The sequence below is a fragment of the Nitrospirota bacterium genome (assembly GCA_016180645.1).
Lineage (GTDB): Bacteria > JACPQY01 > JACPQY01 > JACPQY01 > JACPQY01 > JACPAV01.
The window spans coordinates 1-57,671 of sequence record JACPAV010000021.1 but is presented as its reverse complement, the minus strand read 5'-3'; the positions used below and the strand labels follow the sequence as shown (position 1 = coordinate 57,671).

General features: G+C 61.6%; 43 protein-coding genes and 1 tRNA gene (1 of these 44 running past the window's edge). 21 read left to right on the top strand and 23 right to left on the bottom strand.

The annotated features are described in order from the left end of the window. The 12 genes from HYT87_13405 to HYT87_13350 all read right to left on the bottom strand — a co-directional run. Positions 1-235, bottom strand: partial view of an acyl-CoA dehydrogenase family protein gene (locus HYT87_13405; protein ID MBI2060760.1) — the start only. It extends 905 nt beyond the left edge of the window; 235 of the gene's 1,140 nt are visible here — the first part of the coding sequence; its start codon is at positions 233-235; its stop codon lies beyond the left edge, outside the window. 10 nt (positions 236-245) lie between these two features. Then, positions 246-1,034 carry an enoyl-CoA hydratase/isomerase family protein gene (locus tag HYT87_13400; protein MBI2060759.1) on the bottom strand — a complete coding sequence of 263 codons (789 nt, stop codon included), beginning with the start codon at positions 1,032-1,034 and terminating at the stop codon, positions 246-248. Next, positions 1,031-1,699, bottom strand: coding sequence for an HAD family hydrolase (locus HYT87_13395; GenBank protein ID MBI2060758.1), 669 nt, complete (start codon positions 1,697-1,699; stop codon positions 1,031-1,033). The genes HYT87_13400 and HYT87_13395 overlap by 4 nt, the downstream gene beginning before the upstream one ends. Beyond that, entirely contained in the window at positions 1,696-2,880 is a 1,185-nt protein-coding gene (locus tag HYT87_13390; protein ID MBI2060757.1) for an acyl-CoA dehydrogenase family protein, read from the bottom strand. The genes HYT87_13395 and HYT87_13390 overlap by 4 nt, the downstream gene beginning before the upstream one ends. Then, positions 2,880-3,785 carry a 3-keto-5-aminohexanoate cleavage protein gene (locus HYT87_13385; protein MBI2060756.1) on the bottom strand — a complete coding sequence of 302 codons (906 nt, stop codon included), beginning with the start codon at positions 3,783-3,785 and terminating at the stop codon, positions 2,880-2,882. Before HYT87_13385 ends, HYT87_13390 begins: the two co-directional genes overlap by 1 nt. A gap of 1 nt (position 3,786) precedes the next feature. Next, positions 3,787-4,584 (bottom strand): enoyl-CoA hydratase/isomerase family protein, encoded by a 798-nt coding sequence (locus HYT87_13380; GenBank protein ID MBI2060755.1) that lies wholly within the window; start codon positions 4,582-4,584, stop codon positions 3,787-3,789. Next, positions 4,581-5,465: an OB-fold domain-containing protein gene (locus HYT87_13375; protein MBI2060754.1), complete on the bottom strand. Its 885-nt coding sequence runs from the start codon at positions 5,463-5,465 to the stop codon at positions 4,581-4,583. The genes HYT87_13380 and HYT87_13375 overlap by 4 nt, the downstream gene beginning before the upstream one ends. 4 nt (positions 5,466-5,469) lie before the next feature. Beyond that, on the bottom strand, positions 5,470-6,633 hold the full coding sequence (locus HYT87_13370) for a thiolase family protein (GenBank protein MBI2060753.1): 1,164 nt from the start codon (positions 6,631-6,633) through the stop codon (positions 5,470-5,472). A gap of 49 nt (positions 6,634-6,682) precedes the next feature. Then, positions 6,683-7,777 (bottom strand): hypothetical protein, encoded by a 1,095-nt coding sequence (locus tag HYT87_13365; GenBank protein MBI2060752.1) that lies wholly within the window; start codon positions 7,775-7,777, stop codon positions 6,683-6,685. A 50-nt stretch (positions 7,778-7,827) separates the two neighbouring features. Then, positions 7,828-8,466: a TetR/AcrR family transcriptional regulator gene (locus HYT87_13360; GenBank protein ID MBI2060751.1), complete on the bottom strand. Its 639-nt coding sequence runs from the start codon at positions 8,464-8,466 to the stop codon at positions 7,828-7,830. Next, the gene (locus tag HYT87_13355) at positions 8,457-9,497 is read right to left on the bottom strand and encodes a zinc-binding dehydrogenase (protein MBI2060750.1); all 1,041 of its coding nucleotides are present in this window, start codon (positions 9,495-9,497) and stop codon (positions 8,457-8,459) included. The genes HYT87_13360 and HYT87_13355 overlap by 10 nt, the downstream gene beginning before the upstream one ends. A gap of 102 nt (positions 9,498-9,599) precedes the next feature. Continuing rightward, on the bottom strand, positions 9,600-10,025 hold the full coding sequence (locus tag HYT87_13350; GenBank protein ID MBI2060749.1) for a PaaI family thioesterase: 426 nt from the start codon (positions 10,023-10,025) through the stop codon (positions 9,600-9,602). A gap of 80 nt (positions 10,026-10,105) precedes the next feature. Here HYT87_13350 and HYT87_13345 point away from each other — a divergent pair, with 80 nt between their 5' ends. From HYT87_13345 to HYT87_13335, 3 genes are read left to right on the top strand one after another with little or no spacing between them, the layout of a single operon-like run. Next, the gene (locus HYT87_13345; GenBank protein MBI2060748.1) at positions 10,106-10,486 is read left to right on the top strand and encodes an HTH domain-containing protein; all 381 of its coding nucleotides are present in this window, start codon (positions 10,106-10,108) and stop codon (positions 10,484-10,486) included. Beyond that, complete coding sequence (locus tag HYT87_13340; GenBank protein MBI2060747.1) at positions 10,483-10,875, top strand: type II toxin-antitoxin system VapC family toxin; 393 nt, start codon at positions 10,483-10,485, stop codon at positions 10,873-10,875. Before HYT87_13345 ends, HYT87_13340 begins: the two co-directional genes overlap by 4 nt. After that, positions 10,872-12,881 carry an alpha-galactosidase gene (locus HYT87_13335; GenBank protein ID MBI2060746.1) on the top strand — a complete coding sequence of 670 codons (2,010 nt, stop codon included), beginning with the start codon at positions 10,872-10,874 and terminating at the stop codon, positions 12,879-12,881. The genes HYT87_13340 and HYT87_13335 overlap by 4 nt, the downstream gene beginning before the upstream one ends. Here the strand turns inward: HYT87_13335 and HYT87_13330 are convergent. Further along, the gene (locus HYT87_13330; protein ID MBI2060745.1) at positions 12,860-14,608 is read right to left on the bottom strand and encodes an OmpA family protein; all 1,749 of its coding nucleotides are present in this window, start codon (positions 14,606-14,608) and stop codon (positions 12,860-12,862) included. The genes HYT87_13335 and HYT87_13330 overlap by 22 nt on opposite strands. Positions 14,609-14,665: 57 nt before the next feature. Here HYT87_13330 and HYT87_13325 point away from each other — a divergent pair, with 57 nt between their 5' ends. After that, on the top strand, positions 14,666-17,149 hold the full coding sequence (locus HYT87_13325; protein ID MBI2060744.1) for a glycoside hydrolase family 31 protein: 2,484 nt from the start codon (positions 14,666-14,668) through the stop codon (positions 17,147-17,149). A 186-nt stretch (positions 17,150-17,335) separates the two neighbouring features. On the opposite strand, the gene HYT87_13320 is transcribed toward HYT87_13325, so the two are convergent. Continuing rightward, complete coding sequence (locus HYT87_13320) at positions 17,336-18,964, bottom strand: hypothetical protein (GenBank protein MBI2060743.1); 1,629 nt, start codon at positions 18,962-18,964, stop codon at positions 17,336-17,338. Between the two features lie 359 nt (positions 18,965-19,323). On the opposite strand from HYT87_13320, the gene bioB reads away from it, so the two are divergent. Further along, positions 19,324-20,352 (top strand): biotin synthase BioB, encoded by a 1,029-nt coding sequence (gene bioB / locus HYT87_13315; GenBank protein MBI2060742.1) that lies wholly within the window; start codon positions 19,324-19,326, stop codon positions 20,350-20,352. Positions 20,353-20,466: 114 nt separating this feature from the next. On the opposite strand, the gene HYT87_13310 is transcribed toward bioB, so the two are convergent. Then, positions 20,467-21,618, bottom strand: a complete 1,152-nt coding sequence (locus HYT87_13310) for a hypothetical protein (protein MBI2060741.1) — start codon at positions 21,616-21,618, stop codon at positions 20,467-20,469. Positions 21,619-21,720: 102 nt separating this feature from the next. Between HYT87_13310 and HYT87_13305 the strand changes: the two genes are divergently transcribed. Then, the gene (locus HYT87_13305; protein MBI2060740.1) at positions 21,721-23,175 is read left to right on the top strand and encodes an outer membrane protein transport protein; all 1,455 of its coding nucleotides are present in this window, start codon (positions 21,721-21,723) and stop codon (positions 23,173-23,175) included. Further along, the gene (locus HYT87_13300) at positions 23,175-25,880 is read left to right on the top strand and encodes a hypothetical protein (GenBank protein MBI2060739.1); all 2,706 of its coding nucleotides are present in this window, start codon (positions 23,175-23,177) and stop codon (positions 25,878-25,880) included. The genes HYT87_13305 and HYT87_13300 overlap by 1 nt, the downstream gene beginning before the upstream one ends. Positions 25,881-26,342: 462 nt before the next feature. On the opposite strand, the gene HYT87_13295 is transcribed toward HYT87_13300, so the two are convergent. From HYT87_13295 to HYT87_13275, 5 genes are all read right to left on the bottom strand, one after another. Next, complete coding sequence (locus HYT87_13295; GenBank protein MBI2060738.1) at positions 26,343-27,506, bottom strand: hypothetical protein; 1,164 nt, start codon at positions 27,504-27,506, stop codon at positions 26,343-26,345. A 23-nt stretch (positions 27,507-27,529) separates the two neighbouring features. Continuing rightward, positions 27,530-28,021 carry a hypothetical protein gene (locus tag HYT87_13290; protein ID MBI2060737.1) on the bottom strand — a complete coding sequence of 164 codons (492 nt, stop codon included), beginning with the start codon at positions 28,019-28,021 and terminating at the stop codon, positions 27,530-27,532. A gap of 188 nt (positions 28,022-28,209) precedes the next feature. Beyond that, positions 28,210-29,667 carry a glutamate synthase subunit beta gene (locus tag HYT87_13285; GenBank protein MBI2060736.1) on the bottom strand — a complete coding sequence of 486 codons (1,458 nt, stop codon included), beginning with the start codon at positions 29,665-29,667 and terminating at the stop codon, positions 28,210-28,212. A gap of 59 nt (positions 29,668-29,726) precedes the next feature. After that, complete coding sequence (gltB, locus tag HYT87_13280; protein MBI2060735.1) at positions 29,727-34,262, bottom strand: glutamate synthase large subunit; 4,536 nt, start codon at positions 34,260-34,262, stop codon at positions 29,727-29,729. Next, entirely contained in the window at positions 34,259-34,795 is a 537-nt protein-coding gene (locus tag HYT87_13275) for an Lrp/AsnC family transcriptional regulator (protein MBI2060734.1), read from the bottom strand. The genes gltB and HYT87_13275 overlap by 4 nt, the downstream gene beginning before the upstream one ends. Before the next feature lie 196 nt (positions 34,796-34,991). Between HYT87_13275 and HYT87_13270 the strand changes: the two genes are divergently transcribed. The 3 genes from HYT87_13270 (at position 34,992) to HYT87_13260 (ending at position 39,474) form a co-directional block, all read left to right on the top strand. Continuing rightward, positions 34,992-35,912: an HD domain-containing protein gene (locus HYT87_13270; GenBank protein MBI2060733.1), complete on the top strand. Its 921-nt coding sequence runs from the start codon at positions 34,992-34,994 to the stop codon at positions 35,910-35,912. Further along, positions 35,913-38,198, top strand: a complete 2,286-nt coding sequence (locus HYT87_13265; GenBank protein MBI2060732.1) for a polysaccharide biosynthesis tyrosine autokinase — start codon at positions 35,913-35,915, stop codon at positions 38,196-38,198. A 625-nt stretch (positions 38,199-38,823) separates the two neighbouring features. After that, entirely contained in the window at positions 38,824-39,474 is a 651-nt protein-coding gene (locus HYT87_13260) for an AAA family ATPase (protein ID MBI2060731.1), read from the top strand. 264 nt (positions 39,475-39,738) lie between these two features. Here the strand turns inward: HYT87_13260 and HYT87_13255 are convergent, their stop codons facing one another. After that, a complete protein-coding gene (locus tag HYT87_13255) occupies positions 39,739-39,942 on the bottom strand; it encodes a hypothetical protein (protein MBI2060730.1) in 204 nt (67 codons plus the stop codon). A 154-nt stretch (positions 39,943-40,096) separates the two neighbouring features. On the opposite strand from HYT87_13255, the gene HYT87_13250 reads away from it, so the two are divergent. The 5 genes from HYT87_13250 (at position 40,097) to HYT87_13230 (ending at position 41,657) form a co-directional block, all read left to right on the top strand. Further along, positions 40,097-40,372 carry a hypothetical protein gene (locus HYT87_13250; protein MBI2060729.1) on the top strand — a complete coding sequence of 92 codons (276 nt, stop codon included), beginning with the start codon at positions 40,097-40,099 and terminating at the stop codon, positions 40,370-40,372. 15 nt (positions 40,373-40,387) lie between these two features. After that, positions 40,388-40,831 carry a hypothetical protein gene (locus tag HYT87_13245; GenBank protein ID MBI2060728.1) on the top strand — a complete coding sequence of 148 codons (444 nt, stop codon included), beginning with the start codon at positions 40,388-40,390 and terminating at the stop codon, positions 40,829-40,831. A 67-nt stretch (positions 40,832-40,898) separates the two neighbouring features. Next, a complete protein-coding gene (locus tag HYT87_13240) occupies positions 40,899-41,096 on the top strand; it encodes a hypothetical protein (protein MBI2060727.1) in 198 nt (65 codons plus the stop codon). A gap of 1 nt (position 41,097) precedes the next feature. Next, a complete protein-coding gene (locus HYT87_13235; GenBank protein ID MBI2060726.1) occupies positions 41,098-41,565 on the top strand; it encodes a hypothetical protein in 468 nt (155 codons plus the stop codon). Between the two features lie 19 nt (positions 41,566-41,584). Next, positions 41,585-41,657 (top strand) — tRNA-Arg (locus tag HYT87_13230). 571 nt (positions 41,658-42,228) lie between these two features. Here the strand turns inward: HYT87_13230 and HYT87_13225 are convergent. After that, positions 42,229-42,489 carry a hypothetical protein gene (locus tag HYT87_13225; GenBank protein ID MBI2060725.1) on the bottom strand — a complete coding sequence of 87 codons (261 nt, stop codon included), beginning with the start codon at positions 42,487-42,489 and terminating at the stop codon, positions 42,229-42,231. 47 nt (positions 42,490-42,536) lie between these two features. Between HYT87_13225 and HYT87_13220 the strand changes: the two genes are divergently transcribed. Together HYT87_13220 and HYT87_13215 are read left to right on the top strand one after the other, a co-directional pair. Continuing rightward, on the top strand, positions 42,537-47,372 hold the full coding sequence (locus tag HYT87_13220) for a pre-peptidase C-terminal domain-containing protein (protein ID MBI2060724.1): 4,836 nt from the start codon (positions 42,537-42,539) through the stop codon (positions 47,370-47,372). Continuing rightward, positions 47,372-47,536, top strand: coding sequence for a hypothetical protein (locus HYT87_13215; protein ID MBI2060723.1), 165 nt, complete (start codon positions 47,372-47,374; stop codon positions 47,534-47,536). The genes HYT87_13220 and HYT87_13215 overlap by 1 nt, the downstream gene beginning before the upstream one ends. Before the next feature lie 215 nt (positions 47,537-47,751). On the opposite strand, the gene HYT87_13210 is transcribed toward HYT87_13215, so the two are convergent. Beyond that, complete coding sequence (locus tag HYT87_13210; protein MBI2060722.1) at positions 47,752-49,029, bottom strand: DUF3179 domain-containing protein; 1,278 nt, start codon at positions 49,027-49,029, stop codon at positions 47,752-47,754. Positions 49,030-49,107: 78 nt separating this feature from the next. Between HYT87_13210 and HYT87_13205 the strand changes: the two genes are divergently transcribed. From HYT87_13205 to HYT87_13190, 4 genes are all read left to right on the top strand, one after another. Beyond that, entirely contained in the window at positions 49,108-50,046 is a 939-nt protein-coding gene (locus HYT87_13205; GenBank protein MBI2060721.1) for an HD domain-containing protein, read from the top strand. Then, a complete protein-coding gene (locus tag HYT87_13200; protein ID MBI2060720.1) occupies positions 50,000-52,348 on the top strand; it encodes a polysaccharide biosynthesis tyrosine autokinase in 2,349 nt (782 codons plus the stop codon). Before HYT87_13205 ends, HYT87_13200 begins: the two co-directional genes overlap by 47 nt. A 69-nt stretch (positions 52,349-52,417) precedes the next feature. Then, positions 52,418-56,974 (top strand): hypothetical protein, encoded by a 4,557-nt coding sequence (locus tag HYT87_13195; GenBank protein ID MBI2060719.1) that lies wholly within the window; start codon positions 52,418-52,420, stop codon positions 56,972-56,974. A gap of 142 nt (positions 56,975-57,116) precedes the next feature. Beyond that, positions 57,117-57,671, top strand: a 555-nt coding sequence (locus tag HYT87_13190) for a cyclic nucleotide-binding domain-containing protein (protein ID MBI2060718.1), incomplete at its 3' end; no start/stop codon positions are given.

Sequence of the window (57,671 nt, the reverse complement as noted above, 5' to 3'; positions counted from 1 at the left end):
CGCGACCCAGTTCCTCGGCGGAAAGGGCGAACGTAACGAGGTCCAGTCCCGCACCCCCAACGTCAGGGGGGAACGGAATGCCGAGATAGCCGAGTGCCCCCATTTTTCGGAAGAGTCCCTTCGGAAACTCGCCCTTCTCATCGCACTCCTTCGCGATGGCCTCGATCTCGCCACGGGCGAACTCCCGGAAGCGGTCGCGGAAAATCCTTTGTTCCTCGGTCAGGTCAAGATCCACGCACCCGCTCCTATGTCCCGACGTACTTCGGAGCGCGCTTCTCTTTGAAAAATGCCCGCACCCCTTCACGGTGGTCGTCCGTCTGGAGGCATTGGACTTGCGCGAGGATTTCGTAGTCGAACTCGGCGGCCATATTGCGGTCGAGGGAACGCCGGATCGCCTTCTTGGTAAAGTTCAATGCGATGGGAGGGCCGGACGCCAGTTTCTTGACGAGTTCATCCGTCACGGCATCGAGTTCCCTCGGTTCGACGGCTCGGTGGATCAAGCCGATACGCTCGGCCTCCGGCGCGTCCACATAGCGCCCCGTCATCATCAGGTCCGTCGCCCGCCCCAATCCGATGATCCGAGGAAGAAAATAGCCGCAGCTCATGTCGCAACCCGCCAGGCCGATTTTCACGAACGGCGCGGCGAAACGGGCCGTGCCGACCGCGATCCGGAAATCGCACGAAAGGGCGATTCCCATGGCCCCGCCGACGCAATCACCGTTGATTCTCGCCACGACGGGAATCGGAAGTTCCGAAATGAGCCGGATCGGGTCGAGGTAGTGATCGACGAGGGCCTCCCACTCTCGGGAGGAGCGGGGCACCATTTCAGACCCATCGGCGCCCGCCGAGAAAAGATTTCCCGCCCCCGTCACGACGAGCACACGGACACCGCACCGCCCGGCCTCTCTCAAGCGTTCGCACAAGAGATCCAGCGTGGCCACATCGATCGAGTTCATCCGATCCGGCCGGTTTAGCGTCAGCGTGGCCACCGCCCCATCGGTCGTCAGTAGGACCGCGTCCGTTGTCTTGCTCATACTCCCTCCTTCTCATATCGAACGATAGGCCACGCTCGTTTGACCGCCTCACGCTTGAGCCTCCGGTCGGGATTTACGGCCACCGGGTGGCCTACGGACGATAAGAATGGAATGTCGGTGTAGCCGTCCGCATAGGCGAAACTGTCGGAGAGTGACAGGCCATGACGCTCGGCGAAAGCCTGGACCCGCTTTCGCTTACCCTCCCCGTAGCACAGGTCGCCGACCACCTGCCCCGTCAGAATCCCGTCGAGGGTTTCCAGCTCCGTGACCAGGGTGTCATCAATCCCTACGCACGCGGCAAGAGCGCGTACCATGGGAGCCGGTGCGGACGAGGCAATCACCAGCCGTCGGCCCGCGTTGCGATGTTCCTGCATGCATTCAAGCGCTCGCGGGTAGATCCTTTTCCGCATTCTCCGGTCGAGAATGTCCGTTGCATCATCTTGTATCGACTGGGCCGACTGGCCTGCCAGGATATAGAAGCCGACCCGCGTAAGATCCCCATAGTTCATGCGACCGGCCAAATAGTTGCCCCAGAACCATGCGGCGCCGCGCGCGAAATCAAGGGGCCGTATCCGTCCTCGTCTCACCCAATCCAGTGCACCGGCCAACGCGAGGTTTCCCCGCACGATGGTGCCATCCACGTCGAAAAACGCGCCCGAGGTCAAAACCGTCCCTCGCGCGTCACCTCGCGCCAGATAATCTCTCGCATGATCTCGCTCGTGCCCGCGCCAATTGTCATCCCCATGCATTCGGTCATGAGGCGACCCACCGGGTACTCCGCCATGACGGCGTTGCCCCCGTGGATTTGCAGCGCCTCCATGGCAACATCCCTAACGGTCTCCGTGGCGAACAGCTTGGCCATAGAGATTTCCTTCTGGGCGCGGCCCGTCCGAACCAGTTGGTCGCAAGCCCAATAGGTGAGTTGACGGGACGCTTCGATCTTTGTCAGCACATCGGCCAGCCGGTGCTTCCAGACTTGGAAGTCCAGGACCGGCCGCCCGAACACCTTTCTCTCTCCGCCATATCGGAGGGCTTCCTCCCACAGAACCTGCATCAGACCGTTGGCAAAGGATGCCAGGACGAGGCGCTCCCCCTGGAAATGGTCCATGATGTAGTAGAAACCTTTCCCTTCTTCGCCGATGAGGTTGTCGACCGGGACTTCACAGTCCTCGAAGAAAAGGAGGGCGGTGTCGGACGATTTCGCGCCGATTTTTTCCAACCGCTTACCGACCGAGAATCCTTTCGTGTTCGTGGGGACGATCACGAGACTCAGCCCGCCTTTTCCGGCGCCGCTCGTTCGAACCGCAAGCGTGATGTAGTCCGCGATAGAACCGTTTGTGATAAAGGTCTTGGAGCCGCTGATGATGTAGCGGTCTCCCTTTCTCCGTGCCGTCGTCCGGATGCCGGCCACGTCGGATCCAAAGTCGGGCTCCGTAATGCCCAGACCCCATATTGTTTTCCCTTGAACGGCGTCCGGCAGATAGCGCTCTTTCTGCGCCTGGGTTCCTTCCCCCGCGATGGCCGAAAGGGCGAATTCCGCATGGGCCAGCATGGAGACGCACATGCCGAACGCAAGTGAGCGCACCAACTCTTCGCAAAGAACCGTGGTGTACCGGAAATCGAGTCCCGTGCCCCCGTATGGCGGAGGGACGCGAATTCCCAAGAGCCCCAGCTTGGCGGCGCGCGCAAACACGTCCCGAAACGTTTGCCTGTACGGTCCATCCGGCTGGGTCTCCAGCTTTTCGTACTCTTGCCAGTGGGGACGCATTTCCTCCTCCACAAAGCGGCGCACGACGGCGCGGAATTGCCCGTGCTGTTCGTTGAAGTAGGGCGAGGTGCCGGCCATCAGAAGCCGCCTTTCAGGCCGAGGAGGGATCGTGCCTCTGCCGGCGTTGCCGGCTCGCGGCCGATCTCACGGCAGATTCGGACGGCCTTCTCCACGATCTGCGCGTTGGACGTCGCCGGTTCACCCCTCCCGATGTAAACGTTGTCTTCCATCCCCACCCGGACGTGTCCTCCGAGGGCCGCGCAGAACGCAACGCTCCTGAAATGCACCCGCGCTCCGATGGCGGAAACCAGCCAGTGGGACCCGGGCGGGAGGTTGTCCGCTAGAAACATCAGGTTGCGCGGCGTCCACGGCGTGCACTCGCCGCTGATGCCCATCACGAAGTTGACGAGAAGCGGCTCTTCAAGCCATCCCGCCTCCCGAAGCGTCCAGATGTTGTTGAGGAAACCGCTGTCGTACACTTCGAGTTCAGGCTTTGTCCCGTGTTCCCGGAACAGAAGTGCGGCCCTCTCCATTTCCGAATAAGAGCGGAACAGCGTGACCAGCTGATCCCGAGTCCACCGTCCGGCCTTCGAATCATAACGCCCGAGGAGCGAACCGCCCCCCACGGAAAAGGAAGCGATCTCCGGCTTCAGTTCCGGCACCACCTTGATGCGATCCTCCAGCGGCAGCCCCGCCACGGCTCCGCCGGTTGTGCAATTAATCACGAGGTCGGATTTCCCGCGGATTCCATCGACGATGCGACGGAAGATACCCGGGTCTGACGTCGCTTTTCCATTCGTGCCCCGCGCGTGGATGTGGACAACCGATGCGCCTGCGCGCCAGGCATCCAGGGCCTGGGCAATAATTTCATCCGGCTGCTCGGGCAGGTTTGGATTGGCCTCCTTGCCCTGCTGTGCCCCCGTGAGCGCGCAGACAACCACCACTTTGTCGGGAAGGTCCTGAGTTCTAAATCGTTCGTCCACTTTACCTTCCCTTGAACGCAGGCTGCCTCTTCTCCGCAAACGCCTTCGGCCCCTCCTGGGCATCCTCACTCTGCCTTGCGTACTCGGCCAGGAGCTGCTCCAGCCGCAAGCCCTCGGCAAGCGGCCTGTCCATGCCCCTGCAAGCGGCTTCCTTCACCAAGCGCACCGCGAGCGGCCCGTTCCGGCAGATGCGCTCCGCCATCGCCAGGGCGGTCGGCATGAGTTCATCCTGCGGGACGATGCGATTCACGAGGCCGATCCGCCCGGCTTCGGCCGCGTCGATCTTTTCCGCGGTGATGAGCATTTCGAGTGCCCGGCCGAACGGAATGAGCCGCGGCAGTCGTTGCGTGCCGCCGGCGCCGGGAATGATCCCCCACTGCACTTCAGTCAGGCCGAAGGTGGCGTTTTCAGACGCGATGCGGATATCGCAGGCGAGGGCCAGCTCGATCCCCCCGGCCAGGCAGTGACCGTTGACCGCCGCGATGATCGGTTTCCAGATGTCCAGATTATGCGTGATGCCGCCGATGCCGGGTTCCACCTCCCACCGCGCACGGCGTTCTGCCGGTGTCGTAGACTTGTAGAACCCGCCCAACTCCTTCAGATCGGCGCCGGCGCAAAAAGCCTTCTCCCCCGCCCCCGTAACAACAGCCACCCACAGTTCAGGATCGTCGCGAAACTCGGCCCAACGGCGGTTCAGCTCAACCCGCATCTCGACATTCATGGCATTCATGGCTTCCGGCCGGTTCAGAGTCAACACTGCGGCATGATCCCTTCTCTCGAAGAGCACCGTCGCGCTCATGGCCCCGTCCGTTCGAAGCATTCGATGTCCCGGATATCTCCTCGGCACCGGTCCGCGGGAAGGAAGCGCGCCTTCACGCGGTCGCCCCGTGCGGCCTCCACCTTGTGGAGCAAGTCGTTGTCCGCTCCATCCATTCGGATGAGGCCGAGCCTCTGCGAGGGAGGGCCGGCTGTCGCCACAATGGTTCCGTGGGGGCCGACCGGCCGCAGATCCGACTCTCCCAACGTGTAAAAACAGGCCGGGCAAAAGGAGCGGGACGGCACGCGTATCCGATCGCAAGATGGGCACCGGCTTCCGAGGATCTCCCCACGCTTGAAACCTTCAAAGAACCACGAGGCGCCCCTTCCGGCCGCGTAGGAGAAAGGGATGTCGAGCCTGACCGGCGCACGGGGAGGAGGCGCGACGCTCCTTGGAGGAAGCGGACGCGGAAACACTTCTACGGCAACTCCACGTGCTATCCCGAAGCCGATGAGATCCGCCATTGTCCGCCGGGGTTCCCGCCAGACCGCGTCCACGCGCGCACCGATGACGGCGGCGCGGGAATCGGCGTCCAGGTAGTGGTTCACGGATGTTGATGCTCCGTCCAGCTTGACAAGAAGGCTGACATACGGCGTGGCCCTCATTTTCCCGGTCACCGTGTCCAGAATCGGATGGTGCGAAATCGTCAGGGCCTCGACGATCCCGGAGCCGCCCACTTCCACCCAATCCCGAAGCGGGAGGTAGCAATCCCCGCAAACGGCGCGCGGCGGGAGGTAAACCTGGTTGCAGGATGGACATCGGGTCGCCGCGATCTTGCCTTCGGCTAGGTAAGCGTGAAAGGCGGCGAAGATTTCCCCGGGCGCGATCTCCCAAGCCAGGTCCATCGTGTGCTGAATCCTCATAGGCTTAGTGGGGCCTATCCGATCCTAGGACCATGACATCGGACCACGAATAGACTCCATAGCCCGTCACGAGCGCGAGGTGAACGTCGGGAACTTGGCGCTTGCCGCCTTTGCCGTGGATTTGCAGAGCCGCCTCCGCCGCCCGGATCACGCCGGAGGCGCCCACAGGATTCGTGGAGAGCACGCCGCCGGAAGGATTCACGGGCAACTCTCCGCCCATTTCGGTCACGCCGTCTTCGATCAGGCGGGACGCCTCACCCTCACGGCAGAAACCCAGGGCCTCGTACCACGCGAGTTCGGCATAAGTGACCGGTTCGTAGATTTCGGCAACGTCGAATTCCTTGAGGGGTTCGCGGATATCCAGCTCTTGGTAGACTTCGCGCGCCGCGGCGCGAAGGGTGCGCATGGTGGAAAGGCGGTCGCCGTGATCGCCGAGATACGGCTTGTCGTGCCGGGTCGCCACGGCGTGAACCCAGGCGGGTCTCGGACAGATTGTTTCCGCCCGGCCTTCGGCCGCGAAGACGACCGCACAGGCGCCGTCCGACTGTGGACACATGTCGAGCAGCCGAACCGGCTCCGCGAGAACTCTCGATTCCATGACCTGCTCGAACGTGAGGTCGGGCATCTTGAGATGCGCGTGGGGGTTGAGCGCTGCGTTATGTCGGGCCTTCACGGCCACCCGCGCAGCCGCCTCCCGCGTGACGCCGCGCGTTCGCATGTATTGGGAGATCGAAAGGGCAAAGTTGTTGAGCGCTCCTCCGGCCACGTACCGGTCCCACAAGGGGTCCGTCATGGACATACCGGCCTGCGTGTGGCCTTCGGAATGTTTCTCCCAGCCAACGACCAGGACCGTGTCAAAAAGACCCGAGGCGACCTGGTGGAAGCCGGCGATGACGGCGGACGTTCCCGATGTGCCGCCGGTCGCAATCTTGACGCACGGTTTGAGCGCGGCCGTCGCCGCCTCCGCGCACCACAGATCCGGCAGCATCCTTCCCTCGAACATCTCCATGTTGGCGAGAATGACCGCCTCGATGTCGGCAGGCCGAAGCTCCCCGTCTGTCAGCGCCCGCGTGACGGCCTCGTAGATCAGCTCGGGCTGGCTCACGTCATCCCTTGCCTTCGCGTGGTCCGTCTGGCCGGTGGCCACAATCGCGGCGCGGGTCACCATAGCAATTCCACTCGCCGTCCTTGGAGCGTAGCGTAGAGGGCCACCCGGCTCATGGCGAGGCCTCCAGCAATACCACGCACTGGCCCTGGCCCGCGGGACCCCAGCAGCCATGGGCGAGGGCCTTTTTCGCCCGGCCGAGTCGAACAGACTCTACGGCACAGATCACACGCTCCAAACCGGAGACGACGTAGGGATTGCCCGCGAACCAGCCGCCGGTTGGGTTCACGACCGCACGCCCCCCCCCACCCGCACCCTCCCCCTCCAGGGGGGAGCGAAAAGCTTCCTTATCCTTCCCCTTGACGGGGGAGGATTGAGGTGGGGGTGGATCCAGCGCCAGTCCGAACGCCGCAGCCCAAAGGATCTCCTGATGCGCGAAGGGCGCGGAAATCTCGGCCCGCTCAACGTCCGCCGGTTTCCACCCCGCCATCCGGAACGCCCGCTCAGCAGCCTTCTTTGCCGCGGGACATCCGACCAGATCCCGGTCTCCCAGGTAGTGTGGTTCAACACACAGGCCAAGGCCGGCAACGCGAACGTGACTCGTGGCTCGGCTGCTCCGGACTCCTGTCCTCTCGCGGCACTTCCCCCATCCTGGAGGTCGTGAGTCGTGGCTCGTAAGGACGACGGCGCAGGAGCCGTCCACGATCGGAGCCCGATGTGCCGCTCGGAGGGGTTCAACCAGCCACGGAGATTTCCGAACATGGTCCACGGCCACTCCTCCGCGCACAGCCGCAACGCGGTCCATCTCCTCTTCGCTTCCCCCCGCCGCTATCCACACCGAAGCCTGGAGAGCCGCGGCCTGGGAGTCGTTCAAGCCGAGCGGCTGCTGGAAGTTGGGGTCGAAGGTCCACTTCGTGATCTCATCCGCATCCGACTCCGAGTTCTTGCAGTGCGCCACGACCAGCACGTTTCTCTTGCGGCCGGAGAGGATCATGGTCGCGGCGTGGAAAAGGGCCGCGGCTCCGTCGTCCGAGATCCGCGCCTCTTCCTTCATTACGGCCCCGACCGATTCCGTGATCGACACGCTCGAAGCCACCTTGCCGTCGAACAGGTCGATCGAGGCGGTAACGATGGTGTCGATGTCGTCCCGATCCATCCCGGCGTCGGCCAGCGCGGTGCCGACCGCCGCATAGACCATCTCGGCCATGGAGCGCTCGTCGCGCCCGTAAGCCGTCCGGCCGACCCCCGCAACAAACATCAACCTGCCCCGCCCGAACGCGCCGCCAGACCATTCTCCAGGAACTCAAACGCGCCCAACAGGAACGACCGACTTCTCGCCGGGTCGAAGGATTCGGAGAGGTTTGCGCGGGAGTCTTGTATATAGACGAGACCCAGGAAGGCCGCCCACATGAGGTCGATGGCCCTCTTCGACGGCCTCGACTCCTTCCCACGGGGTGAGAGGATCCGGGCGCCGAGAGAAAAATTCCTGCCGGAGCGATCCAGGACGGCGCTCCTTACGGCCGGAGACAGGTACCGTGTAAAGTCCGCGTCGTGCAGGTAGAGCAGGGCCTTGTAGTACATCGGGTGCTCCTCCCGGAATCGAATGAAAAGCTCCCACACGGCGCGCCGTTTCTCCGCCGGACCCCGGCGCGACTCCGCAATTCGGACGAGTCCTTCGTGAAACACATCCATCGCGTCGAGAATCATGGAAAGATAGATCTCCTCCTTGCTCCGGAAATACAGATAGAGAGTGCCGACCGAGAGTTCGGCCCGATCGGCGACGTCTTCCATCGTGGTCGCCGCAAACCCCTTCTGCGAAAAGATGCGGGTCGCGGCCTCCAGGATCACCTTTCGCCGCGCCTCCTTCTCGCGGTCTTTCCGCTCCCTCACTCCCATGGCCACGGCCTCAGAACGAACTTGGCGGCGCGGCGATCTCCCGATGCCGCCTCGCGCAGCACGTCGTTGATCTCGCCGAGAGGACGGACCTCAATGTCGCCCCTCAAATCGAGCCCCCCGTCCGAGGCCCACCGGATGACCTCTTCGAGGTCCATCCGGTCCAGACCCATCGATCCCATCACCGTTATTTCATTCCCTACAAACGTGCGGAGCGGGACCAACTCGACCGGCTCCGGGCCGATTCCCACGACGACAACCCTCCCGCCCGGCCTCACGGAGCGGACGGCTTCACGGACGCTCGATGATCGGCCCACGAATTCGAACGCGGCGTCCACGCCCCCATCCGTCATTTTCTTGATCTCCTTCGCGGCATCCTCATCGCGAACATTGATCGCAGCCGTGGCGCCTGCCTTGCGCGCGCGTTCGAGAGCATGCGGCGAAACGTCCACTCCGATCACACTCGAGACGCCCAGCGCCTTCAGAATCTTGACCGCAAACGTGCCCAACGCGCCGCATCCGAAGACCGCGGCGCGTTCGCCCGGTTTGACCTCCGCGCGGCGGCGGACGGCGTGGAACGCCGTGGCTACGGCGTCCGTCAACGCCGCGCCGATTTCGAACGGAACGCCCGCCGGCAATCGGAAGAGGCACGACTCGGGCGCACGAACGTACTGGGCAAAGCCTCCGTCGGCGTGCACGCCGAAGATTTTCGATCCCCGGCACAACGCCTCCCGGCCGCGGCGGCAGTATTCGCAGGTGAAACAGGGGACGTGGGGATAGACGCACACTCGCTCGCCTTTGGGGAACCGACCCGCCCCACTCTCCACGGTTCCTGCCATTTCGTGACCGAGCGTGATGGGCACGAAGGCCGTGGGGAATGTGCCTTCCACGGCGATATGCAGGTCCGTTCCGCAGAGGCCCGCGGCCTCCACCTTGACGAGAACCCCATCTCCCCCGACGAGCGGGGTCTCGTCAAGGGTCAGCGGCTTTCCGGCCCCGTGGAACCGCGCCGCCATGAAATGAATATCATTCATGTGATGAACTATATTCAGTTTATGGCTGTGTTGTCAAGTCCCCCGGGAATCCCGGGAAACCGCCCGTGGAAACGACGCCGGCTTCGCTGGGCGCGTCGGCGACTACGAAGGTTTTCGCATCACGTACATCGTCCCCGAAGCCTTCGAGACGAGACGATCCTGAGCGTCGACTACTTCCGCTTCGAGCACGATGATGCGCCGACCCCGATGCACCACCCAGGCCCGCGACTTCAGCGTGCCGCTCCTCACCATCCGAAGGTGATGGATCCGGACTTCGATCGAGGCACACTCCTCACCGGGGCCCAGAAGGCTCGTCACCGTGCGGCCCATGGCCGTGTCCGCCAACGTGAAAAGGACGCCGCCGTGAAGGACACGGTTCGGATTGAGCAGCTTCGGGGTGGTTTTGAGCGTGATCCACCAAGTCCCCCGCTTATCCCTCGTCCACCGCATCCCGTGGAGGTCGGCATAGGGATGGCCATCCTCACCGGGATCAAAGTCTTTCGGAATGGTGTACGGCTTCTCCCTCACGGCGCCGGATTATCCCAGAGTCCGCGCGGCTTGCAAGCGAGTGGACGTCCGGCCCATTTGTCGCTACAGTGCCAATTGTCATGGCTACGACAAGAAAGGGGCTACGTGAAGTCCGCCGGTCCTTCTTGGAGAGCCGGCTGTTGGATACTCTCCGTAGCGAGTCCGTCACGCTCACCGCCCTCGCCGCGGTCCTCGGAGTATCTGGTCGAACTGTCTTGCGCCTCATACGCGATCTCCGGCAGCAGGGCCAGTCCATCCTGCTGGTCAACGACGGCCGCCGACAAGCCTACCGCCTGGGAACGATTGAGATCCCCGACGTTCGGAAGGGCACGGCCTTCGACCTGCTCAACTCTGGCTTCGTCGGCATGTGGGCCGATCGGAAAGACATACGGAGCAGCGCAGAGTTTGCCCGTCAGCTCCGGAAAAGGGCGAGCCGTCGCGCCTGCCAACCGTCCAGGTGATCGCCGGTCCCGATCTGCTCCTCGATACGTCCGTTCTGGTCGATGTCGGCAGAAAGCTGGGCCAATCCCTCGAATGGTTCCAATCGATCCGACACCAGGTTATCGGTATCCCGGTGCTCGTCTGGATGGAGCTTGTCGATGGCTGCCGGACAGGTGCCGAAGTCGCGCGCCTGAAAAAGGAACTTAACCCCCTGCCGGTTGTTCACCTCACGGCCGAGGACTCCGCCCTCGGGCTGGCGCTGTTCGAGAGATTCAGACTCAGTCACGGCACCGAGATCATCGACGCGTTGATTGGGGCCACGGCTGCGCGTCTGGCCCTTCCTCTCTACACCCTCAATCTCAAGCACTTCCGCCCCCTCCCAGGCGTAGACGCGAGGAAACCGTATTGAGCATCCGACGAGTCGCTGGACTCATGCTCCCGGTGGTCTTGTGTCTCGCCCTTGTGCCCGGCTGCGAGGAAAGGACTCTCTGCAACGGCGGCCCATGCAATCCTCCGTCCTACGGCGGCTCTATCGTCGCGGAGGACGGAACCATTCCCTACCAAGTGCATTTGAAAGTGGACGATCGATGGTTGGCATTCGAACGTTTCCAAGACGACAGTGGCCTTGTGTCCTCCACCGTGGAGGATCTGACCCTTTCGTTCAAGGCAGGCCAGAACTTCATCGACATCCGTGTATCGAATGGGGGGTCAACCCCCGTGCGCCTACAGGGGTTCAGCCTAGGTCCGATTCAGCGCAGTTCAAATGGCACGTGGTTGGCCAACGGCTATCAGTCCTGGTCGATCTCTCCGCTCTTGGATGAGGGGATGGTGAGAAACGCAGCGCCCGCCGACCGGGATCGAGTCCAAGCCTTCAACACGGATGTCGTGTCTCTTGAGGCTTCAACCTCTTGGTGGTACGCCGGTCCCGGAAACTGGGAATACCCCCCATCCGTCATCTCCGTCGTCGCCACGGCGCGGGTTTGGAAGACAAGGTTCCTGCTCCAGAAAGGCGGTCTCTACGCCGTCCAAGGAGCGACAGGGGATTCGGTTCCGCTTCGACCGGGATCAGAGGTTTCCTTCGAAGACCTCATTTTGAACGGCGCCGTCTCCCCGGCTCCTCCTCGCCGTCTCTCGATCAGGCCTCCTTCGGTGACTTTCCAGCCATCACCCATCAAACCACCCTTCGTTCCCGTTGGCTGGAACTCGTGGAATACGCTGTTCGACAAGGTGACGGAAGCGGACGTGCTGGCCAATGCGCAGTTCATCAAGGAAAACCTGCCGGAGTTGGGGATCAACAACATTCAGGTGGATGACGGATGGGAGAAGAACTGGGGCGAGTGGGAAGCCAATGAGAAATTCCCGGACGGAATGGACGGGACCGCGCAAAAGATACGGGAAATGGGATTCATTCCCGGCATCTGGTTCGCACCGTTCCTGGTCGATGTAACTTCGTCGGTGGCCAAGCAGCATCCCGACTGGTTCTTGCGCGGCTCCGACGGCGAACTCGTCAAATACGGCGTGGCCAATTTCGGCGGGGGAGCGACGAAACTCATCCTCGATACGACTCACCCCGAGGCAAACGCCTGGATGCTCGGCCAGATCCGGAAGATCGTCGGCTGGGGATACCGCTATCTCAAGCTGGACTTTCTATTCGGCGGCGCCATCGAGGGAAAGCGATACGACTCCAACAAGACCGCGCTCGAAGCGTATCGCGGCGCGATGCTGGGGATTGGGGAAGCCGCCGGTCCCGAGGCCTACATCCTGGCGTGCGGCGCTCCGCTTCTCCCCTCCGTCGGTGTCGCCCACGGAATCCGGATCGGGCCGGACGTGGCCTTCTTCAATCTCCCGCTGGAATGGCGATACGTCAAGGCGGAGGTGCTGAACCTCGCCACGCGCCATTTTCCATGGCCGGCCATCGCGCCGGACCCGGATGCCGCCCTCGTCCGCGATCTTCCGGAAAACGAAGCGCGATTCTTTCTCTCGGCGGCGCTCATGGCGCCCGGGATCTTCGCCATCGGCGATCACCTCCCCGCCCTTCCACCCGATCGGCTGGCTCTCTATCGACGCATCGCGCCATTGATTCCATTGCTGTATGGCGGCAAGCCCGAAGAGGAATACTTCACCATCCCCGACCTATTCCAATACCCAGCGCGAATCATCCCAAAGACCAATCTCGAACCGTACCTCGTTCCGGGGAGCTTTCCCATCCCGCCTCTTTGGATCCGCGAAACGGGCAAGTCGAGTGTGGTCGCCGTGCTTAATGGGGAGGACTCCCCTCGGTCGATCGATCTGGACGTACGCCAGTACGACAGAATTGAAGAGATCTTCAGCGGCGAGAGAATGGTCGCCTCGAAAACCCACCGGGTGGAGCTCGGACCCCGCGAGGGCCGACTCTATTTGCTCACCTCCCCCTGACCGTTCTGGAGCGGAAGCGGGATCAGCTCGAACTCCACCCGACGGTTCTTCTGGCGCCCCTCCTCCGTGGCATTCGTTCCTGAAGGATACCTCGGTCCAAGGCCGATGGGGACCAGACGCTTTCGATTGATCCCTTTCGCGGCCAGGTAGTCGGCCACCACGATGGCCCGACCCCGACTGAGGATCTGGTTCACGGCGAACTCCCCAATCCCGTCCGTGTGACCTTCGATTCGGAGAAGCACCTCCGGACGCGACCGCAGGAGTTCCGCCAGCCGGTCGAGGACCGGATACGATTCGGACGGCAGATCCACCTTGCCAAACTCGAAGACGATCCGCTTCTCGTGCACTCCCTCGCTTTTCGCCTTGGCCACCGTTCGTTTCGCCGCCGCCGCCGATCCTTTCACCAGCGGGAGCGATAGATTGAACACCTCGCCCTCCCGAATCTGAAACTTCTGCGTGAGAGTTTCATACCCCCCCAAGCTGGCCACAACGGCATAATCCCCCGAGGGGAAGTGCTCCACCTCGAAGTGCCCCCCCGGAATGGTCACCCTCGGAACGAGCTGTGGATCGGAGAAGGCGATCGTCACATTCTCAAGGGGTTCGTCGCTGCCGGCTTCCATCACGCGCCCCACCAATCTCCCCCCCCCCGCCGCGGTGGAGTCCTCACGCCCTCTTCGTGGAGACTCTGGAACACCGGTCAGGTAGGACAGTCCGAACACAAATCGCCACGGCGGCAGGATTCCCGTGTCGAGGAATCCCGGGAAATCCCCTGTGAGCAGTCCCACGTCCATCGCGCCGTCCACCACCCACCGCGGCGAGACGCGGGCCTTCAGGCCCGGTGTCAGCCACACCGGGTTCTGCAGAAAAGAAATATCCCTTCGCTCCATCGCCGTTGAACGCGAGCCGGACGTCTCGCTGCTCAGGGCCTTGCCGTCGCGGTCCTGATAGGTGAAACCCTCGATGAAGGCGGAGGCGTTGCCGACCGGAACTTCCATCACCACGCCGAGAACCCAACTGTCCTCGATGTAGACTCCTTGCGCAAACCGCAGCGGGCGGCTCAATTCATCAAGGCGGGTGAGCAGCGCCTTTTGCGAGTGGTCGTTGTAAAGGCCGGCGTTCAGGTGAAATCGGATGTCCTGGAGATCCACCGTGCCAAGGATCAGGAAGGTGGGGCTGAGGGATGCCGGGGCGAGTCCCGCCGTCTCCTCTTGATTGAAAAGTTTCGCGATGGCGGCCAGGCCCACATCCACATACCGGCTGTCCACAGCCAGAACTTTGAGCCCCGCGGTCAGGTTCCCGAAATAGCCGTCGTTCCGTTGTCCCTCCTCGGGGAGAGTCATCGGCTGATACTTGCCGTCGCTCGCAAAGGAGAATTCCAGACGATTGAAAGGGAGCAGATAGCCCGGGCTGTATGTATAGGAAATCGACCCATCCACGCTCTTGTGCCGATCCCCTTCCATCATGAAATCCTCGGCCACGAAGAACCCCGTTTGGAACTTGAGCATCCCTACCCCCTCCTCGGTCCTTTGTGTGGAATACGCCCTCAGGAACCCGCCGCCTCCCGTTTGAGTGGTACCCCGCGAATAGGCCTCAGCGGAGGCTGAAAGCGTGCAGAGCGTCCAACCCCCGAGCACGGCGACCAGCCTGAATCGGCCTTTTCGATTCGAGTGGAACATTACGAAATCGGAAATTTCCGATCTGTATTGTATCGGATTTCGCCCGCCCATGAACAATCCCGTCTTCCCTTGCGGGTGGGGTTGGCTTGGGCGACAATCGCACCACGCATGCTCTTCCGTCTTGACGGTCGGAACTCTCCCACGTCCCTCGGCTCATGGCTGAGCCTCTGCGCCTTGGCTGCGGCATGTTCCGGCGAGAAAAAGCCGGACGCGCCACAAACCCTGATCTCCACCCCCGTCGAAGCACGTGTAACGCTGTCCCCCTTCGGAATCCGGTGGGGAACGGACGGCGAATCGCTGCTTCGCAATGGAAACTTCTCGCTCATCAAGGCGCACCGGGCGCTGGATGCCATCGATGCGCAGGCTGGCCCCTGCACCACCGTCCTATGTGAGGGAACGGTGACTTTTTCAGGCGGGACGGCTCTCCCGTTCAAGATGGAGAAGCTGGACGATCGAAAATGGAGGCTCAGCCTCGGACCGGCCCCGGAGGCCATGTTCCTCGTCTTCTCCCATGAACTTCGCCCGGATGAAAGAATCCTCGGCCTGGGCGAAAACTTCGATTCCCTTTTGAACAACGGGCGCCGGCGCGCCATGCAGATCGAACTCGCAAACAGCGAAAGCGGGAACAATGAAGCCCATTTGCCTATCCCCTTCTATTTGTCGAATTACGGCTACTCCGTCTGGGTGGCCAACCGCGAGCGCGGATATGTGGACGTCGGGCAGACCACCGCCGACCGGATCCGGTCCGAGTTCTACACCCAATCCCTCACGGTCCATGTGTATCAAGGCGCTTCGCCCCTTGAACTCCTTCAGCGGTATGCAGTGGAAACCGGCACTCCTCCGATGCCTCCGCGATGGGCGTTCGGTGTCCACTTCTGGCGGAACGAGTACGACCGCGACCCGCCGGGACAGGCGCAGAAGGATGCGATGGAAGACGCGGAAACGCTCCGCTCGCTCGATTTTCCCTCGAGCGTGTTCTGGATCGACGCCCCCTACGAGACGGGCCACAACAGCTTCGACTTCGACAAGACCCACCGATTTCCCGATCCGGAGGGACTGATCAAGTTCCTTAACCGGAAGGGCTTTCGCGTCATCGCGTGGATCACCCAGCATGTCAACCACCCGGACCTGGCCGCGGAACCGGACATGAAAGACTATTTCGACGAGGCCAAATCAAAGAACTACCTCGTGCGAACATCCGACGGCTCTCCGTTTATCTCCCCATGGAGCCGCGGTCCGGGGGCCATGGTGGATTTCACCAACCCGGAGGCGCGCCGCTGGTACCAGGACCTTGCGAAAAAGCTCCTGAGCCTCGGCATACAAGGCTGGAAACTCGATTTCGGCGAAGAGATCCTTCCCGCTCTCGCCGGGGAGGACGTTGGCGGACTCTACACGTTCTTCAACGGGCTGGACGCCAACCGCATGCACGCCCTCTACAAGTTTCTCTACCACCAGGCGTTCTACGATGTCACGAAGAAGATCCATGGCGACGACTGGTTCTCCATCTCGAGGGCGGGGACGTATGGATCTCAGAGCCTCTACTCCTGCATCTGGCCGGGCGACCTCGCCAATGATTTTTCGGACCACACCGTGGGGGTGGATTCCCCAGGCATCATCGGCGGACTCCCCGCCGCCGTCTGGGGCGGGATCAACCTCGGCCTGTCAGGTTTCCCTTTCTACGGCTCCGACGTGGGCGGATTCCGAGGTGGCACCCCGGCCAAGAACACCCTCATCCGATGGGCCGAGTTCGGAGCCTTCTCGCCCATCATGCAGTTGGGGGGGGGCGGTGAACATCGCCCCTGGGCCAAGCCCCATGATGAGGAAACGCTCCGGATCCTGCGGGATTACGCCCGGCTCCACATTTCGCTCTTTCCCTACCTTTACGCGCATGCCGCCGTGGCCCATGAGACGGGCACCCCGATCATGCGGGCGCTCCCCCTCGACTTCCCTGCCGATCCACGTTCCTACGAGGCCCCCCACGAATACCTTTTCGGCGGATCGCTGCTGGTCGCCCCGGTCGTGGAAGAGGCGACTTCAAGAGATATCTATCTCCCGAAGGACTCTTGGATCGATTTCTGGACCGAGGAATACTTCACGGGACCGGCGAACCTCGCCTCGTATCCGATACCGTTGGACAGGATCGGTCTCTTCGTGCGGCTTCCCGCCATCCTTCCCCTCGCGCCGGCTGACGTCGACACGCTGGCCGACACCAAGGACACCACCGTAACCACGCTCGAACGAGCGACGCAACCGTGGCGAATCCATCTCTACCCGAAGCGAAACAGCTCGACGGAATTCCAGTTCGTGGGGGGAGGAATCGTTCTACTGACGGCGAAGGATGACATTACGGCCACGCTCGATTTCACATCGAAGCGGAGACTCGACGTTCAATTTCACCTCGGCGATTTTTCCGGATATGGGATCGAAGGCTATCGCGTTTCCGATCTCTCCCTTGACCCACTGGAGGATCCTTTTCCGTCACAAGCCCTCCCAGGCTCCCCCGGCCCAACCTTCACCGGCGAAGGCAAGACCGGCCAAATCAAGTTCCTTCTCCGCAAACCACCCGCAAGTCCATCGAGTCCGCACGACTGACTTGTGATCCTCCTCTCAGAACCGACAGCTCCCCACCCGGCGCCCTTCCTCCGAGTCGCAGATCGGGAGACCGCAACGCATTGCGCATGATGCTTCGATATGGCGAGAACCGGGAATGGCCGTGAACAAGCGCTCTTGGCCCGGAGGACCTCACCTTTCGAGTCGCTCGCGACTGCGTCCCCTCATCTAATTCTCGGGGATCGTGCCAAAGTACTTCCGCGCGATCCCCGTGGACCGTTCCAGGGTGAAAGTTGCGATGTGGCCATCGGAGAAGTTCCCGTACGTCTTCGGATACGTCGTTCCCGGCGGAACAAGCCTCAGATCGTGGACAAGGTAATATAGTTCTGCTGGAATGCCTTGAATCGAATCCCGGTTCTCATGACTTTCCCAGATCAATCGGGTCAAACGATAGTTCGTCGCCGCGCTGCTGAAAGGAACCGTAAACCGATTCGTCTTGTGATTCCATACCTCGCTCATCTCAACGGTGCGATAGTAGAAGAACATCTTGAATGCGTTGTTCACGTGGATGAAGTTGTAGAAGGATGCGCTCATGATAAAGATGGAGAGGAGGCCCACGATCGGGAGCCTCATTTTGGCCCTGTTCAGCCACAGAGCGGCAAACAGATAGAAGAAGATTGCCCAGAACGTGCTGAGCCAGTGCAACCCCCAGACGTGGTTGCCCACGACATGGAGCAGGACGTTTGCGCACAGCGTCACAACCACCAGTAGGACGGCCGAGGCGGTCTCAACCGAGTAGACATCCGATGCCATCAACGATCCGCTGCCCCACTCGCCTCTCCGCCGTTGGACCATCATGGTGATGACAGCCCACAGGGCTAGAAGAAGGGTCCCACTCCATAAGGGAAGGTAGAGCCATGATTTCGGCAGGTACGGGCTGACCAGACCCAGTGTGTCCGAGAAGAAGATCACAACGTTAGTTGGAAAATCGCCCCCCACGTTCCTCCATAGGGTCGACACAAACCGGCTGATGGGAGCGGCAAGGTCGGCGAGTGAATGATGATTTCCTTCCGATAGCTGGGTCAGGCCGGTGACGACAGGGTCGCCGGTGATCCGGGTGATTTCGGCATAGCGGTCTAGGCCCTCACCGGAGTATCCAGCCCGTTGGGCAAGAATGGGAAAGAGTTTCAAATAGCACGCGAAAGCAACCAGAGGGATTGAGCCATATAGCAATGTTCGTCCTATTCGGGGAAAAAAGATGCGAGGGAACAGCAGGGGCACGGCAATGAAAGAGAGGAAAGCCGTTTCGTCGAAGAACAGGGAGGTGAGCAGGATGAGACACAGCGAACCAAAAAGGACGGCTTGCCTGCTCGATCCAACGTTCGAACTCCGCGCGCTCCGGGAAAGCTGATTGCAGGAGGAGGCCAAGACCAGGCACAGGAGGATGGCTGAGTTGGCGACGGGCTTGGCCGGCCGAAAGTTCACAGCCAGCAAGGAAAGGGTCGCAGGATGGGTGAGGTAGAGGGAGGCGACCATGACCGACAAGGCTTTCCCGATTCCAAGACCCCGCAGCAGTTTGTACAAGAGGAAGGGGTTCACGAAAAGCAGCAGGCCCCACGTGATCGAGAAGCTCGGGTGGGGGAGAACAAACTGCCACAGCCAAACGCGAAGCTTGGTGTCGACAATCTCGATCAGCGACGAAAGAGGGCGGGTGGTCCGCGGGGTAAATTCGAAGGTCTGCCAGTCGAAGACCTTGAGGATGTCGCGCCATCCGAGTTGAAGGCCGTCGGCCAAGATGTACTCACGATAATTGAACTCCTCCGGCTGCGTCCAGACGAAGCTGTAATTGGTCAGCAACGACAAAACCAACGAAATGGCGTAAAGCAAAACCAGAGCCGCAAGGATTCCACCGGTTCTTTGACGCAAGAAGTGACGTAGGGATGAAATAAAGTACGGTTGATCCCACCCGTGGAAGCGCCGGCCCGCGGCCCGCCCGGGTGGCTGCCGGGGGACGTTCATGACATTACAGTTCTCCGGATTTCCCCCGGTGGAGCCGAGGGGCCAACCCTTGCAGACGACTTCCTATTTGGATCCATCGCGGGAACGGGCGGAGCCTGATCAGTCACCGGGGGAAGCGTAGCAAACCGGCCCTTGGGGCTCAACCGGATCGTCAACCTTCGTTTTGTGCGGGCGATTTGGTATGATCGCGCTCCCAAATGAACTGGCTGGAACTGGCGGAGAGAGTTTTGAATGGAAACGCGCCTTCGCGTGAGGAGGCGCTAGCCGTGCTGCGCTCGCCGGAGAGCGACGTTCCGAGCATCCTGGACGCCGCCTACCGGATCCGGCGTCATCACCACGGGAACAAAGTGAAAGTTCACATTCTGCTCAACGCGAAAATGGGCGGCTGTCCGGAGGATTGCGGATTCTGCTCGCAATCGGCCCACTACGAAACGCCCGTTGATCGCCACAAACTCATGACTCGCGAAGAGATCCTCGAACAGGCTCGCGCCGCGGCCGATTCGGGAGCCTGGAAGTTCTGCATCGTCACGGCCACGCGCGGGCCGTCGGACAAGGATCTGGAGGTCATCTGCGGGGCCGTCGAGGAGATCAAACGCACCTTGAAGATCAACGTCTGCACTTCGCTCGGAACGCTCACGCCCGACAAGGCCCGCCGCCTCAAGGAGGCCGGAGTGGACAAATTCAATCACAATCTGGAAACCGCGGAGCGCCACTTCCCCGATGTGGTCGGGACGCACACCTACCAAGACCGCGTGAGCACCGTCAAGATCGCCAAGCAAGCCGGCATGGAGGCCTGCTGCGGCGGCATCATCGGAATGGGCGAGTCCGATGAAGACGTGGTGGATCTCGCCTTCGCCCTACGCGAACTCGGCGTCGAATCCATCCCCGTCAATTTCCTGGATCCGCGTCCCGGAACGCCCATGCAAAGCCAGGGGCGACTCACCCCGACCTACTGCCTGAAGACGCTGGCCATGTTCAGGTTCGTCAACCCCTCGCGTGACATCCGCGCGGCGGGTGGACGGGAAGTCAACCTCCGTTCGCTCCAGCCCCTCGCGCTCTACGCCGCCAACTCGATTTTCACGAACGGATACCTCACCACTCCGGGCAACGATGAAAATGCGGATATCCGGATGATCCGGGACATGGGGTTCGAGGTGCTGTTGCCCGAGGGGAACGGGCAGCCGGTAGTTGGGTTCGCGCGGGTGGACCAGCTCGAGGCCGGGTAGCCGCAGGCTTCAGCCTGCGCACAAGACGCGGGCTAAAGCCCCATGCCACGGAGGGTATGGGACCATGATATGTCGCCGCACCACGGATGGTGCGGCATGGACCATGGCCCGCGCCTACCGCTGAGGAACGGTGGCGACCGGCTGAAGCGTCACCGTATTCAAGTCTCCCGCTGATTGCCCGTTGATCGTGGCCAGTGCCTTCCCCTCGCAAGCGTCCCGATAGGTCAGTTTCGCCGCGCCCAGCTCGTTCGAAAGCGTGGTCTCGCCGGAAACGGGGTTCTTGGAACAGCTGGAGGACAAGACCGCGCGATTACTCTCAATCACCAGGCGGCCGAAAACGGAGTTGCCGTAATCCACGCGTTGATCCAGTTTCAGCTTCGCCTCCTCGCCCTCCTGAACCTCCGGCGTTCCAAGCGGAGTGATCGAGACAAGTTTTCCGGACTGAATCTCCTGGAGCGAACTGCCCTTCAGGAGATGGGTGATGCCGCTGACCGCCACCTCCATGTCCTCGGTCGTATCGAAAATGGTGCTCGTTTTCTGTTTGAACACGCTCTCGCCCTTGACCGACACTTCACGTCCGGAGTCCACCCCCTTGAGATCGAGAGTGGTGGTCATGTCGGACGGCGCGCCCGTGGATCCGGCCATCATCGGGATAGCCTTTCCAATCCAGGCGACTTTGATGGAGCCGTCGGCGCCGACTACGATCTGGGCGCCCTTGTTGATGACCTTGAACCCTTCGTATCGGAACGTCCAGTCGCCCGCGGCCTTCTCCGCGTTGAGATCGACGTCGATCTTTCCGAACAGGATGCCTTCCTTGACTTCCTTCGGCGTGCAGCCGGTAACCCCGAAATCGACGGTCAGGCTCAGGTTCCCTTCCAGTGAACCATCGACCGTCTTGAAACTCCCATTGCTTCCGATCTTGGGGCAAGGCGTGGCCGTGGCCTGAGGTCTGAGCGGCGCGGTCGAGAACGGCAACTGCGCGCTGTCGTTCGAAAGATTCAGACCCTGAACCGAAGAGATGAAATGCTTGCTGGTCGCCAGAAGTCGATTCACCAGGGAAACATACCCACTCGTTCCGTTGCCATACGAATCGAGCGAGGCCTGGACATCGCTTGGGGTGGAAATCTTAGCCGGTCCCATCTTCTCAATTTGGTTTCCCGCCGGACCCGCGGAAGTTGACCCGCTGCCCCCCTTGTCATTCTCACAGCCGATGAAGGCGGAAGCGAGCAGAACGATGGAAATCTTCCTTGCGACACTGACTCTCATGGATATCCTTATCCTTTCAAGAGCGGTATTTTACTCTTGGAATCACACAAAGTCAACGCAGAGGGCTTGCCTTTGACCGGCCCATTGGTACAATCCGCGGCGATGCGTCCTACCGCGCTGATCGCCCTCACCCTCCTGTTCACGACTGCCTTGCATGGGATGAAATTCGCCCGCGCGAGCGGCTTCTACATCACGCAGGTCGGCGGACCCGACAGCGGTCCCACGGAGGCCAACCCCTCCGCCGTTTTCTGGAACCCCGCCGCCTTGGGAGGTGACCCCACCCCGGCGGCAATGCTCGACGCGAGCTACTTCTTCCGAACCAGCAGCTACACGCGCAGCCACGAGTACTTCCAAGACCAGAATACCGGCGAGTGGCTGCTCCGCGATTCGGCCACCTCCCGGAAGGCCAGTCTCAGCAATCGCTTCCCCTTCCCATTCGCCGGATTCTCCCACCCCGCCGGAGAAGGAGTTTTCGGCATCGGCGCCTATGCTCCCTTTGGCTCCTCCTCCGAATGGGACGACCCGAACGGAGCTCAGAAATATTTTTCCACCGAAAGCACTCTCACCCATTACTATGTGACGCCGGCCTACGCCCATCCTCTGACGGAACACGCCTTTGTCGGTTTCGGATTCAGCTATGTGCGAGCCTTCCTGGACAGCACCGCGCATGCGGACATCGCGGCAACGCTCACTGGGGGCAAGCCGGAATCCCAGGACGTGGATGCCATCCGGCACTTGGACAACCTGGCCGGCAATGCCTTCAGCGGAATTCTCGGCGTCTTTTTCAACTATGACTCCTGGAGATTCGGGGCAAGTTTCACCACGCCTACATCCGTGGAGTCCAAAGGAGTGTTCTCGCTCACGCCCGATGGCTCCTTCCTGTGCCGGCGCGTTGGTTGCCGAACGGGCGACGGAGGCATCATCCTCGATCCCACCCCTTCGGAGGCCGATCGAATTCAGCCCTTGCTCGCGGGCGTCACGGCCAAATATACGCTGCCGGCTTCGCTCAAATCGTCCTTCGACTACTATCCCACCTCAAAACTCCGGACGAGGCTCTACATGGAGTGGGTGGATTGGTCTTCCTTCGACGCAATCCGGCTGGAAACCTTTGACCGGAGGCACAACCTGATCCCCGAACGGCAAGTGAGCGAGCAGCAGTTTCAGGACGCGTTCGGAGTCCGCCTGGGATTCAAGTACGCCTACACGGATCGTGTCTCTCCCTTTCTCGGCGGCAGTTTCGATTCCAACGCCATCCCGGACTCATGGCTCACGCCCGCCACGTTCGATTCGAACAAAATGGCGGCTACTCTCGGGGCGGACGTGAAAGTCGCCGAGGACTTGAGCGTCAAGGCGGCCTTCGTCCAAGTCCTGTATGGTGACCGAACCGTCGATCTCAACGAATCACTCCAGAAACCGGCGGCGCCGGGAAAATATACCAATGCCGTAAGTTTCCTGAACGTTGGCATCATCTATCGATTCGGACGTGCCGTGGACCCCGAAGAAGCACCTGCTTCGGAATCCGCCCCAACCCTTCAACCGGAAGGACCGCTGCCATAATGCGGAAGCCCATCCCGATCCTCATCTCCCTCGCGCTCGCGGTCTCGTGCAGCAAGTCGCTCGAACCTCAATTCCAGGTCGAACTGCCGAAAGACGGCCGGTTCCGAGCGGGCGCGTCGAAAGTGGACATCATGCCCGTTCCCTACAACTCGGACGGGTCCTGCCCGAGCGGCAAATTCTGCTTCGAGCTGCCGATCCACTACAGCGACGAACTCGATTCCCCGAGCCTGCCCTACCCCGCGAAGCCGGCCGACGGAGTCTCGGATGGATGCTGGGAATGGCGCGAGCCCGGCCACCGCCAACGCAACTCCTCCGAGATCTATGAAGGCTACTTGGACAAGCCGGATCCGGACCCTGCAACCTGCCGGGAAGGTTTCGTAGACGCCAACAGGAACGGCCAATTCGAGGCGCTCTGGATGGGCGGTTACGACGAAGGCCGTCCCGCCACGAGCATCGACACCGAAGCAAGCATCTATGCCAAAGCTATGGTGCTCCAGCAGAACGACGAGGTGACCGCGGTGATCGGTCTCCCCTTCGTCGGCTTCCCGACGCTCCAACTCGCGGGATTGCGCGAGAGGCTCGCGGGTGAAACGAACGGCCGTATCCGCAAAGAAAACATCATCCTGTATGTCCATCACAACCATTCCCTCCCGGACCCGCAAGGCCTCTGGGGTCCGAACCTTTTGAAGAACTTCGACATCAAGGGTCCCGGCGGCGTTCGCATCGGAGATCTCCTGAAGATCGAAGGCGTGCTGGAGCTCGCCTTCCCGGTGGGCGCGATGAATTTTCACAACTACCCCTACTGGCTCTGGGTGGAAGACCGGACCGCCGATGCGCTCCGAGAGGCGCTCGCCGGGATGAAGCCGGCCAAGATGCGCTTCGCCGAGCGGGACCAGCCCCACAAGGAAGTCGGCTGTTTCAGGAAGAGCTTCCAGCATACGGACGATTTCAGGGACGCCGACGGGGACGGCATCGTGGAGGCGGAGATCGATTGCAACGAAGACGGCGTGCCCAACACCGATGAGGACCGGGGCATTCTCGACAACGGCATGGTCGACGCCGGAGTGGAGTGCATGACCCCGAAAGACCTTCAGGAAAAGCCGGTGCGGTTCCTGAACGGCGATTCCCGCATGCCTACGGTCCTCGATTTCAACGTATACACGTGGCAGTTCGTCTCCGCGGACCATCCGAGCGAAGTCCTGGCCACATTCGTGGTGTGGGGCGCCCACGTCGAGGCCGGCCCGGGATCCAACACCAAACTTACCGGCGACTATGCCGAAAACGTCTGCAACTTCGTCGAATCCAAAATCGGCGGGACCTGCCTCTTCCAGATCGGCCCCCAGGGAGGGCTCACGGGACCGCTCGGCAATCCGATTCCCAAGATCGACGCACAGGGACGGTACGTGGATTGCGACGGGAATTCCATCGAAGGATCCGAATCGTCGGACAGCCCCATCCCCTTGCTGGAGGGGGGAAGAAGCATTGCCCTCGTGCCGAATTTCGGGCCGGACCGTCAGGGGGGAACCAACCTCGGCCGGATGCAAAGTCTCGGACGGCAACTCGCGAAAACGAGCCTGGCATCCGTCCAAGACCAAGCCCCGATGGAGGTGAAGGACTTCGACGTCCGCGCACAGTATGCGCTGCTTCCGATGGACAATCCCTATTTCTACTTGGGCGGGAAGCTGGAGATTCTCAGCGGCTTCTCCCTCGTCCTTCGGAAAGGGATGGACTACTCCAAACTCACCGAGTTGGTCTACGCCGACGAACTGCCCTCAAACAACACCGGGAGCGGCCTGGTCAATCGCTCCTGCGGTCCGGCCATCTGCATCCGGGTGGCCATGGACCTCCTCACGCTGAAAACCGTGGCCCCCGATGGAACCGTGAAGAAAGCGGGATGGCTCACAAACCCCGGAGAGGTCTTTCCCGAATGGCTCGTGGGGCGGGCCGAGGTGGAATACGAGTACAAATTCAAGGATCCGACGGGCGCCGACAAGGACAGGAAGCAGGACCTCGATGAGATGGCCCGAACGGGGCTCGATCCGGGTTTCCCGCGGGACCTCTTCACGACGGAAATCAATCCCCAACACTACATGGCGATCAAAGGGCTTCGCGAGGTGGCCATGAAGGATCTGCCGGAGGGCGAACGATACGACGGATTCTTTATCACGGCACAGACGCAGTCCTCTCTCGGCTACCAGCCCCCTTACTCGGAATTCATGGAGGCATACGAAGGCTTCCTGGACGAGGTGTTCAAGAACGTCGACGCGATCGACCTCATTTTGAAGGAGAGCGGCGGCGCGCGGAAAATCTTCCACCTGTCGGAGAACGACGAAAACTTCACTTTCAAATCGCTGCTGGCGGACGTGAAGGGCCGCTATTCGGACGTGATCACGAACTACTCCGGGCCCCCGGGCATGCCCCTCCGGCACTGGGGAGACGGATCTTCGATTGCCGTCCGGGGGTCAAGAAGGCCCCGCCGCCACGAACAGGGCGGAGGGCACAATCTGGGCACCCATCCGAACGTGTACGAGGAAACCGTATCGCTCGGCCCGCGCACCGGCGTCATCCTCTACAACATGGGCCATGGCCTCCTGTGGAACGGCAAGTACGGCAACTACTACACCAAGGACAACATGCCCGCCTTCAACCGCGGCGACCCCAACACCGATCCCGAAATCAACGCCCTCTCCAAGTTCAACCGGTAGGAATCAAGCTTTCGGCGATCGGCCATCGGCTTTCAGCATGGACCCCGAATGCCTGACTCTGAATGCCTCTCAGAAAAACAGATCACAGATGTAACCTTTGTCTTCTCACAAGGCTTAGCTCGACTTTTGCCATTTTTTGAAAGGTTTATGTTGGTCATGATGCGTAGGGGAGGGTCTTCAGACCCTCCCGACAAGGGGGAGCATCTGAAGATGCTCCCCTACGAATCGGCATTCTGTCAGAAGCTCTTGAGGCATGGGGTCAAGTCTTGATTTGATACTACTTGGGGACAGCGCGGGCGGACGGGTTGGTCTTGACTTGGCACAACTTGCTCCATCGGCGATCCTCAGAAGTATCAAGTCAAGACTTGACCCCTTTGTTCTCTCCCAACACATGGCTTGAATAAGTACTATTCCATGCAACGTCCCCCATTCCCTATCCCTCAGGCGTCGGGCCGTTACTTCTCAGAAAAACAGGTGGGCCTGGGCGAGGAAGGAGAAGGCGCGGTCGTGGCCAAGGACAGGGGCGTAGTCGTCTCCCACAATGGTGAATGAACTCGAAACGCCCAATCGCACGAACGGGACAGGAAAAGTTTCCACGCCGCCGCCGAATCGATCGAGTCCGGCCCTGCACAAGGACGCGGCGCCTTTGCTTGGCGACCAACGTTCGTAAAAGCCCTTCAGGTTGACCCCCTTGTGCGGGGTGACATTGGCCTCCAGGTAGTGGATGAGGGCCGTTTCATCCTTGCCGGGGCGGATTTCAGAAAGGAAGTCGAGTTCCTGAAGGATCTGGGCGTACCGGGTGAGCCGAATGCCGAGATACTCTCCGAGTGCGCTGCGATCGGAGCCGTCCCCCGATTGATAGCCGCCTGAAGCGCCGATCCGGAATAGATCGTGCACAGCCTCGACCACGCCGGACGCATCCGGCCCGGTGGCCGCATCGTCCACCACCGCGATTCGAACAGACGTGAGGTCGATGGGATCCGGCTCCAGGCCTAATTCAATCCCGTCGCCTCCCTGGGTCATCGTGTAGCCGGTCTGCTCGCGAATGAACGTTTCGTTGTTCACGACCCGTAGGCCGTACGGCATGAAGAAGTGTCCCACCTTCACGTACGAGCGTGAATCCAGATGTTCGGCCCTCATAAACACCTCCCGGGTGGTTGCGGCCGGCGCGAACGATTCGTCGAGATAAAAATTCACGGCACTGTCGAGCATGTTCGCCTCGACGTAGAAGCTCGCTTGGCCGGCTTCCACGCCGTTTCCGTTCTTGGTGGGTGCCACCCCGGGCGCGAGACTCGAACGCAGGGACTCGGGCTTGCGGTAGCGCCGATTCGATTCGTCCACTCGCACATCGGAGCCTATGGCCAAAACATTGGAAAATCGAAACGAAACGGGCTCCGATTCGATGATGGGCAGGTACTTCTGGCCGTACTTGGCGCCGTGGTCCGTCCGCTTCCCCCCCCCCGTCATGTTCACGTGACAGACGAGACACTTCTCTCCGGAGCGAACAGCCAGATACGGCTCGCCGTACGCGGAGCGCGTGATGAGTGAAGAGTAAGTAGTGATGAGAAGGAAAAGAACCGGAAGAAACCTAGAATGAGTCTTTGCCGCCGTTGCTCTTTCTCTCATCACTCATCACGCTTCACTCATCACTAATTATTGGGAGCCCCCGCCTCGATCCATTTCCGGATCGTGGAGACATGGTCCGCCGAAAGCGGCGTCCGCCCTTTCGGCATCTGGGCTCCGCAGGAACTCCCTTCCACGCGCTTGATTAGAACACTGTCATCCGCCTTGCCCGCCTCGATCCGCTTGAGTTTCGTGCAGGAGCCAACCGTCGACTGAACCCCCACGGTGCTCGCGAAGGCTTTTCCCGATTCGAGATTCATTCCGGCTGGAGCCAGTGCACCCAAATGGCACGAGCAATTGGCCGTGAGTATCGGCTGCACCGACCCACTGAGCGTCCCCTCCGCCGGAGCCGCCGGTGTTGCAGGTGTAGAGCCCTGATCAGAAGTGGCCGGTGCACTCGTCGACGGCTCCTGGACCGTCGTGTTGGGCGATGAGGACGCGTCATCGTAGGCACTCCCGCAGGACAGATTCGCCAGGCACAGAAGTGAAAGCGGGAGGGTAAGGAACGACTTTTTCATGATCGCCCTATCGCATATCTTGACCCGTGAAGTCAAGGTGTCGCAGTTCTTAGAGCGTCTAGCAGAATGCGTAGACAAGAGGGAGCAACCAAGAGGGAGCACCTGTAGGTGCTCCCCTACGAGGAGGCAAGGACAAGAGGGAGCATCTGAAGATGCTCCCCTACGAATCGGCGTTCTGTCAGAGGCTCTTAGTAATGGAACGGACTGCTGGGGAGGCCGGTCTCCCCCATCAGGTACTTGTCCACACCGCGCGCAGCCTCACGGCCCTCCCAGATCGCCCACACGACAAGCGACTGCCCCCGCCGCATGTCCCCGCACGAGAACACTCCCTCCTGGTTGGTCATGTAGCTTCCATCCACGGCCACGCTCCCGAGGTCCGTCACGTTGACGCCAAGCTGCTTCAGGAGAGTTCCCTTCTCCGGGCCCAGGAATCCAAGCGCCAACAGGACGAGATCGGTTTCGATCTCAAACTCCGATCCGGGGATTTCCACCATCTTGGGCGGGCCGCCGTTCGCCGAGGCCTGCCAATCGACCCGCACCACGCGAATCTTCGCGAGCCGGCCTTCGCGGCCGCAAAACTCCTTGGTCAGAATGCCCCAATCTCGATTTCCTCCTTCCTCGTGTGAACTGGAGGTCCGGAACACGCGTCCCCACTCGGGCCAGGGGTTGTTCGACATCCGCTGCTCGGGCGGTTTGGGCAGGAGTTCCAACGACAGAAGAGATCGGCAGCCCTGGCGGAGCGCCGTCCCGTGGCAATCCGATCCCGTGTCCCCCCCCCCGAGAACGACCACCCGCTTGTCCTTCGCCGATATAAAATCCGCGTCTGCAATCGGATCGCCTTGGTTTCGCTTGTTTTGCAGAGGAAGATAGTTCATGGCGAAATGGATGCCCTGGAGATCACGCCCCGGAATCGGCAGGTCCCGGGGCTGCGTCGCCCCGCCGGCCAGGACGAGCGCGTCGAATCGCTTGCGAAGATCGTCGGCGGGGACGTTGACGCCCACGTGGGCGCCCGTCTTGAATTCGACTCCCTCCTCCTGCATGAGGTCGAGGCGACGGCGAACCACATGCTTCTCCAATTTGAAATCCGGAATCCCGTACATCAGGAGGCCGCCCGGCCGGTCGGCCCGTTCGAACACCGTGACTTTGTGTCCTGCCTTGTTGAGTTGATCGGCGCAGGCCAGGCCGGAGGGACCGGAACCGATCACCGCCACCTTCTTGCCCGTGCGGCGGGCGGGGGAGGACGGCGTCATCCATCCCTGCCGGTAGCCGTTCTCCACGATCGCCTGCTCGATCCGCTCGATGGTCACCGGTCGGTCGTTGATACTGAGCACACACGCGTCCTCGCAGGGGGCCGGACAGATTCGGCCCGTGAACTCAGGAAAGTTGTTGGTGGAGAGCAACCGGTCCAGCGCCTCCCGCCAGCGGTTCCGGTAAATCAGATCGTTCCAATCGGGGATGATATTTCCCAGCGGACACCCCTTGTGACAGAAGGGCACGCCGCAGTCCATACACCGGCCGGCCTGAGAGCGCAGAAGCTCCTCCGGAAACTCCTTATGGACATCTTTCCAATCTTTGAGGCGATCGCCGACCGGCCGATCCGGGGGCAGCTCGCGCTGCTTTTCCAGGAATCCGGTGATCTTGCCCATCGAGTCACAGCGCGGAGCCTGAAGGCTCCGCTACAGGTTGAAACCTTGATCCCATTGCCCTAGACCGCCGCGAGCTTGAGCGCTTCCTCGCTCAGGTGCTGATGGGCAAGGACCTTCTTGTATTCGACGGGGAGGACTTTCACGAACAGAGTCCGGTAGTCATCCCAACGCTTGAGAATGCGATCCGCCACCGCACTCTTCGTGAATTGCAAATGCCGTTGGAGGAGACGGCGGACCGTGGAGACATCCGATGGGTCCATGAGTTCCTGAAGTTCGACCATGCCCGTATTGCACTTCTTCTTGAAATCGCGGTCCACATCGAGCACGTAGGCCACCCCGCCGCTCATGCCGGCCGCGAAATTGCGACCCGTCCTTCCAAGAACGAGCACGGTTCCCCGAGTCATGTATTCGCACCCGTGGTCGCCCACGCCTTCCACCACCGCGGTTGCCCCGCTGTTCCGGACGGCGAATCGTTCGCCCGCGATCCCCCTGAAATACGCCTCTCCGCCGGTGGCTCCGTAGAGGACGACGTTTCCCACCAGAATGTTCTCCTCCGCCACAAACGTGGAGGCCGACGGTGGATGAACCACCACGCGCCCCCCGGAAAGGCCCTTGGCCGTGTAGTCGTTCGCATCGCCTTCCAACGTCAGCGAGACGCCATGCGCAAGGAATGCACCGAAACTCTGGCCCGCGGATCCCTCGAAGTAAATCTGGATCGTCTCTGGGGGGAGCCCCTCATCCCCGTACTTCTTCGCAATCTCGCCGCTGAGCATCGTGCCGACGCACCGGTTGGAGTTCCGGATCGGCATCCGAATTTCGACCGGCTTTTTCTGCTCGATGGCCTCGCGGGAAAGTTGGATCAGGACGTGATCGAGTGCGTTTTCAAGCCCGTGGTCCTGCGCCTCCACGCACCGGATCGCCGCTGTAGACGAAGACTCCACCTTGTGGAGGAGCGGGGTGAAATCGAGGCCTTTGGCCTTCCAGTGGTCGATGGCGTCGCGCATCTCAAGCTTGTCCGTTCGACCCACCATGTCGGCCACTTTTCGGAACCCGAGTTCCGCCATGATCTGCCTGAGCTCCTCCGCAACAAAGAAGAAATAATTGATGACGTGCTCGGGCTCGCCGGCAAATTTCTTCCGAAGGAGCGGATCCTGCGTGGCGATTCCGACCGGACAGGTGTTGAGGTGGCAGACCCGCATCATGATGCAACCGAGGGCCACGAGGGGAAGCGTGGAGAAGCCGAACTCCTCCGCGCCCAGAAGGGCCGCGATGGCAACGTCCCTCCCGGTCTGCATCTTGCCGTCCGTCTGGACAATGATCCGTCCGCGAAGGCCGTTCATCACGAGGACCTGCTGCGTCTCGGCCAATCCCAATTCCCAGGGGATGCCGGCGTGCTGGATGGAGGTGAGCGGCGAGGCCCCCGTGCCGCCCTCGTAGCCGCTGATGAGCACCACATCCGCCTTCGCCTTGGCGACGCCCGCCGCCACCGTGCCTACGCCCACCTCCGCCACCAGTTTGACGTGGACTCTCGCCTGGGGATTCGCGTTTTTCAGGTCGTGGATGAGCTGGGCGATGTCCTCGATCGAATAGATGTCGTGGTGCGGGGGGGGGGAGATCAGCCCCACGCCGGGAACCGAGTACCGGACCTTTGCGATGTACTCGCTCACCTTGTGCCCCGGCAACTGACCCCCCTCGCCGGGCTTCGCGCCCTGGGCGATCTTGATCTGGAGGTCGTCGCTGTTGATGAGGTAACCGATGGTCACCCCGAATCGGGCCGACGCCACCTGCTTGATGGCGCTTCGCCGGGAATCTCCGTTCGGATCCGGAAGGTAGCGTTCAGGATCCTCGCCCCCTTCGCCCGTATTGCTCTTCCCGCCGATCCGGTTCATGGCCACGGCAAGGGTCTCGTGCGCCTCGCGGCTGATGGACCCGAGCGACATGGCGCCCGTGGCAAACCGCTTCACAATCTCCGCGGCCGGCTCCACCTCATCCAACGGAACCGGTTTCCCCGGTTTGAAACGGAGGAGCCCGCGGATCGTCGCCAACCGCTGGTTCTGATTGTTGACCATCTCGGCGAACTCCTTGTACGTCGCCGGGTTCTTGCTCCGCACCGCGTGCTGGAGCTTCCCGATGGTGTCCGGGTTCAGGAGGTGAAACTCTCCCCGCCGGCGCCACTGATATTGCCCGCCGGCCTCAAGGTCGGCGCCCGCGCCGGCAGACTCCGCAACAGATTTCTCATGCCGGATCAACGTCTCGCGGGCAATCGTGTCCATCCCGATGCCCTCGATGCGGGAAGCGGTCCACGTGAAATACTTGTCGATGACCTCCTTGTTGATGCCGATGGCTTCGAAGATCTGCGCGCCTCGATAGCTCTGCAACGTAGAGATCCCCATCTTGGTGGCGACTTTGAGCAGTCCCTTGTCCACGGCTTTTCGGTAGCGCGTGACCGCCTCGTCGTCGTCCACCTCCTTGATGATGCCCTCGCGCACGAGCTGTCGGACCGATTCATACGCCAGGTAAGGATTGACCGCCCCCGCGCCATATCCCATCAGCAGGCAGAAGTGCATCACCTCTCGCGGTTCGCCCGTTTCGATCACGAGGCCCGCCCGCACACGTTTTCCTTCCCGGATGAGGTGGTGATGCACGGCGGAGACGGCGAGGAGGCTCGGGATCGCCGCATGGGTCTGGTCCATGCCTCGATCGGACAGGATGAGGATCGTCGCTCCCCCGTCGATCGCCTCCGCAGACCGCCGACACAGTTCGTCCAGCGCCGAGCGGAGTCCGTCCGGACCCCTCCGCGCCTCGAACAGCGCGGGAATCGTGTGGGAGACGAGGCCGGGCTGATTCAATTCCTTGAGCCGGGCCAGTTCTTCGTTCGTTAGCGTGGGTGACGTCAGCCTGATCTTTCGGGCGTGGTCCGGCGTCTCTTCAAAAAGATTCCTTTCGGGCCCGAGGGTGGTTTCAATGGACATGACGAGATCTTCCCGCAGGGGATCGATCGGAGGATTCGTGACCTGGGCGAAGAGCTGTTTGAAATAGCTGAACAGGAGCTGGGGCCGTTCCGACAAGACCGCGAGCGGCGTGTCCACACCCATCGAGCCCACGGCATCCTGCCCGTTGAGCGCCATCGGAACCATCAGGAGGCGGAGATCCTCCAGCGTGTACCCGTGGGCAAGCTGACGCCGCAGGAGATCGGCCGGCTTGAGCGATTCGGGCAGCATCTTGTGGGAAGGCAGGTCTTCCAGTTTCACCAACTGGTCGTCGAGCCAGCGGCGGTACGGCTTGCGCGCGGCGATCTCGGCTTTGATCTCCTCGTCCGCCACGATCCGTCCCTTGGCCAGATCCACGAGAAACATCCTGCCGGGTTGCAGCCGACCCTTCAGGAGGATGTTCTCGGCCGGAATGTCCAGCACGCCCACTTCGGACGCCATGACCACCAGACCGTCCTTGGTGACCACGTAGCGCGAGGGGCGCAGTCCGTTCCGGTCCAGCACCGCGCCGACCACACGCCCGTCCGTGAAGGCGATGGAGGCCGGACCATCCCACGGCTCCACGATGCACGCATGGTACTCATAAAAGGCCTTCTTGGTTTCATCCATGAGCTGATGTTTCTGCCACGCCTCCGGGATCATCATCATCATGGCGTGGGGAAGCGAACGACCGGTGTGGACAAGCAGCTCAAGGGCGTTGTCGAACATGGCGGAGTCGCTCCCGCCGGGTGAAATGACCGGCATGATCTTCCTGATGTCGTCCTTGAACAACGGGGACTGGAACAGCGCCTGCCGCGCATGCATCCAATTGATGTTTCCGCGCAGCGTGTTGATTTCGCCGTTGTGGCAGAGGAAGCGGTAAGGATGCGCGCGGTCCCATGAGGGAAGCGTGTTCGTGCTGAAGCGTTGGTGGACCATGGCGATGGCGCTCGCCAGCATCGGATTCTGAAGATCGAGATAGAACCGGGGAATCTGGTGAGAAATGAGAAGGCCCTTGTACACAATCGTCCGGCTGGACAGGCTCGGGATGTGGAACGCGTCGGCGTCCCGGAGGCCCGATCCGCGCACCCAGTTCTCGATCTGCTTGCGGATGACGAGAAGTTTCCGCTCGAAGGCGTCCTGCCCAAAAACGTTCCGCCCCGGCGCGATGAAGATCTGACGGATCTCGGGGCGGATCTCCCGCGCCTGAGGACCGCACTGGGAGGGATCGACGGGAACTTCGCGCCAGCCTAGAAGTCGCTGTCCCTCGCGACGAACAATTTTCTCGAAGGCCTGCTCGCACGAATCGCGCTGGGAGACTTCCCTGGGAAGAAAGACCATTCCGACGGCATATTCCCCCGGCGCCGGGAGCAGAAGATCCAGCTTGGCGCACTCCTTTTCGAAAAACGCGTGTGGGATTTGGAACAGGATGCCCGCGCCGTCGCCCGTGAGCGGGTCGCAGCCGCACGCTCCCCGATGCGTGAGGTTGTTCAGGACTTCGATGCCTTTCCGAAGAATGTCGTTTGAAGGGACCCCTTTCATGTCGACGACGAACCCGACGCCGCACGAATCGTGCTCGTGGTCGGGATGATAAAGCCCTTGGGGCCGGAGCGACTGACCGGTCATGGTTTTCTCCGGCGCTTGCCACCGTTGTGGCCGTTTTCAGACGCGGACCCCAGATCGATCTGGACTCGTTCGGTGGGGGTGGACAGGGCGATCATGGTTTCGGTACGTTCAACGCCCGCCTGCGAACGGATTCTGCGGATGAGGTCCTCCAAGGCGGTCGTGTTTTCCAGCTTCACCTTGAGCAGAAGCGTATACCCGCCGGTGACGTGGTGGCACTCCAGAATCTCCCGCATGGACCGGACGGCGGTTACGAAAGGGTCGATCTGCCTCGGGTGGGCGATCGACACGCCCACAAAGCCGGTGACGTCCTTCCCCAGCTTTCGGGCATCCAGACGCGCATGGTAGCCTTGGATGAGCCCTTCCTCCTCCATCCTCTTGATCCGATCGATGACCGACGGCGCGCTGAGACCGACCTTCCGGCCGATCCGGGCGAGCGGGAGTTTGCAGTTCTCCTGAAGGAGGGCGAGGATCCCGATGTCTATCTCGTCAAGCGAATGGGGATCTTTGCCTAATTTTGTAAGGTTTTTTTCCATTGTTGCCTTTGATTCACAGGTCTTTTTCATAGCAACTCGACCTGGAGGTGTCAAGCGCATTCGCCCCCGTACCGCTCGACGAGCCGGCCGAGGCCCACCCGACAGGGTTCTCCTCCTCCGTCCTTCGGCGGGAGAGGATCCCCACTTTCCTTGTCCGGTCCACTGTGCTAGCATGTGATTTACCTACAGGAGGGCCATGAGCAGCACGGGTCGTGATGAATCAAGGGTGGCCGCCCGCGAACGGGAACGCATTGATTCGCTGGTGCGCACCGCGCGCGAGGAATTGATGCGTTTTGTCGATCGCCTGCGAAACGGGCGGGACACCGAGGAGCACCGTTTGTTCTCCATCCTGACCGAAATGGCTTCCGACCTTGCCCTTCATCCCGACGGATGGCTGAAATCCGTCTTCCATCCCAACGAAGGCGAGTATCGATCCCACTTCCTTTATGACCACTCCATCAACGTGGCCATTCTGAGCCTCTCCTTGGGCCGGGAGATGTCCGTGGAGGGCAAGGATCTTCTCATCCTCGGCGCTGGCGGACTCCTGCACGACGTCGGCATGTTCGATCTTCCGGAGGATCTCCTCAAGGTGGGAAGGAAGTTCACCGAGGAGGAGCGCAAGGTGGTTCAGACACATCCGGAGCGAGGCGCCCGGCTCCTCCAAGACTCCCGGCTCAAGAAAGCTTTCTCCAGGCTGTCGCTTCAGGAACAGGAACGCGAGGACGGGAGCGGCTACCCGCATCGCTTGAGGGGAGAGGAGATTGAGCACCTGGCCAAGATCGTGGGCTTTTGCGATTCGGTCGAGAGTGTCACCCACTTCCGGCCCCACCGCGCGCCTCAATCATTCTTCGACGGATTTTCACTTCTCCTCGGACAGTCTCGGGATCAATTCCCGCGCCATCTTTGGCTGGCCGCCCTCCGGCGCATCACCCCCTATCCACCCGGTTCCCTGGTGAAGCTCTCCAGCGGAAAACTGGCGCGGGTGCACAAGCCCAATCCCGAGACTCCCATGAAACCCGTGGTGGAGATCCTTGAGCATGAGAACGGAGCGGGCACCGAACAGCTCCTGGACCTTCGCCGATATCCCATGATCACCATCGGAGAGGCGCTCGCCTAAATGCCCGAGAGCCGTCCGTCGGCCCAAGGATCTGCCGGGCCGAAGCCTTCGATCCTCGACATCTCGCGGGTCATCCTCAAGAGAAAGTGGATCATCCTCCTATGTTTGTCCGTCTCCATCGTGCTGTCGGTCGTGTTCACGCGGACCCGGGGGACGTCTTACCGCACCCAGGCGAGTGTCGAAATTCAGCAGGTCTCCTACGCCGCCCCTGGGGGCACAAGCTTCGCGTGGACGGACCTGAGCACGGAAGTGCATGTGGTCAACAGCCTCCCGGTGGTCATCCAAGTGGCCCGGAAGCTCGGCCGCATTCCGGCGGACCTCAAGCACGAGGAGATCCTCCAGAACGACCAGTACTTTCCCATCGTCAAATCCATCCAGGGGATGATCCGCCCTCGGCAACGACAGAGAACCTCCATCGTCGATATCGAGGTCACGTCGTCGAATGCGAAGGAGTCGCGCGACATCGCCAACCTCACGGCCGAGGCCTACAAATGGTACCGAGGGCTCAACAGCCGGGAGCAGTCCGCCACCGCCCAGGAAGCGGCCCGAAAGCAGAGGATGCGGCTGGAAGCCGCGTTGGAAGCGGACGAGCGCGCGCTCGGGGAGTTCAAGATCTCGCACCGACTCCTGGAGGTCGAATCCTCGTTGAAGCTCCACCTTTCCAAGCTGATCGAACTTGAGGAGATACAGGAGGACCTCGAGAATCAGAAATCGGCTTTGGGGGAAACCCTGCAGGCGCTACAGGCACCGTACCTGGAGCGCCAGCCCAGCCTGCCTTCGCTCGACATCCCCAACGCGCCGCCCAACTATGAGCAGCTCCGGCAGAATTTCATCCGCGTTCTTTCGGAAAAACAGGAGAAGACGTCCGAACTGACCCCGCAACATCCTGTCATCCTGGAATTGGATTCCCGGCTCAAGAGCCTGCGATTGGATCTCATACGAACGATCGAACAACTCGAATTGCAAATCCTCCGCCGGGAAAACGACATCGCCATGCAAAAGAACCGGATTGAAGCGGCCAAAACAAGCTACCTGGAGGATGAGATCCAGCTCGTACGGCTCCAGCGGAAAGTCGAGCACGACCAGGAGATGCTGGATGAGATGCAGAAGGCGTGGCAAACCGCCGAATTCGAATCGCGAAATCGGGATGACTTCGTCCGGGTCATCGAATACGCGCTCCTGCCCGCGCATCCGGACAAATCCCAGTTCGGCCTGGCCCCGGTTATTCCCATCCTGCTCATGGGCCTCATCGTGGGATTGGGACTGGCGTTCCTCCGGGAAGCTTTCGATTTTTCTCTGGAGAACGTTTCCGAAATCGAGGCCTTGGTGAAACTTCCGGTCTTTTCCGTCATCCCCCATTTCGATCTCCGCGAAAGCGGGAACGGCCGCTCCTCCCCGTCGTCCGATCCAGCGGGTTCCAAGATCCCGCCCGACACCGCCATGGTGGCCCACTACTACCCCAAGCACCCTACCAGCGAGGCTTTCCGAATCCTGCGGATGGGGATGCGAAGGGGGCGGAGCGACCGCCAGGTGTTCCTGGTCACGAGCGCCACGCCGCAGGAAGGCAAGTCGTTTGTCACCTCCAATCTCGCGATTGCGTTTGCCCAATCGAACTATTCCACGCTGCTCATCGAAGCGAATACCCGGCGTCCCACCCTGCACAAGATTTTCCCGCTCCGGCTCGATCGAGGCCTGACCAGCATCACCACCGACGGCGTCGGTTACAAAGAGGTGGTCCGTTCGATCTACGACTTGATCCTCGACGGGCTGGATCCCAAGTCGGTTCAAAGGTTTCCAGGATTGGAGAACTTGAAAATTCTTCCGGCCGGTCCAGCACCGGTTCATCCCTCCGAGACGATCGAGCAGCTCATGAACCGGCATTTCCTGGAGGAGGTGAAGAAAGATTTCGAGGTGGTCATCATCGACTGCCCTCCCATCCTTCCGGTGGCGGACGCCGCCGTGATCGGGCCCCACGTGGACGGCGTCGTCCTGGTCTACCGGGTCGGGCGTACGCCCAGGGACATGCTCCTTCGCGCCGTCGATACGATGAAAGGCGTAGGAGCGAATCTGATCGGGATGGTCTTGAACGACATCGACTACCAAGGCCCCTATCTCTATCCTCGCTATCTTTACCGCTATCAGCGCAAGGGCTACACCCCCGAGGCCGATGCCCGCCCGCGGCCGACGCTCCGAGGACGGAAGTGGCCGTGGCGTCGCGCTGCACCTCCCTCGCCAACCCCGCCCCAGACCACAGGCGGCGTACCACCCCTCAACTTTCTCGAGTAACGAAGAGAGCCAAACCCCACGGGCGATCACGCCCAAGGCGGGGTTCGATTGAGCCGAACTGCTTCCGTTGTCGGCAGTCGAAGTCCTGATCCTTCAACTGGTGGCCGGTTTGATTTTCTGTACAATCGACCCCATTCAACGTGGCCCGACGTGAGGTCGGCCGCACTATCATCCTTTGACGGCGGGCAGGCCATGTTCAATGCCGTGCCATCCGTGGCACGGCGACATATCATGGCCCCATGCCCTCGTGGCGATGGGGATGCCCGCGACGATGAAGATAGTACGCCTGCCCCTGCCGATTGGCCGGGCCTCACCTTCGTGGCTCGGCGTACGGCAGGGACTGCGCGTCCTTGCGCCTGTAGCTCAATGGATAGAGCATCAGACTTCGGATTTCAAAGGCTACCGTCATCTATCCTCACTGACTGTCATTCACCCTTGAAAGATCGTCCGATTTCCAATCGACGTGAAAACCGATGACAAGCCGTTACATGGAATTAGGGTACGAAATTTGGAGTAAATTTGGAGTGAGAATTTCCGCTCTGGATCTTCGCGCCATGCGGAAACCGCGACTGCTTGCCCGTGGCGCGATTGCTTTCACGCGGAGAGTGAACAGCGCATCACGGGGTTGTGGGGCGAGTACCTTTTCCCTACCCTCTCGACAATTCTCAATGCGCCCACGGGCGAGGGCAAGACTACGTTCGCACTTGCGGTGGCGCGTGCAATCGCTGGGGGCGGTGATCTTGTGGGAATCACCCCGTCGAAATCCGGCCCGGTATTGTTCGTCGCTACGGAAAATCCAACCTGGAACTTGAAAGAGAAACTGGACAACATGGGCGGCTGGCCGGACAATCTTTTTTTTCTTTCCGAACTCGATCTTATGCGCGATGCCACCGAACTGACGAGTATCATCCACGGTGAAGGTGTCGTTCTCGTCGTCCTGGACACGCTTAATAAGACTTGGAGGATGGCGAGGGAAAACGACAACGCGGAAGGAACGGCAATTTCTGTCGCGTGGGAAAACGTCCTCCGGCGAACGGGTGCGGCAGGACTCGTTCTCCATCATTCTGGGCGCTCGCGCCGGGAAGGGAAGCCTTGTGACCGTTCCCTTGCCTACTTGGACCGGCTCAAATCAGCCCTTTCCGTCATGGTAGATGCTTCCGCCAAGTCCCCAAATTCCGCTACCCCTTGGCGGAAAGGAGGATTCTTCTCGTCCGTGTTGGGGTTGCGGGGGGTCTACCTTCTGGGTGAGCATCCACGGGGTTACTGTGTGCGCTAACTGTCATCCCCTGGCGGTCCCTGAACTTGTCCGGCGGGTGATCGGACCGAGACAGTGAGCTACCGCAAGGGTCCCGATGTTGAAAAAAGCGTTTTTCTATCGCCGGAGATGCAGTGAAGGGGGGAGGATGGCCGGAGGGGAAAAGCTAATTATGGGCGGGGGTCTTGGAACGGGTGGCTAGAAAGCCGTAGAGGGCGGCACCCATGGCGAACAAGCCTACCCCCGCGAAGGCGACAAAAAGAACCGTACTGGCTGCATCCATGTTCATAGCTTATCTCCGTTCACCCGTCCCGTCAACCAGACTGCAACGGCGAGAGATAGGGCACCCATGATGATCCCGAACAGGTCCAGCCCCTTGCGCGTACCGTCCACCACGGCATCCGCCGTTCCACCGATGACGGCGGCCATGCCTAGTTGTGTTGCAATCTCTACGATTTTCTCAATTCGCCGGACGGTGCCTTTTGTCATGGCCGCTTCTCTACCATGCCCTGCGAGGACCGGCAACGCATGAGCTATCGCAAGGACCACCTACCCCGCCTCCGGCTTCCTTGGACACTGGGATAGACGCGGACTAGGATGGATGCAAATTGAGAAAGAATCCTAACACCGAAAGGGGGTCGAGATGACCATTGAAGAACGCCTGAGCAAACTGGAGCATGAGCTGGACCTTACGAAGCGGCGCAACCGCTGGCTGTGGTTTGCACTGTTCCCGGTCATCGTGGGTTGCGCGCTGGCTTGGCCGTCTGAGAAAGCCGGGAAGGTCATTCGGGCAAGTAAATTCGTGTTGGAGGACAAATGGGGGCACGATCTCGGCGCCCTGGGCGTCACGGAGGCGGGGCCGGTGCTGGCCTTCTGGGACGAGAAGGGCACCCCTCGCGCACAGTTGATCGGGTCTTAAGCAGGGTCGTCCCTGTTGCTGTTCGATGAGAAAGGAGCCAACCGTGCTGCGTTGAGAGTGGACGAGAAAGGACTAGGACTGGGCCTGTTTGACGAGAAGGGTACCAATCGAGTTGTCCTCAGAATTGAGGCCGATAAGGGATCGGGGCTCGTCCTGTCCGACGAGAAGGGCACTCACCGCGGCGGCCTGAACGTCACAGAGACTGGGCCGGCGCTTGCCCTCTGGGACGGGAAGGGTACCCATCGCGCCAAGTTGGAATTGAATGATGACGGGCCGGTGCTGAGCTTGAACGATGGGAAAGGCACCCCCCGCGCGGCGCTGGGCACACTCAAGGAAGGGTCAAAGCTGACACTCGTTGACGACAAAGGTACCCCTCGCGTGGAGCTGCTCTTGCCACCATCTGGCCCCTGGCTGGAGTTTTCAGACACAAATGGCAAGCGCACGTGGTCGGCACCGTGAGGCTCCGCAGTCAGTAGCATCAAGGGGGCTTGACAAAACAGCCATGTGGTAATACATTGGTATTACCATGAAGGATAGGCACAAGACATCGACGGTCAGGGCCGTTCGGCTGCCGCTTGATTTCAAGGCCGAGGTTGAGGCTTACTGCGCCCGCCGTGGGATCGCGTTCAACCGGATGGTGATCGAACTCTTGAAGAAGGAGATTGGGCAACAAGTCTGCCCCATGTGCAGGCAGAGGATAAGGGCAAAGAAAGGGGGCAAGTGAGATGCCGAAAATCAAACGATACAAGGGCGTGAGGCAGCTACCGGATGGGCGTTTTCTCGTTCGCTACCCGGAGCTGGCGCGGAAATACCATGAGCGGATTCTTGAGAGGCATGAGGCGGAAACGCTTGAGAATGCCATCGGGATGTTGGACGGGTTGAGGGCGAAGGTCCAGACGGGTGCAAGGCCGTGGGAAAGGGTGGCCCCGGAAGCGGTGACCACGTTCAACATGCTGGCCGATGATTGGCTGAACTACTCGCGGATTCACTTAAAGGCATACGTGCAGGACGTGTACCTGCTCAAGACCTTGATGGAACTTGGAGGATGGAGTAGCTTGGAGATGGTAGAGATCTACGCGCACGTGGCCGACGAACACAAGGCGGAGGCGATCAAGCGCCTGGACGCCTATTCCGGGTCGAAAATTTGGAGTAATTTTGGAGTTGCCAAAGCTCAGGAAGCCCTGGCTTCGTAAGCCTCTGAAATCACTAGTTGCGCCTGTAGCTCAATGGATAGAGCATCAGACTTCGGATCTGAGGGTTGGGGGTTCGACTCCCTCCAGGCGCACTTTCTACCCTATCGCCGGCTTCCTGCCGGCCAAATAGGTTGCCCCCTCCGCTCCGCTTCGGGGACGACGAAGGGACTCAACGTGGGATCTCGGCGTCGAAAGTGCGGCCGGCATCACGCCGGATCGCACTCGCATCACGCTCGACCGCACTTCCTTCGTCATGCCAACCCTCCATGGTCGGCGTACAGCAGTAGTGGTAGCCGCGGGCTTTAGCCCGCGTCTAATGACGCACCCTGAAGGGTGCGCCTACCTCGAATACCGGCTCGCATCACGCTCGACCGCACTACGCCGACGTGAACGCCGGAATTCCTCCTCCCACGTGCGACGTTCGCCGTTCCACGTTCATGATTCAGATGTTCGACGTTCACGACCCTGACGGACGGCCAAGGTGACCCGTGACGTCTAAATTCAAAAGCCATCAATAAGAGTCACTATTGCCGCCAATTTGATATTGACAAACCACATGAATTCTTGTACACGTGAATCAGGGACGGGAGCATGCCAAAAAGCCGGTCACGGCAGTTATCACTCGCGTGGGGTCTATCCCTTCTACTCATTTTGTCCGCAGTTTCAACTCTTCAAGGTTGTTCCAAGCGCGACAAGAGCGCGGTTGGCCACGGAGGCGCCGGCGTATATCAACGGGGCGGGCGATACGAGCGACTTCCGGGTGAAGCCGACGGCAGGTTTGGGACTGAGGTGGATCTCCCCGGGGAGGGCCCCGCGCCGGACGTCGTTCCCGAGGATCTTGCCGGTGTGGACGCTCCGGCAGTGACCAAGGAACAGCAGGACAAGCTCGGCCTTTTTGATCGAGGGGTTCTCGAAAAGGCGCATGAGGTGCCCGGCTCCGCAGTCAAGATCCCGCCGAGGTCCGGACGACCATGAGAAAGCGGGTCTGGGCGACGGCGGTATCGGCGGCGTTGTGGTTCATGTTGCGAAGCGGTTCCGCCCATGCCTGCCTCGAGCCGCTCCTCCTGAGCGACAACAATAACTACATCAACAACACGGACATATGCACGCTTCCCACAACCCAGCCCGGCTCCAACAACGGCATCTCGGACTACGTGAGCGGGGGCAGCAGGTGCAACGGCGTGACTCCGAGCGCGCTGTGTCGGGACTACTGGAAGTTTGTCCTCTCGGATTGGGCCAACCTGACCGTCGATATGGACACGCTAGGTTCGGACGTGGACCTCCATCTCTACAACGGCGATCTGAACGAAATCGCCTCCTCGGCGAATTCCGGCACGACCGCGGAGCAGCTCACGGCGTCCGGCCTCACGCCAGGCACGTATTACGTGCTCGTCAACATGTACGGGACGGCCGATTCAAACTACAGGGTGTGGGCCACGGTGACGAAGCTGTGCGACGAGGCCGCCACCAGCGGAGATCTGAACAACGCCTACAACGAATCCAAGGTCTGCCACCTCCCCACCACCGGCACGTACGCGGGAAACATCAACGCGAGCGTGGACACCGCCGACTGGTGGAGCGCGGCGACCAGTTCCACCGGAAAGTTCACCGTCCGGCTGACGGGACTCTCCGCCAACGTGGACTTGGACCTCTACGATTCCGGGCCGAGCACGCTTCTGGACTCCTCGGCGGGAACGGGCAGCACGGACGAATGGGTGGACGGCGGTTCGACCGCCCTCTCGGCGCGCACCTACTACGTGCGGGCCCGCGCCATCGGTTCCGCTTCCACCACCTACACTCTCAAAACCTTCTACTGCTCCGAACCGGACAGCAGCGCCAACGACCGCAACAACGGTCCCTTCGGAAGCTCCATCTGCCCTCTCCCCACGACGGGCGGCGTCCAGTCCGGCGCCTTCAACAGCAGCACGGACAAGGAGGACGACTTCTGGAAAATGGTCCTCGGCTCCTCGGGTTCGGTCAGCGTCAAGGTTGATCTCACCGGACTCTCGGTGGATTGCGACCTCTACGTGTACGACGAGACCTTTCAGACTCAATTGGGGTCCAGCATCAATACCGGCACGGCCAACGAGTCGATCACGGTCTCGCTTTCCCCCGGCACCTACGCTATCTGGGTCAACGACTACGCCAACGGGACGACCACCTACAGCCTCTCCGCCCAGATCCAGGGCGACTCGACTCCTCCGGGCGCCCCCACAAGCCCTTCTTGGTCGGATGGCTCCACCAGTTCGGACCTCAACATCACGGCCACGTGGACGGCGCCGACCGACCCGTCCGGGATCGCGGACTACAGGCTTCAGGTCTGCGAGTATCCCTCCCCCGCCACGCCGAACTTCGGCACCTGCACCCTGCGATACAACGGCTTGATCGGCAGCAGCGCCACGAGCACCACGCTCACCTCCGGGCAGAACGGCATTGCCCTGGACAAGTTTTACTACCTCCATGTGGCGGCGAAGGACGGCGCCGGAAACGAGGGATCCTACAGTTCGGCATCAGGCTATGTGAACACGGTGGATACCGCGCCGCCCGATTTCATGGGTCTCGAGGCGGCAAGCGATCCGGGGAAGGGCGGCTTCGTGGACCTCCAATGGGCGGCCGCGAACGACGCCTCACCGCCCATCACCTACAACATCTATTACTCCACCACGTCCGGCGGCCAGAACTACAGCTCGCCTACGTTCAGCACGACCAACACCTCCTACCGCGCATCGGGCCTCACGAACGGCACCACCTACTACTTCGTCGTCCGCGCGAAGGACAATCTGGCCCAAGAGGACACGAATACGGTGGAGAAGTCGGCCGCGCCCAGCGCCAATTTCATCTCTTGCTACAGCCCCACCAACCAACCTCCGCACGATTTCGAGTCGAACAACGGCGGCTGGACGCCCAGCAGCGCGAATGTGGCCTGGGGCACGCCCACCGGCTCGGGTGGAAGCGCGGCGGGCAACCCGGACCCTCCGAGCGGATACGGGGCCACGAGCGGGAACGGGAAGGTGTGGGGAAACAACCTGTCGGGCGACTATCCGAACAATCAGACGATCAACCTCACCTCCGTCGCCTTCAACTGCGCCAATCGCTCCAACATCAAAATCCGTTACCGGCGGTGGCTGAACCACGAGGGCAACGGCTACGACATCGCGCGCATTCAAGCGTGCGCGGGAGGGGGATGCAGCTTCACCGACGTGTGGACCGCCGGCGCGACAGCGGGGAGCGGAAGCGTGCGGGACGCCGCGTGGTTCCTGCACGAGGTGGCGCCGAGCCCGGCCAACGCCTGGGACGGACAGACGTCCCTCCAAATCCGGTTCAACTTGACGACGGACAACGCGGTGGCGCTGTCCGGATGGAACATCGATGAATTCGATATCGGAGGCGTTTCCACCGACACGACGCCGCCGACGTTCGCGGGCGCCACCTCGGCAGTCACCACCTGCGGCAGCGGCTGCGTAACGGTCTCCTGGGCCGCCGGGAGCGATGCCTCCGAACCGGTGACGTACAACATCTACAGGGGATCCACCGGCTTCACGCCCGGGCCGTCGAACGCGGTGCCCCCCGGCGGGTTCACCGGCACCAGCTACACCGATACCGGCCTGACGGCGGGCACACAGTACTGTTTCGTCGCGCGGGCCCGCGACGCCATGGGGAACCAGGATACCAACACCGTGGAACGCTGCGCCACGCCGACCACCACCGCGCCCAACGCACCGACTTCCCCATCTCAAGCCGACGGAAACGACACGCCCATCGCCCAAGGCGGTTCCATCACTTCCAATACGGTCAAGTTCACGGCCACGATGACCGACCCCGATTCCGACACAGTCAAGCTGCAAGTTGAAGTCAAGGCGGTCGGCATCGCCTTCACCGGCGTGCCCACCGTTTCCGCCACGACGTATGTGGCGAGCGGGTCGAGCCAAACGGTATCCCTGAGCCTGTCGAACGGCTCCTACCACTGGCAGGCGCGGACCATGGACAGCCTCGGTTCATCATCCGTCGCATGGACCGCCTACGGGGCCAATACGGATCCCAACGACACCGACTTCACCACGAACGGCTCGGCGCCCGATTTGATCCTGGCTACCGCCACGGACACGGCGGGGACGCCGACGGCCGGCCTTTCCGCCGGCGATCGCGTCATCCTCGAATTCTCTTCCGCGACAAACCAGGCGACGTGCCCGGGCGTTCTGACGTATCTCCTGCTCAGCAGTTCACACGGTTGGGGGTCCGGGCCCAGTTGCTCCTGGGATACCAATCAGAAGCTGACCATCACGCCCGGTTCGGGCGCCACGGTGGCCGCCGGCGATACGATCACCATCCAGAACGCCGGTTGCGGCTCGTCGATCTGCGACAGCGGGAACTCCAATGTCGCCCTCGGTTCCCCCCCGGGAATCTCGGGGACCTTCGACGCGGGAGTCCGAAGTCTGTCCGTCATCCGCGGCACCCTCCAAGCGTTCGGCGCCAACATATGGACACAGTGTACACAGGCGCAGTCGGACTACGACTCAGACCTCGCGGGCACGGCGGGCGATACGTTCCTGGGCACGTTCGTCCTCTCGCGCGAAGGGGCGGCCGGAAGCGGAGATTCAATCTACGTCGTCAACTCGGCGGGAACCGACCTGCGCGCCTCCGCCGCCGTGGACACGCTGTGTGGGGGCGCCTGCGGGGACGGCGTGGGCACCGTGTGGGCCTACACGCAGAACTGGGGCGCCAATACCTGCGCCGGAACGGAAAAGGAATGGATCTGGTTCGGCACGACCACGGGGAAAATGGTCGGCGCCACGTTTACCGGCTCGGCCATCGGCATCGAAACAGGCTACACGGGTGGATACACCGGAGGCGGCACGGCCTGCAAGGGATCGGCCGTCACTTTCAACAAAATCACCACAGGTGTGCAGGGCGACAACGAAATGATCTATTTCGGCGCGCAGACCGGGGCGGCCGTTGATTACGTCTGCTCGGTCTGCTGGAACAACAACGCCTCCAACACCTACTGCAACACGACAAACTGCACCGGCTCGACGGCCCCGTACATCTACAAGTGCGTCGATGTCGACGCCAATCCGCCTACGGAGGACAGCACGGCCATGCAGTACAACGCGAGCGCCACCAACCTGCGCGTGTACGTGGCAGGCACGGGCGCGAGGGGCGTCACCGAATTCCAGGCCACTACCGCGGCGGACGGCCTCCTCACGCCGGACACCGCACCGGCCACATTGACCAAGAACATCGGCGGCGGCTACGCGGTCTACGGCTTGCCCTGGATGCACATCACCCAGGGCCGGTTTTACGTCCCGACGGCGTCCGGATCGGCGGGGGCGCTCCGCGTATTCAACAAGAGCGACTTCACCGATTACACCAACTTCACCGGCGGGTACACCGGCGGCGGGGGCGTGGGACCTTCCAAGGCGCTCCAACCGTGGCTCGCGCACGGCGGGATCTTCTTCGGGGACGACACGGGCAAGCTCCACTGCGTCGTCGAATCGACCGGGGCCGCCTGCACGGGCTTCCCCGTCCAGCCCGATGGAACGAACCCCATCCGGTCCCAACCGGTCGTGTACAAGGGCGTCCTCTACTTTTCGAACACGGTGGGCAAGGTCTTCGCCTACGACATCACCACCAACTGCTGCACGCTCAAGAGCCCCGTCCAGCTCACATCGAACGGCTACCCGTTCAACCTCGGCGTCAGTCTGGCCGGCAGCCTCGTGCCGGACCTCAACTACACCTACCTCGTTCTCGGCGGCGTGGGCGGCAACGTGTGGTACCTCCCGATGTGGATTGTGGATCCCACGCCATAGTGGACGGCAAACCGGGAAAACCCGAACAGGAGAAAGATGGCGCCAAGGCGAAGTACGAGCCGCCCCGGATCGAGTCCGAGAAGATTTTCGAAGAGTCCGCGCTCGTGTCGTGCGGCAAGAGGCCCGGACAAGGGGCGTGCGCCGCGTCGAACAGAGACTCCTGATCCACACGAGATGGTCTTCGAGCGTCTAACAGAATGCCGATTCGTAGGGGAGCATCTTCAGATGCTCCCTCTTGCCGGGAGGGTCTGAAGACCCTCCCCTACTTGCTCCCTCTTGTCGGGAGGGTCTGAAGACCCTCCCCTACGCATTCTGTTAGACGCTCTTCGAGGCCGAACCCCATACCGTCCTCGGCATGGGGTTCGGCCTCGAAACGGACCTATCGGCTCTCGAACTCCAGCGTTCGATCCTCCACATCGCGATGATAGGCGGAGATCCACCTGTTTCCAGCGTCCCAGAAAACGACGATCGGAACGCCGCCCACCGTGTCGTTAACGGCGGCGCGCTCGCCGAGCGCGCTCAGGTCCTTCCAGAGATAGAACTTGGCCGCATCTTTTTGGATGACTCCGAACGCAAGGTCCTTCGACCCCACGTACCCGGCCTGGCCGGGGTCCGCCAAATGGTCCACGGGCGGAACGGTGGGGCGGAACGTATCCGCATCGTCGGTCCTGTAGTCCACGTCGGATTCCTCTCCCGCCCGGGGCGTTGTGTAGGGATACTTCCGGTAGTCGATGTCAAATCCCGTTTTCTCGGAGATGACTTCGGTTTCAGGGAAAAGGGTCCGCCAGGTTTTCCATGTCGTCTCCACGAACGGACAGGTTTTCGCCTCGCCCCATCGCGACTGCGCGAGGGGTCCCCGAATGATCTGCATCCGCATCTGGCTCCAGAAGCTGTCCGTCTCCCGGTCATAGAAAACGGTGTTGGAGTTGTAGAGACTGCCCGTCACTCCCAGATCCAAGGGAGACTCGCCCTCTCTGTAGGTGTCGAAAACGACGGTCGAACGCGTGAGCGCGCTGTGGGTGACGGCCATCGGCGCGCCCGCCAGCACGTCGTTGATCGCCTCATGCCGCCACAAAATTTTGTGGGGGTAGGCGCGCGCGCTCCCGCCGAGACGAATCCCAACGACTTCGTCCTCATCCGTCAGATAGGCAAAGGCGGCTGGATTGCCCGCGCCGACCCACGTCGGCCTTAGAGCCGGAATACAGTCGCGCCCCGCGCTGCACGAGGGCTTCAACGAACCGTCGGCCAACGTTTCCGGCATCTTGACGGCGGCGTTGGGTCGCGCCTCACGACCCCACACTTCGGCTCCAGGCCAGATGGCGCTCCATGCAAACCAGTAGGCCGTGAAAGCCTCACCGATCGTTTCCAGCCGGCGCCCGCCCTCCGCCATCGAACCGGCGACAGCCTCTCCAAAAACGTTCCACTCGCTGCCCGACTGCCGGTCGATCGCTTGGAAACCCCCGGCCAGAGGCCCACGCGGCGCTCCGCTCTCCAGAGGCTGGATCGCGCGACACGAGCGGTCCGAAGCCGATTGCAATTCGATCGGACTATTGTTTTCTCCACATGCGAACGCAAGCACTCCAACCATTAGAAAGCACACGTGATCTATCTTGATCCTCCCGCCGATGCCGTATCCGTCCGCGCACATGTGCAACATGTTGACATTCTACAGGTACTCTGCTAACATGTCAAAAAACAAGGGAGAACAAAATCCGGCCATTGTTTATCAGAGGCCATGCATAACGGAAATGGGCTGAGGGAGGGGGAGCCAGAGGTCGATCGGTTGACCTCCACGCTCCGTGATGACCTCCACCATTTTGTCGATCACGTCCGGAATGGAACTGACGTCAGGGATCATCGAATCTTCCTGACTCTTGCGGAAGTGCTCTCCAGCCTGCGGAGCCATGAACTCTTGTGGCTGGCCCAGATCTTCGCGCCTTCGTCTCGGGACTATGAATCCGATTTTCTCTATGACCATTCCATCAATGTCAGCATCCTGGCGATGGCCATGGGCCACGAACTGGAGATCGGCGGGCAAGACCTTCTCATCCTCGGAGCGGGCGGGCTGTTGCATGACGTGGGAATGTTCGACCTCCCCAGGGAAATCGTCCACATGCAGCGGCCCCTGACCGAACGGGAGCGCAAAATCGTGGAAACACATCCCGAGATCGGTTTCCGCATTCTCAGCGAGTCGGGTCTGAGGGCCGTCTTCTCGCGCATCGCGCTTCACGAACAGGAGCGCCAGAACGGGACCGGCTATCCGCACGGGCTGCACGGCGACGAAATCGAATATTTTGCGAAAATCGTCGGCTTCTGCGACACGATCGAAAGCCTCACGCACTACCGGCCCTATCGCAAGCCGAAGTCTTTTCTCGACGGGTTTTCGCTCCTCGTCAAGGACTCGCGCGAGCATTTCCCAAAACGCGTCTTGATGGCCGCGCTTCGCACGGTCACTCCCTACCCTCCGGGCTCGCTCGTGCGGCTTTCCACGGGGCGTATGGCGCGTGTTCGGTCGCCGAATCCCGATACGCCAATGAACCCCGTGGTGGAACTCTTGGAGGACGGTCCCGATGGACCCACCGGCGAGATCCTCGACCTTCGACTCCATCCGATGATCACCATTAAGGATGCCTCGGTCGCCGGCCACGAAGGACCCTCACACCGCATGGCCTGAGCGATCCCTCTACGCGCCGCCCGTGAATCCCCCCGCCCCCCCCGTCCCGCCGACGCCCCGCCCACACGAACACCACGCCTCCCTTCCGGATGTCCTGAAGATCATTCTGAAGCGGAAACACATCGTCATCCTCACCGTAACCGTCTCCTTCATCGTGTCTCTCGCCTTCATCCGAAGCCAGGAACCCGTTTTCCGCACCCGGTCCAGCGTGGAACTCGACCAATTCTTCACCATGGCTCCCGGAGGACGGGGGTATTCCTGGACCGACACGAAGACGGAAGGCTACATCGTCACCAGTGTGCCCGTCGTCATGGAGGTGGCCCGACGCCTCGGGCGGATTCCACCCGATTCCACGGAGGAGTCGATCTCCGCCCACCAGGAGCACCTTCGCGCCGTGAAGGAGATTCAGTCCAAGATCCGCGTGATCGAGCGGCCGGGGACGATGATCATGGATATCGAGGTGACGGCCGCCGATGCGAAGGAGGCCCGCGATATCGCCAATTTCACCGCCGAAGCCTACAGGGACCACCGGAACAGGCGGACGAGGGAGAGAGCCGACCAAGCCCACTCCTCGTCGGCCGATCAGCGCAAGCGGCTGGATGGCCAACTCGATCAAGCCGAAAGGGAGCTCGCCGATTTCAAGATGTCGCACCGCATGATGGAAGCGGAAGCCTCGCTGAACCTCCAACTCAGGCGTCTGATCGATCTGGAAGAACGGGAGGAGGCCCTGGTCGAAAGGAGAAAGGCCGTCGCCAGGATCCTCGACACCTTGCTTCAAGAGGACTACGCCCGCGGGGGAACGGTGCCCACCCTCGTTTTTGCCGGCGCGCCGGAGGACTACGAACAGCATCGCGCCGATTTCGTGCGGACGCTTTCCGAGAAAAGAGAACTCGAAAGCTCATTCACCACCGCTCACCCCCAGGTGCACAGCCTCGGGGATCGACTTCGCCAGGACCAGGAACAATTGGTCCTCGTGCTCCGGCGAACGCTGGATGACGTGGGGCGCGAGGAAGGGGAAATCGCCGACGCGCGCGGCCGGCTCGAAGCATCCAAACTGACGGTCCTGGAAGATCAGATCCAGCTCGTGCGGCTGGAGCGGAACGTGGAACGACGGCAAAGCATGCTGGACGAAATGGAGAAGGCCTGGCAGACCGCGCAGTACGAGCAAAGTTACACGAGCGACCTTGTGCGCGTCGTCGAGCTCGCTCTCGTGCCGGCCGCGGCCTCGAAGCGGCTGCAACTCACCCCCATGCTGTCGTTCCTCGCCTTCGGATTCATCCTGGGAATCGGACTGGCCTTTCTGCGCGAGTCGTTCGATTTCTCCCTCGACAACGTCGCGGAAGTGGAGGCCTTGGTCGGGCACCCGGTCCTGTCGGTCATTCCGCATTTCGATCCGGAGGGCGCCGAGGCCCGGCGCGTGGGAAGGAAGCGGAAGGAGGAGGGCGCGAACCCGCGTCCTTATTATCAGGACAAGATGGTGGCCCATTTCTGGCCCAAGGATCCGGTCGGCGAGAGCTTCAGGATCCTTCGGATGGGCATGCGCCGCGGGGCGGTCAAACATCGGGCGTTCCTCCTGACGAGCGCCACGCCCCAGGAAGGAAAGTCCTTCATCACCTCGAATCTCGCCATTACCTTCGCACAGGCCGGGTACCCGACGCTCCTCGTGGAGGCGAACACCCGCCGTCCGACCATGCACAAAATTTTTCCCATGAAACCGGAGCGCGGGTTGACCAACATCGTGCTCGACGGCGCGCCGTGGAAATCCCTTGTCCGCACCGTCTACGATTTCTTCCTCGAAGGGCTGGACCCGAAAACGCTTCAGACCACGCCGGGATTGGATAAACTCCGCATCCTCCCCGCCGGCCCCACGCCCGTCCACCCCTCCGAAACGCTCGAACAGTTGATGCGAGGAGGTTTGATCGAGACGCTGAAAAAAGAATTCGAGATCGTGATCGTCGATTGCCCGCCGATCCTTCCGGTGGCCGATGCCTCCGTCATCGCGCCGCACGTGGACGGGTTGGTCCTGGTGTACCGCATCGGTCGGACGCCGCGGGAGATGCTGCTCCGCGCGGTGGAATCGATGAAGGGGGCGGGCGCCAACGTCCTCGGGCTCGTCCTGAACGACATCGACTACCACGGCCCCTATTTCTACCCGCGCTACTTGTATCGCTACCAATACCGGGGCTACACGCCGGAGGCCGACGCAAGGAAGCCGAAGAGATTTCGAAACCCTTTCGCGCGCAAGAAGCACGGCCCGAAGGCTCCCCCGCCTCCTCCCTCGGAACTCACGGCCCTGGACTGAGAGTTCACCCCGCTCCGACTTCGCTTTTGGCGATGGATTTGGGCCGGAACAGGCTCTAGTATTGCCCGCATGGATTTCGGGTTCCTCCGGCGCGGATGGTGGGCGCCGGCGGCGATCCTTTGTTTACTTCATCTGTCCGGTTGCTCGGGATGCTCCGACAAAAAGCGCGAGCGCGCGGTCGAGCTGGAATTCGCGATCCCGCTCACGGCGGAACAGGCGGCGGCGTTGGAAGGCATTCGGGCAGGCGTGCGAGGAGGCCGGCGCGCGGAAGATCCGCAGTGGGCGGATGAACTGAGCCGCGCCGAAGGTGTTGCCGCCGTGGAGGACGTTTCGACCGCCGACGAGGCCCTCCGAGGGGCCGTGGCCGGAATCCGGCTCGACGATCAGTCCGCCGCCGAAGGGATTCGCGGACAGGTGGTCAGCGGCGTCCGTGGAGGAATCCGCGCGGCCACGTCGGGAAGTGGGCGACGCGGAGCGCCAGATCGTGACCCCGCGTCCCGTGAACCCGTGAACCAGGCGGATCCTTCGGGATCACAGGCTTACGGGGTCACGGGATCACGAATTCAAGCGAGCCACGAGAAACGAGCCACGAGCGACGACCCGGCCTTCGCCTTTCAATTCACGGCTCCCATTCCAGAAAAATCTCTCGCGCCGGGCGAACGCCGACTGCGAATCGTCATCAGCCCACCGGAAGAACCGGACTTGAGCCTCGTAGACGTTCAGATGCCTCTCATCGTCTCCAAAGACAAGCGCGGGCTGGTTATCGATGAGCAGGAGATCCCGCCCGAAATCGTCCAACTCCCCGACGGCGACGAGGACGGCGTCTCCACCCTCATCGAAACGATCACCGCCGGCCCGGAGTACGCCAGGGACCCCCAAAAGAAACCTTCCGTGGATCTCACTCGAGGCATGATGGTCCTCCTCGGCAAGAACCTCGGCCAAACCCTCCAGACGGAGCAGGGAATCACCGTGGAGGTTTCCATCGATCCCCAGGGGATTACGCTCACGCCGCCGGAAACGGCCGCCACCTCCATCCCCGCCGAGCCCGGCACGCCCGCCGCCGCGCTCCCGGCCGGGGTGACGATCACCGGCATCCCCATCACCTTCACCTTCTCTTGCACCGGAACGTCCGCTTGCAAGTTCGCCTGCTCCATCGACGGCGGCCCCTACTTCGGCTGCACATCGCCTTTCACGTGGAAGTTCGATTCGCCGGGAGAGCACCTCGTCAAAATCAAGTCGGCCGACAACATCGGAAACACCGATACCAGCCCCGTGGATCTCATCGTCAACGTCATCACCCCGGATCAGGCGGCCGATCCCGAAGCCGTGAAACAGTTCGATCTCCCTCCCAACACCCTCATCTTGGAAAAGCCGCCCTCGGCCACGTCCTCCGCCTCGGCCACGTTCACCTTCACGTCCTCCGAATCCAACTCCACTTTCGAGTGCGCACTCGACTCCGCGCCCTTTACCTCTTGCACCTCTCCCCTCACGCTCTCCCTTCTCACTCAAGGCAGTCACATATTCCGAGTCCGTGCCATCGACGCCGCGGGGCAGGTCGACGCATCTCCGGCCACAGTCACCTGGACGATCGATCCCAGCGCCCCCGTCTCCCCGGGCGCCTTCGACACCACAATCACCGGCCAGCCTTCCGCCACCAGCGGGTTTACCTCCGCCACGTTCTCGTTCACCTCCACGTTGGCTACCGCCGCTTTCGAGTGTTCGCTGGATTCCGCTCCGTTTGCTCCCTGCACCTCTCCCCTCACGCTCTCTCCCCTCACTCAAGGAAGCCACACTTTCCGCGTCCGCGCCGTCGACTCCTCCGGAAGCCGCGATCCCACACCCGCCTCCTACACCTGGACGGTCGATCTCACCGTCCTCGATACAACGATCACGAATCAGCCCGCAGCGATCATCGGTCAGCCGTCGGCCACTTTCGCGTTCACCAGCTCGAATTCATCCGCCACCTTCGAGTGCGATTTGGACGGAGGCGGGTTTTCATCGTGTGCCTCGCCGAAAACCTACGCCGGGCTGACGTCCGGATCGCATACATTCAAGGTGCGGGCGAAAGACTCATCAGGGAACTCCGACCCTTCACCGGCAGCGTTCACCTTTACGGTGGATGTATCGCCCCCCACGTTCGCCGGGCTCGCCTCCGCCGCCGCCGTCTCCACTTCCCAGATCGATCTCGCGTGGGCCGCCGCCACGGACAACGTAAGCCCCTCCAGCACCCTCGTCTACGAGATCTGCCAGTCCACCACGTCCGGCACCTGCACAACCACATTCACCGCCACCTACACCACCGTCGCAGGGGCCACTTCCCAGAGCGTCACCGGCCTCAGCGCCTCGGCCACCTACTTTTTCGTGGCGAGGGCCAAGGACGAACTCGGAAACCGCGACACGAACTCCGTCGAAAAATCCGCCACCACCCTCGGCGGCCCGCCTCCAGCCGGCGGAAACGTTCAGGCAATCACCGCAGGGGGATATCACACCTGCGCGCTCGCGTCGGACGGAACCTCCAAGTGCTGGGGGTACAATTCCTACGGCCAACTCGGCGATGGAACGACGGCAAATCGTCTTACCCCCAACACCGTACCCGCTCTTTCGAGCACGATCCTGCTGAACGGAGGCAACGCCCATTCCTGCTCGCTCACGGCGGACGGAACCGCCAGGTGTTGGGGGCTCAACAATTATGGCCAGATCGGCGATGGAACACTCGTTCAGAAAACGACACCGGTCGGCGTCTCGACTCTCACCGGCGTGGTGACGCTCGCGGGGGGGAAGGAGCACACTTGCGCCCTCCTTTTCGACGGAACGGTCCGATGCTGGGGCAACGATACAAACGGCCAACTCGGAGATGGAACATCGGCGAACCAGAAAACGACGCCGGTGGCCGTTTCCACCCTCACCGGAGCGGTGGCCATCACGGCCGGATTGGGCCAGAGTTGCGCCCTGCTCTCGGACGGAACCGTCAGATGCTGGGGGCTCAACAGCAGCGGCGAGGTTGGAGACGGGACAACGGCGCAAAAAACCACGCCCGTGGCCGTTTCCACCCTTACCGGCGCCGTGGCCGTGGCCGCGGGCGACCAGCATGTGTGCGCTCTCGTGTCCGATGGAACAGTCCGGTGCTGGGGAAACAACTTCAGCGGCCAGATCGGCGATGGCACGCCGACCAATCGCCCCACGCCGGTGGCCGTTTCCACCCTCGCGGGCGTGACGGCCATGACCGGCGGACTCGGTCACACCTGCGCCCTGATCTCGGATGGGTCGGCCAGGTGCTGGGGAGGAAACAGCTACGGACAAATCGGGGATGGCACAACCGCGAACAAATCCACTCCCGTGGCCGCTTCGACGATCGCGGGCACGGCGGCGATCACGGGCGGAGCCTACCACACCTGCGCTTCAGTCTCGGACGGATCGGTTCGGTGCTGGGGATACAATCTCTACGGCCAGATCGGAGATGGAACCACGGTCAACCGCCCGATCCCGGTTGCGGTCGGCGGCCTCACCGGCTCCCTGGGAGTGAAACTGGCCCGGCTGCATGAAGCCACCGCGGCCGGCGCACCGGCGAGACCGTGGCGCGAGGGCATCGTCGCGGGCTACATTCATTCATGCGCCCTGCTCTCGGACGGAACCGTCAAATGCTGGGGAGGGAACGGCAACGGCCAGCTCGGCGATGGGAGCACGACGAACAAATCGACCCCGACGATTGTCCCTGCGTTGACCGGAGCAACCTCCCTGACGGCCGGAGACTACTACACCTGCTCGCTGATCTCGGATGGATCGGCCCGCTGTTGGGGGCGGAATGATTTCGGCCAACTCGGAGATGGAAGTTCCGCGCAGAAAACTTCTCCCGTGGCCATCTCAACGCTGACGGGGGCCGTTGCCCTCACAGGAGGGACCTCACACACCTGCTCGCTTCACTCCGACGGTGCGATCAGGTGTTGGGGGAAAAACGACGTGGGCCAACTGGGGGATGGAACGACGGCGAACAAATCCACTCCCGTCACGGTCTCGACTCTCACCGGAGCCATCGCCGTGACATCGGGATTCGCACATTCCTGCGCGCTGCTCGCCGATGGCACCGTCCGCTGCTGGGGAAGAGGCACAAGCGGCCAACTCGGCGATGGAACAACCGTGAACAAATCCACTCCTGTATCCGTCTCCACGCTTACCGGAGCGGTCGCTGTTGCGGTGGGCGACTACCACACTTGCGCCCTCTCGGCGGACGGCGGAGTCAAATGTTGGGGATACAACGCCTTCGGCCAGATCGGGGATGGAAGCGGCTCGGATCGGTGGACACCCGTGGCCGCATCGACGCTCACGAACGCCTTCGCGGTCACCGCGGGCAGCAACCACGCCTGCGCGCTTCTGGCCAACGGCACGGTCCGATGCTGGGGGTACAACATTTTCGGGCAGTTGGGCGATGGGAGCACGGCGGACAAGCCCACCTCGGTGGCGGTCTCAACCCTCACTGGCGCGGTCGCGGTGACTGGAGGCGCCAGTCATACGTGCGCCGCCGTCTCCGATGGGACCGCCCGATGCTGGGGCGCCGGAGGCTCCGGCCAACTCGGGGATGGAGGCACGGCCAACCGTCCGACGGCCGTCCAAGTGACCGGCCTGCCTTGACGGCGAGGGCGCACCAACCTCACCGAAAGGTGGCCATCGATCCGAACCCGACTGGCAATCCACGAGGCCTGAAAACCGCCCCCCGCGATTTGACAACCCCCTCTAAATTGGTCTAATAGAACCCTCTGAAAGGACGGAGAAAATGTCGACGGTACCCATAAAAGTTATTCCGAAAGATCAGATCATCTTTCGCGAGGGCGCGAAGGGCGATGCCGGCTACCTCATAAAAACCGGCAAGGTTGAAATCTCCAAGCTGATAGACGGCAAGAAACTCGTGCTCGAGAACCTCGGGCCCGGTTCCCTTTTCGGCGAAATGGCCCTGATTCTGGATCAGGATCGGGCGGCCTCCGCGATTGCGAGCGAACCCGTGGAATTGTTCGTCCTCGACAAGGACGGCTTCACCAACATGCTGGACAAGTCGCCCAAGATCCTCGCCGTCCTCCTCAAGTCCCTCGTCAACCGCCTCAAGAAAACCGTCGAACAAATCAGCGCCAAGACCAGCGACAATCCGTTCATGAGCGTGGGCGTGGTGATGGACATGATGATCAAGATGACGCTGGCCTCGAAGCCGCAGGGGGGCGGAGGGCCTGGTGGCAAGGAGGGCACCCCAAAGGTGACCCTCGCCTACCGCGACGTTCTCGCGAAGTTGCGTGAGGCGCTTTCCATGACCGGCGCGGATGTGGAAAACGTCCTCAAG

Coding starts and splice junctions, on each gene's coding strand:
- HYT87_13265 (MBI2060732.1), top strand. CDS start 35,913: ATGCCCGAGAGCCGTCCGTCGGCCCAAGGATCTGCCGGGCCGAAGCCT.
- HYT87_13220 (MBI2060724.1), top strand. CDS start 42,537: ATGAGAAAGCGGGTCTGGGCGACGGCGGTATCGGCGGCGTTGTGGTTC.
- HYT87_13360 (MBI2060751.1), bottom strand. CDS start 8,466: ATGGGAGTGAGGGAGCGGAAAGACCGCGAGAAGGAGGCGCGGCGAAAG.
- HYT87_13195 (MBI2060719.1), top strand. CDS start 52,418: ATGGATTTCGGGTTCCTCCGGCGCGGATGGTGGGCGCCGGCGGCGATC.
- HYT87_13240 (MBI2060727.1), top strand. CDS start 40,899: ATGAAGGATAGGCACAAGACATCGACGGTCAGGGCCGTTCGGCTGCCG.
- HYT87_13235 (MBI2060726.1), top strand. CDS start 41,098: ATGCCGAAAATCAAACGATACAAGGGCGTGAGGCAGCTACCGGATGGG.
- HYT87_13290 (MBI2060737.1), bottom strand. CDS start 28,021: ATGAAAAAGTCGTTCCTTACCCTCCCGCTTTCACTTCTGTGCCTGGCG.
- HYT87_13275 (MBI2060734.1), bottom strand. CDS start 34,795: ATGGAAAAAAACCTTACAAAATTAGGCAAAGATCCCCATTCGCTTGAC.
- HYT87_13330 (MBI2060745.1), bottom strand. CDS start 14,608: ATGGGCGGGCGAAATCCGATACAATACAGATCGGAAATTTCCGATTTC.
- HYT87_13205 (MBI2060721.1), top strand. CDS start 49,108: ATGCATAACGGAAATGGGCTGAGGGAGGGGGAGCCAGAGGTCGATCGG.
- HYT87_13370 (MBI2060753.1), bottom strand. CDS start 6,633: ATGGTGACCCGCGCCGCGATTGTGGCCACCGGCCAGACGGACCACGCG.
- HYT87_13325 (MBI2060744.1), top strand. CDS start 14,666: ATGCTCTTCCGTCTTGACGGTCGGAACTCTCCCACGTCCCTCGGCTCA.
- HYT87_13390 (MBI2060757.1), bottom strand. CDS start 2,880: ATGGCCGGCACCTCGCCCTACTTCAACGAACAGCACGGGCAATTCCGC.
- HYT87_13270 (MBI2060733.1), top strand. CDS start 34,992: ATGAGCAGCACGGGTCGTGATGAATCAAGGGTGGCCGCCCGCGAACGG.
- HYT87_13310 (MBI2060741.1), bottom strand. CDS start 21,618: ATGAGAGTCAGTGTCGCAAGGAAGATTTCCATCGTTCTGCTCGCTTCC.
- HYT87_13285 (MBI2060736.1), bottom strand. CDS start 29,667: ATGGGCAAGATCACCGGATTCCTGGAAAAGCAGCGCGAGCTGCCCCCG.
- HYT87_13375 (MBI2060754.1), bottom strand. CDS start 5,465: ATGAGGATTCAGCACACGATGGACCTGGCTTGGGAGATCGCGCCCGGG.
- HYT87_13305 (MBI2060740.1), top strand. CDS start 21,721: ATGCGTCCTACCGCGCTGATCGCCCTCACCCTCCTGTTCACGACTGCC.
- HYT87_13400 (MBI2060759.1), bottom strand. CDS start 1,034: ATGAGCAAGACAACGGACGCGGTCCTACTGACGACCGATGGGGCGGTG.
- HYT87_13210 (MBI2060722.1), bottom strand. CDS start 49,029: ATGTTGCACATGTGCGCGGACGGATACGGCATCGGCGGGAGGATCAAG.
- HYT87_13295 (MBI2060738.1), bottom strand. CDS start 27,506: ATGAGAGAAAGAGCAACGGCGGCAAAGACTCATTCTAGGTTTCTTCCG.
- HYT87_13365 (MBI2060752.1), bottom strand. CDS start 7,777: ATGGCCGAGATGGTCTATGCGGCGGTCGGCACCGCGCTGGCCGACGCC.
- HYT87_13225 (MBI2060725.1), bottom strand. CDS start 42,489: ATGCGCCTTTTCGAGAACCCCTCGATCAAAAAGGCCGAGCTTGTCCTG.
- bioB (MBI2060742.1), top strand. CDS start 19,324: ATGAACTGGCTGGAACTGGCGGAGAGAGTTTTGAATGGAAACGCGCCT.
- gltB (MBI2060735.1), bottom strand. CDS start 34,262: ATGACCGGTCAGTCGCTCCGGCCCCAAGGGCTTTATCATCCCGACCAC.
- HYT87_13200 (MBI2060720.1), top strand. CDS start 50,000: ATGCCTCGGTCGCCGGCCACGAAGGACCCTCACACCGCATGGCCTGAG.
- HYT87_13255 (MBI2060730.1), bottom strand. CDS start 39,942: ATGACAAAAGGCACCGTCCGGCGAATTGAGAAAATCGTAGAGATTGCA.
- HYT87_13355 (MBI2060750.1), bottom strand. CDS start 9,497: ATGAATGATATTCATTTCATGGCGGCGCGGTTCCACGGGGCCGGAAAG.
- HYT87_13300 (MBI2060739.1), top strand. CDS start 23,175: ATGCGGAAGCCCATCCCGATCCTCATCTCCCTCGCGCTCGCGGTCTCG.
- HYT87_13380 (MBI2060755.1), bottom strand. CDS start 4,584: ATGAGCGCGACGGTGCTCTTCGAGAGAAGGGATCATGCCGCAGTGTTG.
- HYT87_13250 (MBI2060729.1), top strand. CDS start 40,097: ATGACCATTGAAGAACGCCTGAGCAAACTGGAGCATGAGCTGGACCTT.
- HYT87_13345 (MBI2060748.1), top strand. CDS start 10,106: ATGGCTACGACAAGAAAGGGGCTACGTGAAGTCCGCCGGTCCTTCTTG.